Origin of the sequence: Terrabacter aerolatus (assembly GCF_007991735.1) — a bacterium.
Lineage (GTDB): Bacteria > Actinomycetota > Actinomycetes > Actinomycetales > Dermatophilaceae > Terrabacter > Terrabacter aerolatus.
The window spans coordinates 1-52,070 of the sequence record NZ_BJYX01000023.1 but is presented as its reverse complement, the minus strand read 5'-3'; the positions used below and the strand labels follow the sequence as shown (position 1 = coordinate 52,070).

54 protein-coding genes are annotated in these 52,070 nt (G+C 73.4%); 25 read left to right on the top strand and 29 right to left on the bottom strand.

The features are described 5' to 3' along the window. Together TAE01_RS17240 and TAE01_RS17235 are read right to left on the bottom strand one after the other, a co-directional pair. Positions 1–1,014: LacI family DNA-binding transcriptional regulator (locus TAE01_RS17240; protein ID WP_246111423.1), on the bottom strand; the 1,014-nt coding region annotated here is incomplete at its 3' end. Positions 1,015–1,421: 407 nt separating this feature from the next. Further along, positions 1,422–1,760, bottom strand: coding sequence for a VOC family protein (locus TAE01_RS17235; RefSeq protein WP_147068041.1), 339 nt, complete (start codon positions 1,758–1,760; stop codon positions 1,422–1,424). A 118-nt stretch (positions 1,761–1,878) separates the two neighbouring features. Here TAE01_RS17235 and TAE01_RS17230 point away from each other — a divergent pair, with 118 nt between their 5' ends. Genes TAE01_RS17230 through TAE01_RS17215 form a run of 4 tightly spaced genes read left to right on the top strand, consistent with a single transcriptional unit; the run spans position 1,879 to position 5,722 of the window. Then, a complete protein-coding gene (locus tag TAE01_RS17230; protein WP_147068040.1) occupies positions 1,879–2,796 on the top strand; it encodes a sigma-70 family RNA polymerase sigma factor in 918 nt (305 codons plus the stop codon). A gap of 32 nt (positions 2,797–2,828) precedes the next feature. Continuing rightward, a complete protein-coding gene (locus tag TAE01_RS17225) occupies positions 2,829–3,830 on the top strand; it encodes a patatin-like phospholipase family protein (protein ID WP_246111422.1) in 1,002 nt (333 codons plus the stop codon). Between the two features lie 53 nt (positions 3,831–3,883). Beyond that, the gene (locus tag TAE01_RS17220; protein ID WP_147068039.1) at positions 3,884–4,906 is read left to right on the top strand and encodes a Y-family DNA polymerase; all 1,023 of its coding nucleotides are present in this window, start codon (positions 3,884–3,886) and stop codon (positions 4,904–4,906) included. 33 nt (positions 4,907–4,939) lie between these two features. Beyond that, a complete protein-coding gene (locus TAE01_RS17215) occupies positions 4,940–5,722 on the top strand; it encodes an arylamine N-acetyltransferase family protein (RefSeq protein WP_147068038.1) in 783 nt (260 codons plus the stop codon). A 58-nt stretch (positions 5,723–5,780) separates the two neighbouring features. Here TAE01_RS17215 and TAE01_RS17210 read toward each other — a convergent pair whose 3' ends face one another. Beyond that, complete coding sequence (locus tag TAE01_RS17210) at positions 5,781–7,202, bottom strand: esterase/lipase family protein (protein ID WP_147068037.1); 1,422 nt, start codon at positions 7,200–7,202, stop codon at positions 5,781–5,783. A gap of 155 nt (positions 7,203–7,357) precedes the next feature. Here TAE01_RS17210 and TAE01_RS17205 point away from each other — a divergent pair, with 155 nt between their 5' ends. Beyond that, positions 7,358–7,990: a hemerythrin domain-containing protein gene (locus tag TAE01_RS17205; protein ID WP_147068036.1), complete on the top strand. Its 633-nt coding sequence runs from the start codon at positions 7,358–7,360 to the stop codon at positions 7,988–7,990. Positions 7,991–8,025: 35 nt separating this feature from the next. On the opposite strand, the gene TAE01_RS17200 is transcribed toward TAE01_RS17205, so the two are convergent. From TAE01_RS17200 to TAE01_RS17190, 3 genes are read right to left on the bottom strand one after another with little or no spacing between them, the layout of a single operon-like run. After that, positions 8,026–9,216, bottom strand: a complete 1,191-nt coding sequence (locus tag TAE01_RS17200) for a benzoate/H(+) symporter BenE family transporter (protein WP_246111421.1) — start codon at positions 9,214–9,216, stop codon at positions 8,026–8,028. 7 nt (positions 9,217–9,223) lie between these two features. Then, on the bottom strand, positions 9,224–10,024 hold the full coding sequence (locus tag TAE01_RS17195; RefSeq protein WP_147068035.1) for an inositol monophosphatase family protein: 801 nt from the start codon (positions 10,022–10,024) through the stop codon (positions 9,224–9,226). 9 nt (positions 10,025–10,033) lie between these two features. Beyond that, positions 10,034–11,653: a hypothetical protein gene (locus TAE01_RS17190; RefSeq protein WP_147068034.1), complete on the bottom strand. Its 1,620-nt coding sequence runs from the start codon at positions 11,651–11,653 to the stop codon at positions 10,034–10,036. A gap of 506 nt (positions 11,654–12,159) precedes the next feature. Here TAE01_RS17190 and TAE01_RS17185 point away from each other — a divergent pair. The 3 genes from TAE01_RS17185 (at position 12,160) to TAE01_RS17175 (ending at position 15,056) form a co-directional block, all read left to right on the top strand. Continuing rightward, positions 12,160–13,344 carry a GNAT family N-acetyltransferase gene (locus TAE01_RS17185; RefSeq protein WP_147068033.1) on the top strand — a complete coding sequence of 395 codons (1,185 nt, stop codon included), beginning with the start codon at positions 12,160–12,162 and terminating at the stop codon, positions 13,342–13,344. 132 nt (positions 13,345–13,476) lie between these two features. Continuing rightward, a complete protein-coding gene (locus tag TAE01_RS17180) occupies positions 13,477–14,028 on the top strand; it encodes an SRPBCC family protein (protein ID WP_147068032.1) in 552 nt (183 codons plus the stop codon). Beyond that, a complete protein-coding gene (locus TAE01_RS17175; RefSeq protein WP_147068031.1) occupies positions 14,025–15,056 on the top strand; it encodes an NAD(P)H-binding protein in 1,032 nt (343 codons plus the stop codon). The genes TAE01_RS17180 and TAE01_RS17175 overlap by 4 nt, the downstream gene beginning before the upstream one ends. A gap of 66 nt (positions 15,057–15,122) precedes the next feature. On the opposite strand, the gene TAE01_RS17170 is transcribed toward TAE01_RS17175, so the two are convergent. After that, entirely contained in the window at positions 15,123–15,875 is a 753-nt protein-coding gene (locus TAE01_RS17170) for an SDR family NAD(P)-dependent oxidoreductase (protein WP_147068030.1), read from the bottom strand. A gap of 301 nt (positions 15,876–16,176) precedes the next feature. Here TAE01_RS17170 and TAE01_RS17165 point away from each other — a divergent pair, with 301 nt between their 5' ends. From TAE01_RS17165 to TAE01_RS17140, 6 genes are all read left to right on the top strand, one after another. Beyond that, positions 16,177–16,542, top strand: coding sequence for an antitoxin (locus TAE01_RS17165; RefSeq protein ID WP_147068029.1), 366 nt, complete (start codon positions 16,177–16,179; stop codon positions 16,540–16,542). Positions 16,543–16,789: 247 nt separating this feature from the next. Next, positions 16,790–17,338 (top strand): DoxX family membrane protein, encoded by a 549-nt coding sequence (locus TAE01_RS17160; protein WP_246111420.1) that lies wholly within the window; start codon positions 16,790–16,792, stop codon positions 17,336–17,338. A 162-nt stretch (positions 17,339–17,500) separates the two neighbouring features. Further along, the gene (locus TAE01_RS17155) at positions 17,501–17,869 is read left to right on the top strand and encodes a hypothetical protein (RefSeq protein WP_147068028.1); all 369 of its coding nucleotides are present in this window, start codon (positions 17,501–17,503) and stop codon (positions 17,867–17,869) included. 124 nt (positions 17,870–17,993) lie between these two features. Beyond that, a complete protein-coding gene (locus TAE01_RS17150; RefSeq protein WP_147068027.1) occupies positions 17,994–18,704 on the top strand; it encodes a dienelactone hydrolase family protein in 711 nt (236 codons plus the stop codon). Between the two features lie 131 nt (positions 18,705–18,835). Further along, positions 18,836–19,183: a YciI family protein gene (locus TAE01_RS17145; protein ID WP_147068026.1), complete on the top strand. Its 348-nt coding sequence runs from the start codon at positions 18,836–18,838 to the stop codon at positions 19,181–19,183. A gap of 151 nt (positions 19,184–19,334) precedes the next feature. Next, positions 19,335–19,775, top strand: coding sequence for a hypothetical protein (locus TAE01_RS17140; protein ID WP_147068025.1), 441 nt, complete (start codon positions 19,335–19,337; stop codon positions 19,773–19,775). Positions 19,776–19,817: 42 nt separating this feature from the next. Here the strand turns inward: TAE01_RS17140 and TAE01_RS17135 are convergent, their stop codons facing one another. The 6 genes from TAE01_RS17135 to TAE01_RS17110 form a co-directional block, all read right to left on the bottom strand. Further along, positions 19,818–20,474 carry a dihydrofolate reductase family protein gene (locus tag TAE01_RS17135; protein WP_307723853.1) on the bottom strand — a complete coding sequence of 219 codons (657 nt, stop codon included), beginning with the start codon at positions 20,472–20,474 and terminating at the stop codon, positions 19,818–19,820. A gap of 164 nt (positions 20,475–20,638) precedes the next feature. Beyond that, the gene (gene idi / locus TAE01_RS17130) at positions 20,639–21,265 is read right to left on the bottom strand and encodes an isopentenyl-diphosphate Delta-isomerase (protein WP_246111419.1); all 627 of its coding nucleotides are present in this window, start codon (positions 21,263–21,265) and stop codon (positions 20,639–20,641) included. Beyond that, on the bottom strand, positions 21,262–22,344 hold the full coding sequence (locus TAE01_RS17125) for an NAD(P)/FAD-dependent oxidoreductase (RefSeq protein ID WP_147068023.1): 1,083 nt from the start codon (positions 22,342–22,344) through the stop codon (positions 21,262–21,264). Before TAE01_RS17125 ends, idi begins: the two co-directional genes overlap by 4 nt. Then, complete coding sequence (locus TAE01_RS17120) at positions 22,341–22,892, bottom strand: isoprenylcysteine carboxyl methyltransferase family protein (RefSeq protein ID WP_147068022.1); 552 nt, start codon at positions 22,890–22,892, stop codon at positions 22,341–22,343. The genes TAE01_RS17125 and TAE01_RS17120 overlap by 4 nt, the downstream gene beginning before the upstream one ends. Before the next feature lie 7 nt (positions 22,893–22,899). Further along, on the bottom strand, positions 22,900–23,970 hold the full coding sequence (locus TAE01_RS17115) for a type III polyketide synthase (RefSeq protein WP_147068021.1): 1,071 nt from the start codon (positions 23,968–23,970) through the stop codon (positions 22,900–22,902). Positions 23,971–24,050: 80 nt separating this feature from the next. Further along, positions 24,051–24,866, bottom strand: coding sequence for a UbiA family prenyltransferase (locus TAE01_RS17110; RefSeq protein ID WP_222594167.1), 816 nt, complete (start codon positions 24,864–24,866; stop codon positions 24,051–24,053). Positions 24,867–24,988: 122 nt separating this feature from the next. Between TAE01_RS17110 and TAE01_RS17105 the strand changes: the two genes are divergently transcribed. Genes TAE01_RS17105 through TAE01_RS17085 form a run of 5 tightly spaced genes read left to right on the top strand, consistent with a single transcriptional unit; the run spans position 24,989 to position 29,272 of the window. Then, a complete protein-coding gene (locus TAE01_RS17105) occupies positions 24,989–26,266 on the top strand; it encodes an NHL repeat-containing protein (RefSeq protein WP_186815263.1) in 1,278 nt (425 codons plus the stop codon). Then, positions 26,266–26,730 (top strand): hypothetical protein, encoded by a 465-nt coding sequence (locus TAE01_RS17100; protein WP_147068020.1) that lies wholly within the window; start codon positions 26,266–26,268, stop codon positions 26,728–26,730. The genes TAE01_RS17105 and TAE01_RS17100 overlap by 1 nt, the downstream gene beginning before the upstream one ends. Before the next feature lie 9 nt (positions 26,731–26,739). After that, positions 26,740–27,450 (top strand): hypothetical protein, encoded by a 711-nt coding sequence (locus tag TAE01_RS17095; protein WP_147068019.1) that lies wholly within the window; start codon positions 26,740–26,742, stop codon positions 27,448–27,450. After that, positions 27,447–28,460: a hypothetical protein gene (locus TAE01_RS20595; protein ID WP_186815262.1), complete on the top strand. Its 1,014-nt coding sequence runs from the start codon at positions 27,447–27,449 to the stop codon at positions 28,458–28,460. The genes TAE01_RS17095 and TAE01_RS20595 overlap by 4 nt, the downstream gene beginning before the upstream one ends. 11 nt (positions 28,461–28,471) lie before the next feature. Further along, a complete protein-coding gene (locus tag TAE01_RS17085) occupies positions 28,472–29,272 on the top strand; it encodes a hypothetical protein (protein WP_147068018.1) in 801 nt (266 codons plus the stop codon). On the opposite strand, the gene TAE01_RS17080 is transcribed toward TAE01_RS17085, so the two are convergent. The 3 genes from TAE01_RS17080 to TAE01_RS17070 all read right to left on the bottom strand — a co-directional run bounded on the left by TAE01_RS17080 (position 29,211) and on the right by TAE01_RS17070 (position 32,848). Then, positions 29,211–30,329 (bottom strand): NAD-dependent epimerase/dehydratase family protein, encoded by a 1,119-nt coding sequence (locus TAE01_RS17080; protein ID WP_147068017.1) that lies wholly within the window; start codon positions 30,327–30,329, stop codon positions 29,211–29,213. The two genes, TAE01_RS17085 and TAE01_RS17080, sit on opposite strands and share 62 nt — an antisense overlap. Continuing rightward, entirely contained in the window at positions 30,326–32,371 is a 2,046-nt protein-coding gene (locus tag TAE01_RS17075; protein WP_147068016.1) for an amino acid adenylation domain-containing protein, read from the bottom strand. Before TAE01_RS17075 ends, TAE01_RS17080 begins: the two co-directional genes overlap by 4 nt. 75 nt (positions 32,372–32,446) lie before the next feature. Further along, on the bottom strand, positions 32,447–32,848 hold the full coding sequence (locus TAE01_RS17070) for a PPOX class F420-dependent oxidoreductase (protein ID WP_147068015.1): 402 nt from the start codon (positions 32,846–32,848) through the stop codon (positions 32,447–32,449). 122 nt (positions 32,849–32,970) lie between these two features. On the opposite strand from TAE01_RS17070, the gene TAE01_RS21145 reads away from it, so the two are divergent. Further along, positions 32,971–35,169, top strand: coding sequence for an ATP-dependent DNA ligase (locus TAE01_RS21145; RefSeq protein WP_147068014.1), 2,199 nt, complete (start codon positions 32,971–32,973; stop codon positions 35,167–35,169). Positions 35,170–35,239: 70 nt separating this feature from the next. Here the strand turns inward: TAE01_RS21145 and TAE01_RS17060 are convergent, their stop codons facing one another. From TAE01_RS17060 to TAE01_RS17030, 7 genes are all read right to left on the bottom strand, one after another. Continuing rightward, a complete protein-coding gene (locus TAE01_RS17060; RefSeq protein ID WP_246111418.1) occupies positions 35,240–35,581 on the bottom strand; it encodes a hypothetical protein in 342 nt (113 codons plus the stop codon). Between the two features lie 118 nt (positions 35,582–35,699). Then, a complete protein-coding gene (locus tag TAE01_RS17055) occupies positions 35,700–36,218 on the bottom strand; it encodes a hypothetical protein (RefSeq protein ID WP_147068012.1) in 519 nt (172 codons plus the stop codon). A 24-nt stretch (positions 36,219–36,242) separates the two neighbouring features. Then, entirely contained in the window at positions 36,243–37,949 is a 1,707-nt protein-coding gene (ptsP, locus tag TAE01_RS17050) for a phosphoenolpyruvate--protein phosphotransferase (RefSeq protein ID WP_147068011.1), read from the bottom strand. A gap of 5 nt (positions 37,950–37,954) precedes the next feature. Beyond that, positions 37,955–38,224 carry an HPr family phosphocarrier protein gene (locus TAE01_RS17045; RefSeq protein WP_056750769.1) on the bottom strand — a complete coding sequence of 90 codons (270 nt, stop codon included), beginning with the start codon at positions 38,222–38,224 and terminating at the stop codon, positions 37,955–37,957. A 74-nt stretch (positions 38,225–38,298) separates the two neighbouring features. Beyond that, a complete protein-coding gene (locus TAE01_RS17040) occupies positions 38,299–40,353 on the bottom strand; it encodes a PTS fructose transporter subunit IIABC (protein WP_147068010.1) in 2,055 nt (684 codons plus the stop codon). A 49-nt stretch (positions 40,354–40,402) separates the two neighbouring features. Beyond that, positions 40,403–41,365 (bottom strand): 1-phosphofructokinase, encoded by a 963-nt coding sequence (gene pfkB, locus TAE01_RS17035; protein ID WP_147068009.1) that lies wholly within the window; start codon positions 41,363–41,365, stop codon positions 40,403–40,405. Next, positions 41,362–42,123 (bottom strand): DeoR/GlpR family DNA-binding transcription regulator, encoded by a 762-nt coding sequence (locus tag TAE01_RS17030; RefSeq protein WP_147068008.1) that lies wholly within the window; start codon positions 42,121–42,123, stop codon positions 41,362–41,364. Before TAE01_RS17030 ends, pfkB begins: the two co-directional genes overlap by 4 nt. Before the next feature lie 192 nt (positions 42,124–42,315). On the opposite strand from TAE01_RS17030, the gene TAE01_RS17025 reads away from it, so the two are divergent. Both TAE01_RS17025 and TAE01_RS17020 read left to right on the top strand, forming a co-directional pair. After that, entirely contained in the window at positions 42,316–43,245 is a 930-nt protein-coding gene (locus TAE01_RS17025; RefSeq protein ID WP_147068007.1) for an alpha/beta hydrolase, read from the top strand. A 208-nt stretch (positions 43,246–43,453) separates the two neighbouring features. Then, the gene (locus tag TAE01_RS17020; protein ID WP_147068006.1) at positions 43,454–43,642 is read left to right on the top strand and encodes a hypothetical protein; all 189 of its coding nucleotides are present in this window, start codon (positions 43,454–43,456) and stop codon (positions 43,640–43,642) included. Positions 43,643–43,672: 30 nt separating this feature from the next. Here TAE01_RS17020 and TAE01_RS17015 read toward each other — a convergent pair whose 3' ends face one another. Genes TAE01_RS17015 through TAE01_RS17005 form a run of 3 tightly spaced genes read right to left on the bottom strand, consistent with a single transcriptional unit; the run spans position 43,673 to position 47,261 of the window. Then, entirely contained in the window at positions 43,673–45,337 is a 1,665-nt protein-coding gene (locus TAE01_RS17015; RefSeq protein WP_147068005.1) for a DUF4389 domain-containing protein, read from the bottom strand. A gap of 5 nt (positions 45,338–45,342) precedes the next feature. Continuing rightward, the gene (locus TAE01_RS17010) at positions 45,343–45,828 is read right to left on the bottom strand and encodes a hypothetical protein (protein WP_246111417.1); all 486 of its coding nucleotides are present in this window, start codon (positions 45,826–45,828) and stop codon (positions 45,343–45,345) included. Further along, the gene (locus TAE01_RS17005; RefSeq protein WP_246111416.1) at positions 45,825–47,261 is read right to left on the bottom strand and encodes a cyclic 2,3-diphosphoglycerate synthase; all 1,437 of its coding nucleotides are present in this window, start codon (positions 47,259–47,261) and stop codon (positions 45,825–45,827) included. The genes TAE01_RS17010 and TAE01_RS17005 overlap by 4 nt, the downstream gene beginning before the upstream one ends. A gap of 175 nt (positions 47,262–47,436) precedes the next feature. On the opposite strand from TAE01_RS17005, the gene rocD reads away from it, so the two are divergent. Beyond that, positions 47,437–48,690, top strand: coding sequence for an ornithine--oxo-acid transaminase (rocD, locus tag TAE01_RS17000; RefSeq protein ID WP_222594166.1), 1,254 nt, complete (start codon positions 47,437–47,439; stop codon positions 48,688–48,690). A 76-nt stretch (positions 48,691–48,766) separates the two neighbouring features. Here the strand turns inward: rocD and TAE01_RS16995 are convergent, their stop codons facing one another. Continuing rightward, positions 48,767–49,465 carry a hypothetical protein gene (locus tag TAE01_RS16995; RefSeq protein ID WP_147068004.1) on the bottom strand — a complete coding sequence of 233 codons (699 nt, stop codon included), beginning with the start codon at positions 49,463–49,465 and terminating at the stop codon, positions 48,767–48,769. A 157-nt stretch (positions 49,466–49,622) separates the two neighbouring features. On the opposite strand from TAE01_RS16995, the gene TAE01_RS16990 reads away from it, so the two are divergent. Beyond that, the gene (locus tag TAE01_RS16990) at positions 49,623–49,874 is read left to right on the top strand and encodes a PLD nuclease N-terminal domain-containing protein (protein WP_147068003.1); all 252 of its coding nucleotides are present in this window, start codon (positions 49,623–49,625) and stop codon (positions 49,872–49,874) included. 4 nt (positions 49,875–49,878) lie between these two features. Here TAE01_RS16990 and TAE01_RS16985 read toward each other — a convergent pair whose 3' ends face one another. Continuing rightward, the gene (locus TAE01_RS16985) at positions 49,879–50,532 is read right to left on the bottom strand and encodes an SRPBCC family protein (protein ID WP_147068002.1); all 654 of its coding nucleotides are present in this window, start codon (positions 50,530–50,532) and stop codon (positions 49,879–49,881) included. A gap of 308 nt (positions 50,533–50,840) precedes the next feature. Beyond that, a complete protein-coding gene (locus tag TAE01_RS16980) occupies positions 50,841–51,377 on the bottom strand; it encodes a 2'-5' RNA ligase family protein (RefSeq protein WP_147068001.1) in 537 nt (178 codons plus the stop codon). 49 nt (positions 51,378–51,426) lie between these two features. Here TAE01_RS16980 and TAE01_RS16975 point away from each other — a divergent pair, with 49 nt between their 5' ends. Next, on the top strand, positions 51,427–51,822 hold the full coding sequence (locus TAE01_RS16975; protein WP_147068042.1) for a PPOX class F420-dependent oxidoreductase: 396 nt from the start codon (positions 51,427–51,429) through the stop codon (positions 51,820–51,822). Positions 51,823–52,070: the final 248 nt, after the last annotated feature.

Here is a 52,070-nt window from a genome sequence, read left to right as displayed (position 1 = left end):
GAGGCGGGGCTGGCCGCCCGAGACGCGCTGGTGGAGGCGCTCGGCGGCGATGACGCCGAGCTCGCGGACCGGCTGGCGCACGGTGGTCAGGCCGGGCCGGACGTAGCGGGAGGTCATGACGTCGTCCCAGCCGACGACGGCGATGTCACCGGGGACGTCGCGCCCCGCGTCCTGCAGGTGGGTCATGATGGCGAGGGCGAGCTCGTCGTTGGCGCAGACGAGGGCGTCGGCCTCGATCTCGCCCGCGAGGATGCGCTCGGCGACCGCCTCGCCCTCCCCCTCGCGGAACGGCACGCGGACCGCCGGGGCGGCCTCGAGCCCGCGGGCGTGGTGGGCGGCGACGAAGCCGGCGTGGCGCTCACCGATGTCGGGGGCGCCGTCGGGGTCGCCGACGAAGAGGAGGCGGGTGCGGCCGTGGGCCAGCACGTGCTCCGTGAGCAGCTCGGCGCTGTGGGCGTTCTCGGCCCGGACGCTCTCGATGCCGTCCTGCGGCGAGCCGGCGATGATGACGACGGGCTTCTGGCCGTGGAGGGCGCGGGCGACGGCGGGCGGCATCGCTGCCGACCCGAGCACCGCGATGGCGTCGACGTGGGTGGCCAGCTGGCGCACGGCGCGGGCCAGGTCGGGCTTGCCGCCGGTGAGCATGAGCGTGACGCTCTGCCCGAGCTCGGCGGCGCGCGACTCGAAGCCCATGAGCAGCTCGGAGTAGTAGGGACCGGAGAGCTCCGGGAGCACGAGGCCGTGCGCCTCGTGGTGGCGGACGGCGAGGCTGCGGGCAGCGCCGAGCGGTACGTAGTTGAGCTCCTCCACGGCGTCGAGGACCTTCTGGGTCGTCTTCGCCGAGACCGTGCCGGCGCCCTGGAGCACCCGCGAGACGGTGGCGATGGAGACGCCCGCGTGCTCGGCGACGGAGTAGATCGTCGCGCCCACCGAGGTCTGCTGGGCAGGGCCGGGCGTGGGTGCCGAGGACGCGATCGGGACCGATCCGCCGTCGTGCGTGCGTACTGTCGCCATGGGTCCCACCTCTCGCGTCTCGTCGTTGAGTGATGTGTCGCGACCAGGCCCCCGACCGGGGCTCCCCGGCTCTGTAAGCGCTTACATCTGCGTTCCCATAGTGCACAGGTCCGGCGGATCGCGCAAGGGGCCACCCCTCCCTCGGACGCCGACGAGGGGCCGGTCAGGGTGTCGTCGACACCTCGTCCGGCCCCTCGTCGGAGCCCCTTTCGCACACCCCCTGGCGTATGCCGTCACGCGACTCCGACGCACATCTCCGGCCTCCCATCGGGTCGGCTGATCGGTTGCAGCACAGGCGGATTCGGCTTGGGTGGTGGCGCGGACGCGACCGACCGGGCGAGGTCAGGCGGGCACCTCGCCCGGCGGCCGGCATACGCCCTCGGTGGGCCCGGTCCGGCCTCGGCAGCTCAGCCCTGCATGAGGCCGATCATGTTGCCGTCGGCGTCCGCGAGGACGGCGACGGTGCGCCCTCCGCCGACCTCGGTGGCCGACTGGCAGACCGTCGCACCGGCCGCGACGAGGGCGGCGAGCGACGCCCCGAGGTCCGCGACCGACCAGTAGGGCGTGCCGCCGGTCAGGCCCCTGCGGTGCCCGTTCGGGTCGAGCGCGATCTCCTGTCCGTCGACGTTGTAGCCGACGTAGTAGGACTCGTCGGTGTGCGGCTGCGCGCCGAGCAGGATCCCGAAGACCTTCTTGGCTGCGTCGAGGTCGGCGACGGGGTAGATCAGGGTGTTCACGGCGGACATCGGTCTCTCCTTGCATGGTGTGGTGTGGGTGCGTCGTGCGGTGTCACATCCGGTGTCACATCCGGTGGCACCGGCTCGTCAGTGCTATGACGGATCACGACCCGAGGATGTGACGACGATGGACGACGACTCCCGAGACGACTGGCTGGCGCGGGACTTCGAGCAGCAGCGACCGCGGCTGCGCGCCGTGGCCTACCGGGTGCTCGGGTCGGCGGCCGACGCGGACGACGCCGTGCAGGAGGCGTGGCTGCGACTGAGCCGGAGCGACACGACCGAGGTCGCCAACCTCGCCGGCTGGCTGACGACCGTCGTCGGCCGGATCAGCCTCGACATGCTGCGGTCGCGCGGGTCCCGGCGCGAGGACAGCTGGGACGCCGGCCTCGCCGATCTCGTAGGGACCGGTGACGCCCGTGTCGCCCCGGCCTCGCAGATGCAGCAGCCCCCGGACCCCGCGAGCGAGGCCGAGCTCGCCGACAGCATCGGCCTCGCCCTGCTCGTCGTGCTCGACACGCTGGCCCCCGCCGAGCGTCTCGCCTTCGTGCTCCACGACCTCTTCGGCATGCCCTTCGAGCAGATCGCCGACATCCTCGACCGCTCACCCGCGGCCACGCGCCAGCTCGCGAGCCGCGCCCGACGACGGGTGCGGTCCGCCGACGCCACCGAGTCCAGCCCGGCCCGCACGAGGCAGCGCGAGGTCGTGGGCGCCTTCCTCGCCGCCGCCCGCGGCGGTGACTTCGCGGCGCTGCTCGAGATGCTCGACCCCGACGTCGTGCTGACGGCCGACGCCGCCGCCGTCGCGATGGGCGCCCCCGAGGCGCTGCGCGGACCCGACGCGGTGGCCCGGCGCTTCAACGGCGGCGCGAGGTCCGCGCGGCTCGCGGCCTTCGACGGCGGCGTGGGCGCGGTGTGGACGCTCCACGGGGAGCCCCAGGTGGCCTTCCGCTTCACGGTCGAGGGTGACCACGTCACCGGGATCGAGATGGTGGCCGATCGTGCGCGCCTCACGGCGATGGAGATCTACTACCTGCCCGCCTGAGGACGCCCCGCGCGCGGGCTATCGTCGAAGGCGTGGCAGACGGGATGCGTACGGCGGTCGTGCTCGGCTCGGGCGGGGCCCGCGGGTACGCCCACATCGGGGCGCTCGAGGTGCTCGGCGAGCGGGGCTTCGAGGTCGTGTCGATCGCGGGCACGTCGATGGGCGCACTCGTCGGAGGGGTCGCCGCAGCGGGCAGGCTCGAGGCCTACACCGAGTGGGCGCGGAGCCTGACCCAGCGCGAGGTCTGGCGCCTGCTCGACCTCACCCTGAGCACGGCCGGGGGCGCCATCCGCGCCGAGCGCATCATCGGCAAGGTCGGCGAGATCCTCGAGGGGGCGAACATCGAGGACCTGCCGATCCCCTACACGGCGGTCGCGACCGACATCAACGCGCGTCGCGAGGTGTGGTTCCAGCGCGGCCCGGTCGAGCACGCGATCCGGGCCTCGATCGCGATCCCCGGCGTCATCACCCCGGCCGTCATCAACGGGCGGGTCCTCGTCGACGGCGGCCTCATCAACCCGATCCCGATCGAGCCGACGGCCGCGTCGTCCGCCGACCTGACGATCGCGGTGTCGCTCTCCGGCATGCGTGCGACCGGCGGACCGACGACGCCGGTCAAGGAGTCCTCCGAGCCGCGCCCGCGCGAGGAGTGGACGAGCCGGCTGCGCCGCAGCGCGACCGAGGTGCTCGACTCCGAGCGGGTGCGGGCGATCACGAGCCGCTTCGCCGGTCACGCGCGTGACGTGGACTCGGACGCGACCCTGCCGCCGGCCGCGGTCGACGAGGTCCCGCACACCCCGACCGAGGCCCTCGTGACGCGTCACGCCGACGTCGGGCTCGTCGACCTGCTCAACATGTCGTTCGACACGATGTCGGCGCTCATCTCGCGCTACCGGATGGCGAGCAACCCGCCCGACGTGCTCGTCACGGTGCCGTCGAACGCCGTGCGCACCCTCGACTTCCACCGGGCCGCCGAGATGATCGAGCTCGGCCGACTCCTGACGACCGAGGCCCTCGACCACGCCGGCTACTGAGTCGCCACTGCTTCCTCCGTGAGGCTGTCGGTGGGCGGGCGGAGACTGTGGCCGTGGTCCTCCTGCACGCCGACGCCGACGCGTTCCTCGCCTCGGTCGAGCAGCGCGACGACCCGTCGTTGCGCGGGCGGGCGATCGTCGTGGCCCACGAGGTCGTCGCCTGCCCGTCCTACGAGGCACGGGCTCTCGGCATCCACGCCGGTATGCCGCTGCGCCAGGTCCGGCGCCGCTGGCCCGACGTGCTCGTGACCGGCTACCGCCCGGAGGTCCACGAGGAGGCGTCGGTGCGGCTGTTCGAGATCTTCCGCCGTTTCACGCCCCTCGTGGAGCCCGGCTCGATGGAGGAGGCCTTCCTCGACGTGACCGGTCGCGACCGGGGCGACCCGCACGGCCTCGCCGTCGCCCTGCGCGCGGCGGCCCGTGACGAGGTCGGTCTCCCGGTCTCCGTCGGCGTCGGACGCACCAAGCTCATGGCCAAGCTGGCGAGCCGCCGCGCCAAGCCCGACGGGATCGTCGTCGTCGACGCGGGGCTCGAGGAGCGCGTGCGCCCCCGCCTGCGCCTCGACGAGCTCTGGGGCATCGGGCCCACGACGTACGAGAAGCTCCACGCCGCAGGCCTCTTCGTCGTCTCGGACCTCCACGGCCTCGACGAGGACGACCTCAAGCGCATCGTCACGACGGCGATGGCCCGGCGTCTCGTGTCCATCGCGCGCGGCACCGACGATGCGACGGTGCGCCTGCCGGGGCCGCGCCGTTCGGTGAGCGCGAGCCGGTCCTTCGCCGCCACCCGCACCCGGTCCAAGGTCGTCGCGGTGCTCGACGACTGCGTCGAGCGGGCCGTGACCCGCGTGCTCGGGCTCGACGACCCGCCTCGCCTCCCGAGCCGGCTCGAGGTCCTCGTGCGCTACGACGACGGCGCCCAGGTGCTCGAGCGCGGACCGCTCGAGACCCCCGGTCTCGACCCGGCCGCCCTGCGGGCCGCGGCCGGGCACCTGCTCGAGCGCACGGCATACGAGAGCGACGGGCGCGGCGTGACGATGGTCGGCGTCGCCCTCCCCCTCCCCGCGCCCGCTTGACCTCCAGTGGGCTCGAGGTCCGAGCATGGTCCGGTGACCGCACCACTCACGGCCGACGAGACGGCCGACTACCTCGCCCGGGTCGGCGCTGCCGCGCCCGAGGCACCGACCGCAGCCGCCCTCGCCTCGCTGCACCGGGCACACCTGCTGGCCGTGCCCTTCGAGAACCTCGACATCCCGCTCGGCCGACCGATCCATCTCGACCGGGATGCCTTGCTCGACAAGGTGGTCGGCGCGCGCCGGGGCGGCTACTGCTACGAGCTGAACGGCCTCTTCGCGCTGCTGCTGCGCAGCCTGGGGTATGCCGTGGACCTCGTCTCCGCGCGCGTCGCGACGGCTGACGGCGGGCTCACCGACGACTTCGACCACCTCGCGCTCATCGTGACCGGAGGGGGCCTCGACGTCCCGGTGCTCGCCGACGTCGGTTTCGGCGACGCGTTCATCGAGCCGCTCGTCCTGCGCGACGGCGAGCGGCGCGCCGAGCCGGGCAAGGACGTCGGTCTCGTGCGCGCGGACGGCGACTGGCACTACCGCGAGCGCCGGCCCGGGAGCGAGTGGCGCACGCAGTACGTCTTCGACCCCGCACCGCACCCGCTGTCGGACTTCGAGGAGCGCAACGTGTGGCAGCAGACCTCGCCCGACAGCCACTTCACGCGCTCCCGGGTGGCCTCCCGCCTCACGCCCACCGGGCGGGTCACCCTGAGCGGCGAGCGGCTCATCACGACGACGCACGGACGACGGCACGAGTCCGCGCTGCCCGACGAGGACGCCGTGCTGGCCGCCCTGGTCGAGCACTTCGGGATCGTGCTCGGCTGAGCCGGTCCGGGGTGTCGTCGGGGGCGTCGGGCGTCGGGCGTCGGGTGACGTCGGCGGGTCAGCGCGTCGGTTCGGGCCAGACGAGGGTCGTCGAGGTGACCGGGCGGACGGTCGAGTCGGGGCCGCTGCCACCGATGGTGACCGTGTGCGTCCCGGCCGGGAGGTCGGCGAAGCTCGCGCGGCCGTGACCGGCCCTCAGGGTCGGCTCAGCCGCGGCGAGCACCTTTCCCCGGGCGGTGCGCACCGTGACGGTCACCGCCTTGTGGGGCGGGTCGGCGCCGGGCACGTCGGACTCGAGGTCGAACGCCACCTCGAGCGGCCGGCCGTCCGTGACGAGGTCGGGCACGGTCGCACGCAGGCTCGTGTCGGTGATCTCGCGTCGCCGCACCGGCTGGGCGGAGAGGATCTCCTGCACCTGGTCGAGGACGAACTGGTTGCACTGGAGGTTCGTGTGCTGCTCGGGGACCCGGACGGCGAGATTGGTGTCGAGCGCCTCGCCCAGCCCGACCGCCCCCGTGAGCGGCACCGTGCCGTCCCCGTAGTCGTCGTCGGAGCCGAAGGTCGTCGACGTGATCGCCCGGCCGTCCTGGAAGGTCACCGTGGTCTGGCTCGGCTGCCGGATGCCGACCACCATGTGCGTCATCGTGTGGCTCTCCGGTCGGGCCGCCTCGGCCGCCTGGAGGTCCGTGTGGAAGGCCATCGCGTCGGCGACCATCGCGGTGCTGACGTTGGGCACCGGCACCTCCGTCGTCTTGGCCCAGTCGCCGGCGTTGCTGATGCACGCGAACTCGGGGAGCAGCTGGAAGAGCGAGGGCATGCTGCGCGAGAAGTCGGTGAGGTCGACCGACAACGGGCCGATCCCCTTCTTGACCCCGTTGACGAGCTGTTCCAGCGCGTCGGTCGCACCGCGCCAGGGGGTGCCCAGGGTGATGAGCTTGCGGGTCACCTCGGCGCCGCCGCACTTCTCGATGTACCAGCGGGCGACGAGGCCGCCCATGGAGTGGCAGACGAAGACGACCTTGGCGTCGGCGTACGCACCGCCCCGGGCACGCAGCTGCTCCAGCGCCGGCTCGACGACGGTCCCCAGCCGTTCCCCGTTGTAGCGGTTCGACAGCCGCCAGTCGTAGGCGAAGGCGATGAGGCTCGCCGGCCGGTCGGCGCCGCCCTGCTGGTAGCCCTGCTGCTCCAGGGCGCCGATGAGCACGTCGTAGCCGCGCACCGGCGTCCAGATGCCCGGCAGGACGTGGACGTCGGGCATGAGCCCGACCGGCTCGACACCGTCGTCGGGGTGACCGTCGCCGATGCCCTCGGGCAGCGCCTTGTCGAGGATGGACTGGCCGCCGGTCAGCAGCTTCCAGACGGCCCCGCCGCTCGGGGCCCAGATGAGGTGCTCGCTCGCCGGTGAGCCGTCGTCACCGCGGACCCCGAGGGTGCTGCCGGTGATCCCGGGAAGCACCACGACCAGGTCGTTGCTCGTCATGCGGACCCACCACCCATCCGTGCGCCGGTGAACTCTCCCACCCACGGTGGCACCGGAGCGGCCCGGTGATACGCGAAACGGCCAAGCCCGGACGGCATCGGGTATGGATGCGGCACAGTGGATCCGGAAGCCTCCGGACGAGAGAAAGGCCCACCGTGGACATCACCGACGTCATCCTCCGCCAGCACGACGAGCAGCGACGGATGTTCGCCATGCTCGAGGAGTGGCCGCGTGACGACCACGAGGGCCTCGCCGCGATCTGGAAGCGGCTCGAGATCCTCCTCGAGACGCACGCCGAGGCCGAGGAGCTCTACTTCTACCCGGAGCTGTTGCGCATCGGCACGGGTGGCGCCGACGCCGAGTCGGCCGGCGAGGAGGTCGAGGACGCCGTCAAGGACCACAACGAGATCCGTGCCTCGGTGCGCAAGGTCGGGCGCTGCCGCACCGGGTCCGACGCGTGGTGGACGGCCGTCACCGACGCCAACGTCCACAACAGCGACCACATGGGCGAGGAGGAGCGTCAGGACCTCGCCGACTTCCGGCAGCGCTCCAGCCTCGAGCTGCGCCACGAGATCGCGCTCCAGTTCCTGCGCTACGAGGCGGTGCGCTGGGCCGAGGGGATCACCCCCAAGGACAAGGACCCGAAGGGCTACGTCGCGGCGAAGAAGACGAGCAAGGCGTCACCCACGGCCAAGAAGGCGGCGGCCCAGGCCAGGAAGGCCGCCAAGACGGCCCCGGCCCGTGCCGCCCGGTCCAAGAAGGCGTCCGCGGCAGCGTCGGAGGAGTAGCCCCCGTGTCGACGTGCCCACTCGACCGGGGAGGGTCAGGGTCGGTCGCGGTGGTGGTGGAGGCGGAGCGCGAGGAGCACGAGGACGCCGGCGACGAGGCCCCAGAACGCCGCACCGATGCCGGCGACGGTGATGCCGGACGCTGCGACCACGAGGGTCACGGCACCGGCCTCCCGCGACGCGGCATCGCCGAGAGCGCTCGCGGCCGCTCCGGCGAACGTCCCGAGCAGGGCCAGGCCGGCGATCGTCTCGATGAGCCCGGCCGGCGCGGACCGCGCTGCGGCCGTGACGATCCCGGCGAGCGGCCCGAACGCGAGGTAGGTGCACCCGCACGCGACGCCGGCGACCCAGCGACGGTTGCGGTCCGGGTGGGCCTCGGGACCCGCCGCGAGCGCCGCGGAGATGGCGGCGAGGTTGATCGCGTGGGCGCCGCCGAGGGCGCCCACGGCCGTCGCGCCGCCGGTGTAGAGCAGCGGCGCCTTGATCCCGGGGCGGTAGCCGAACGACGCGAGCACCGCCATGCCCGGGATGTTCTGGCTCGTCATCGTCACGACGAAGAGCGGGACGGCGACCGCCACGAGGGTCGTGACGTCCCACGACGGCGTCACGAGCACGAGTGACGGGGCGGCTGCACGCAGGTCGAGCCGCCCGAAGACGCCCTGCACGGCCATGACGACGAGCGCCGCGCCCAGGGCGCCGAGCACCGCCCACCGGCGCGCGACCGCGACGAGGACGAGCCACGTCACCATGACCGGCGCGATCGCCGCCGGTGACGCGACGACCGCCCGGAACGGTGCGATGCACAGCGTCAGCAGCACGCCGGCGAGCATGGCGCTGGCGAGCGGCGCCGGGATGCGCTCGACGAGCCGCTCGAGCGGACGCACGAGACCGCACAGGGCGAGCAGCAGCCCGCAGACGACGAACGCGCCCACCGCAGCGGCGAACCCGCCGGCCGGCACCGTCGCCGCCGCCAGCAGCGCCGCCCCCGGTGTCGACCAGGCCATGGTGATCGGCATCCGCAGCCGCCACGAGAACAGCACGCAGCCGAGGCCCATCGTCACGCACAGCACGAGCAGGCCCGACGCCGCCTGGTCCGGGCTCGCCCCCACCGCCCGCAGGCCGGTGAGGACGACGGCGAACGAGCTGGTGAAGCCGACGAGGCCGCACACGACACCGGCCAGCACCGCGTGCGCCGTCGAGCCGCCCGCGGCCGGCTGGGTGGTCACGGCCGCGTCAGGGCAGGTGGGCGCTCGAGGCGAGCGCACGGCATACGTGGTCGTATGCCGTGGGGCTGCCGGCGGCGACGAGGCCGGGGGGCGCGATGTCGCGCGGGGAGTACGTGACGCCCTCGGTCGTGCCGAGGCGGCCGCCGGCCTCGGCGAGCAGGAGCGAGCCCGGCACGTGGTCCCAGGGGGCGGCGCCCGCGTAGAGGATGTAGTCGGCCTCGCCCTCGACGAGCTTGGGGTAGTCGATGCCGCACGACACCCAGGTCAGGGTCATCGGCTCGAGACCGGCGAGCGACTGCCCGATCCACGCGCGCCGCGACGTGCGGCCCCGCAGCTGCGCGTCGCCGCGCTCGGGGACCGTCAGGCGCTGCGTGCCGTCGGCGTCGTGGCGCCACGTGCCGGAGCCGTGTTCCGCGACGTAGCCGACCTCGTGCTGCGGCTGCCAGATCCAGGCGCGCACCGCCTCACCGGCGACGGTCTCGCTCACCATGACGGCGTGGTCCTTGGAGCCGTGCACGAAGTTCTTCGTGCCGTCGACGGGGTCGACGGTGAAGGCGTGCTCGGCTGCGGCGTAGCGGTCCATGAGCGCCGGGTCGCCGGCGAACGTCTCCTCCCCGAGCACGACGGCGTCGGGGTAGGCCTCGTTGAGCGCCGCGGTGATGAGCACCTCGGCCTCCCGGTCGGCGTCGGTGACGAGGTCACCGGGCCGCTTCTCGTGGATCTCGCCGTCGGCGAGCGCCCGGAACCGGGGGTTGATGACCTGCTCGGCCACGTCCTTCAGGAGGCTCAGCACCTCGTCCGTCTGCACGCCCCCAACCTAGCGACCCCGGCTCGACGTGCCGGGCGCAGGTGCTCCGGGGCGCAGGTGCTCCGGGACGGCGAGCCACCACCCGAGCACGCCGCGAGCGATCTCCGGCATGGCGTGCGGGTCGGTCCCCGGTGAGGGCAGCCTGTCGAGGAGGGCGGTGAGCAGGTCGCGCCGCCCCCGCATGCCGAGCACGTAGACGAGGCCGCGCAGCAGCTCGGCGTACGGCTCGGCCGGCGCGTCGCCGTTCCCGCCGACGGCGACCTCGGCGACGCGCCGGGCGAAGGCCGCCTCCCGGTCGTCGCGCCGCCGTCCCGGAGCCTCGAGCGTGTTGCCGACGACGTAGCCGGCCTCCATCGCGACGGCGGGCGGGGTGGCCGACGAGAGGGCGACCCGCTCGACGAGGTCGAGGTCCTCCGGCTGCCCCATCCACGTCAGCACGGTGGCGCTCTCGTGCGCGGCCACGTGGTCGCCTCTCGCCATGGCATCGGCGAACACCGCGGCGTGCACCCGGCCGATGACCGTGCTCTGCGGCGAGAGCATGAGGATGCAGAGGGCGTTGGAGCGGTCCTCCTCGTTGGTCTCTCCGAGCGCGGTCTGCAGCAGGTCGCCGAGGACGGGTTCCCCGGCGGCGGCCCGTCCCTCGCCGGTCTCGAGCATCGACCGGATCCGCTGTCGTGCCTCGCGGATCGCCTGCGAGGTGATGGCTCGCCCGTCGCGGATGATCGAGGCGACGGCCCGGCGGTCCTCCGCCGTGAGGACGGCTGCGACGCGCTGGCTGCCGGCCGGTCCGAGGGTGCGCACGAGGTTGGCGGCGCCGCGGTGCACGAGGTAGGGCTGGTCGGGGTCGCGCAGGTGCCGCACCGCGAGCCGGACCGCCTCGAGCCTGGTCTCCGGGTCGAGGCGGGTCCCGCGCACGAGGGTCGTCAGGACGATGAGGCAGGCCCGTAGCGAGCTCGCGTTGGTCGGCGCCCGCAGCTGGCCGAGGAGGATCGAGAGGGCCTGCGGGTCGCGGGTGAACTGCAGCAGGCTCAGCGTGTCGTTGTAGAACTGCGCGTCGGGCCGGCCGACGACCTCGGCCGCCAGCCCGGCCACGACGGCGCCGCTCCGCGGGTGCCCGGCGAGGCGTGCGAGGGCCTCCGCCCGCTGGGCGTAGTCGAGGTCGAGCGAGAGGCTGAGCTCTCGGAGCAGGCGTCCGAAGACGTGCTCCCAGTCCGACGCGCGGACCATCGCGTGCGGCATCCGGCCGAGGTCGCCCGAGAGGCGGTCCCAGTCGAGCCCCGTCATCCGGTCGTCGCCGAGGGCGCGCTCGAGGAGGGCCAACGTCGTGTCGACGTCGGGCTCGGTGCGCGGCGGCAGGGTCGCGGCCGAGCGGATCGGGTTGCGGGAGCGCGCGAAGAAGTCGATGGCGCTGAGCAGCTGCCCCTCGGGCAGGTCGAGGACCGTCTCGTAGCGGCGCACGAGCACCCGGGTCACCTCGACGTCACCGTTCTCCCATCGTCCGACCTGGGCGCGGTGGACCGGGTCGGCCCGCCCGGCCCCGTCGGCGAAACCGGCTGCGGAGCGCAGGGTGGGGTCGGTCGCGTGCAGCCGCGCGTTGCGCAGCACCCAGCGCACCTCCTCGCTCAGCACGTCGGACTCCCGCAGTCCGCCGGGGCCGTTGCGGCTGTTGCGCGCTCGACCAACCTGCGCAACGCGGGACGGGCACGGCACACGACCTTCGTAGGGTGGCGGTCGAGCCCGATGCTCGGGGACGGGAGCCGTGGCCAGGGGGAGGCTCCCGTCCCGCCATCGGGCACCCCGGGGTCCCGGGTCCGCCCGCACGTCGGTGCGACCCCTGTCAGCGAACCCACGGCGACCCCCTTCACCCGGCCGGCGACCGCTGTGGCCATGCCTGCGCCCTCCCCCGAGTTGCGCGCGTCAGGACGGCACGCAACGCGCGTTCGTCCTGACGGTCCATTGGGTACGGTAGGCCTCGGTACGCAGCCTGTGGAGGGGAAGCGGGCCATTGGACCGGGAGCCGGCTTGCTGGCTCCCGGTCCAACCTCGTCTCCGGCCTCGTCTCCGGCTCCCTCCCGACGCCGTCCCGGACGCAAACCTCGGTGACGCAGGCGTATGCCGGCTGGCAGGCTGACGCCGTGACCGAGACCTCCCAGCCGCCCGTCGCCCCGACATCTGCGACCACTCCCGTCGTCATCCTCAGCGACGGCGTCGTGACCCTCCGGGCGCACTCGGTGGACGACGCCGACGCCATCGTCGAGCAGAGCAGCGACCCCGCGAGCCTGCGCTGGACGACGGTCCCGCGGCCGTACTCGCGCGCGGACGCGCTGGGCTGGATCGAGCGCAACAGCGCCGCGTGGGCCGAGCCGGGCGGCACCCGGTCGTGGGCCATCGAGTGGACGGACGGGACGGGGGCCGCCCGCTACGGCGGCACCATCGACCTGCGCCCGGGCGCGGCTCCGTCGACCGGCGAGCTCGGCTTCGGGCTGCACCCCGACGCCCGCGGCCGGGGCCTCATGTCGCGCGCGGTCCGGCTCGTCGTCGGTCACGCCTTCTCGACACCCGTCTGGGGCGCGCCGGTCGGGCGCATCCACTGGCGTGCCGTCGTCGGCAACTGGGGCTCGCGCCGGGCCGCGTGGGCCGCGGGCTTCACCTTCCACGGCACGATCCCCGGCAGCCACCCCGACCCCGAGGGCGGCCCGCTGGCCCTCGACACGTGGACGGCCAGCATCACCCCCGGCGACACCCTCTCGGCGCGGACGCCGTGGCTCGCCCCGACCGAGGTCACCGGTGAGCGCGTACGGCTGCGGCCCTGGCGACCCGACGACGTCGACGCCATCGAGCCGCGCGACGACCCCGACCACTGGATGCCGTCCCGCTCGATCCTGCGCCGCGAGACCTTCGCGGCCTGGCTGCTGACGCGGCAGGAGCGGATGTCCGAGGGGACGGCGGTCGACTGGTGCGTGGCCGACGTCGAGACCGACCGCGCCCTCGGCAGCGTGACCCTCTTCAGCCGTGTCGGCCCCATCGGCGACACCGCCGAGCTCGGCTACCAGCTCTTCCCGAGCGCCCGGGGGCGCGGCGCCGCGAAGGAGGCGGCCCGCCTCGCCGTCGCCCACGCCCTGGCCCCGGCCTCCGAGGGGGGTCTCGGGGTGCGCCGCCTCGTCGGCGAGACGGCGGCCGACAACGAGGCGAGCAACGCGGTGCTCCGCTCGGCCGGCTTCGTCCCCTTCGGCCGGGAGCACGCGGTCGACCGGGTCGCCGGCGGCGGCTGGGGCGACGGGCTGCACTGGGAGCTCCTGCCCGACGGCGCGACCGACTGACGGGCACCTGCCGACCCTGGACAGACCCATGGACGACGGCGGGCGGTGCGGGGGCCGTACGGGTATGCGACCGTTGACCCCAAGCGCCGCCCGCCACGAGCCGGGCGGCGCGGCCGACGGAAGGACACCCCGATGAGACTCGCTCACGAGCAGGAGCTCGACGCGGCGCAGGACGTGGTCTGGGCGAACTTCATGGACCTGCACCGCATCGGCCGCTGCTTCCCCGGGGCCAAGGTGACGAAGGTCGACGGCGACGACTTCGTCGGTGAGATCAAGGCCAAGCTCGGCCCGCTGTCGATGTACTTCGACGGCACCGGCTCCATGGTCGAGCGCGACGAGTCCGGCGGCCGGGCACGCCTGACGGCCACGGGACAGGAGCGGCACGGTCTCGGCAGGGCGACCATCGACATCACGCTGAAGCTGCGCCCCGTCGGCACCGGCGAGCGCACGAAGGCCCACCTCGTCACCGACCTCGTCTTCCTCGGCTTCCCGATGGACTTCGGCACCGGCCTCGTCCAGCGTGCCTCCGACCCGCTCATCGAGCGGTTCCTCACCTGCATGTCCGTGGCGGGTCCGGTCCCGGACGCCGAGGCGGACGACGACGGCTCGCTCGACCTCGTGCGCTCGGCCACCGACCTGTTCGGCTCCTTCCGGCGGGACCGGCGCGAGCGCAAACGACGATGAGGGTCGCCGTCGTCGGCGCGAGCGGCTACGTCGGGTCCCGGCTCGTGCCCGAGCTGCTCCGACGCGGCCACGACGTCGTGGCCACGCACCACCGGAGCCCGTCGACGGCATACCCCTGGTCTGGTGACGTCGAGTGGCGGCGCGTCGACGTGCAGGACGAGGAGCGCGTCGTCGAGGCGCTGCACGGCGTCGACGCGATCTGCTACCTCGTGCACGGGCTGGACGACCCCGACTTCATGCGGCTCGACCGCCAGGCGGCCGACAACGTCGCGTATGCCGCGGGCGTCGTCGGCGCGTCGCGCCTCGTCTACTTCTCGGGGATCGTGCCCGACCTGCCCGACGACGAGCTGTCGGACCACCTGCTGTCCCGGCTCGAGGTCGAGGAGATCCTCGCGACCGCGGACTGCTCGGTGCTGACCCTGCGGGCCTCGATGGTCGTCGGGGCGGGGTCGACGAGCTTCGAGGTGATGCGGCAGATGTCCACCCGGCTCGGCGTCGTGCAGACCGTCCCGGCCTGGATGGGCGGCTCGGTGATCCAGCCGGTCGCCGTCGCGGACGCCGTGTGGTTCCTCGCCGAGGCGCTCGAGCGACCCGAGGTGACCGGTCACCTCGACGTCGTCGGGCCCGACCGTCTCAGCTACGTCTCCCTGCTGCGCACGTATGCCGCCCGCGCCCGGCTGGTCCGGGTCCAGCTGCCCGTGTGGCTGGCGCCCGTCGAGACGGTCGCGCGCGTGGCCGGGGTCCTCGTCGACGTCCCGAGCGGCACGGTGCAGTCGCTCATCCCGAGCCTCGGTCACGACATGGTCGGCGAGCGGGACGCGGCCGACGTCCTCGGCGAACCTCCCGGAGGCCGGGTGGGGGTGGCCGACGCGGTGTCGCGCTCGCTCGCCACGACGCGCGCCGGTGACGGGGCCCCGGACGGCGCGGCGGTCGACGGCGACCCGCAGGCCCCGTCCACGGGCGACCCGTCGTGGTCGCGGCACCGCTCGGTCCTCGACTGGGTGTGGTCGACCGCCCGCGGCCGGTAGCCGCAGGCGGTCCCTGCCCACCGACCCGGCCCCGTCACACCGCCGGGGCCGGCGCGGGCGCTCGGGTCAGCGGGCGATGTAGCCGCCGTCGATGTAGAGCTCGAGCCCGGTGACGAAGGCCGCGTCGTCGCTGACGAGGTAGGCGACGCCCGCCGCGACCTCCTCGGGCCGACCGAGGCGTCCCATCGGGGTCAGGTCGATCATCGCCTGCTCGAACGGGGTGCCGCGTGCACCGTCGAGGATCGGGGTGTCGATGAAGCCGGGGTGGATCGAGTTGACCCGCACGCCCTCGGCGGCCCAGTGCAGGGCGATGTTCTTCGTCAGGGTCCGGACCGCGCCCTTGGCGGCGTGGTAGGCGGGCGACGTGCCGAACCCGCCGCTCGTGCCGAAGATCGAGCTGATGTTGACGACGGCACCGTGGCCCGAGGCCTTGAGCTGCGCGGCCGCGGTCCGCATCCCGAGGAAGACGCCGGTCTGGTCGATGGCGATGGTGCGCTCCCAGTCGGCGAGGCTCGTCTCCTCGATGGGCGCCAGGTCACCCATGCCGGCGTTGTTGACGAGGATGTCGAGCGAGCCGAACTCGTCGACGGCCCTGGCGACCGCGGCCTCCCAGTCCGCCTCGCTCGTCACGTCGTGCCGCAGGAAGGCGGCCCGGGCACCGCTGGCCTGCAGCTCCCCGGTCGTCGTCGCGCCGAGCGACTCGTTGACGTCGGTCAGCAGGACCGCCGCCCCCTCGTCCGCCAGCCGGTGTGCCGTGGCCCTGCCGATGCCGCTCGCGGCGCCCGTCACGAGCGCCACCCGTCCTTCGAGACGCTTCATGGGGATCACTCCATATCGCTGGTGGTTCAGGGTCCTGCCTCCCCTCCAGTCTCGTCCTGACGACGCCGGCGGCGCAGTCCGTCACGTCACATTCCGACCGGAGTGACCGAAGAGACACGGGCTCACGGGAGCCATACGGACATGTCGGACAAAAGCGGCAAAAGCCTGTGCTGCAGCGCCTTTCAGGGTCGATCGGGGTCGAAATCGGGGTCGACCCCGGTTGTGCGGAGGGACCACCGGGTATGAGCGTGGAAGCAGTGAGCCCGACGCGGGTCGGGCCAGTGCGAGACGAGGAGACACCGTGTCATTCGGTGAGCAGCTGAAGCACAAGGCGGACGAGGTCCACTTCCAGGAGAAGGCCAAGGACTTCGGTGACGCTGTCGTCGAGATGGCCAAGGCCGTCATGTCCGCCGCGGCGGGCTACGCCCAGGACAACCGGGACAAGGTCGAGGACGCCCTCGACAAGGCCGAGGCCAAGATCGACGAGAAGACCGGCGGCAAGCACGCCGACACGGTGACCAAGGTTCGCGCCTCGGTCGACAAGGGCATTGACAGGCTCGTCGAGCAGAGCGACAAGGCGGCTCCTCCCACTCCCGCCGCCTCTGCCGTGCCCGACGACAAGCACAGCGCCTTCGACGAGGACTCCCCCGCCGGCAACCCCACCTGAGCCGGCACCTGCAAGGAACCGTATGCCGCCGACCCTCCCTCGGCGGCATACGGCTGTCCGGACTCGGACGATCGCCAATCCCCTGTCATGTCAAGCGAATTGATGACCAAGGTGACCCCGCCGGTTTTGCCCGGTTAGGGCGTCGTTTGGGCTAGGTAGATCGACTCATCCGGCCGTCGCCGCGTATCTGCCGGCGCCCCGCCGCTTCTGAGGTCTCGACACGTTCGACCTCACAGGAGCAACCACCATGTCCCAGCTCGTCATCGACAACCTCCAGCCCGAGACCGGCCGTCCGTTCCGGACGGGTCGAGCGACCGGCCTGCGCCGTCAGGCGACCCGGACGGCCAGGGCCGCCGTCGACCGCCTCCAGGCGTTCCTCGTCGCCCACAGCCTCCAGGTCCTGCGGATCTGCCTCGGGCTCGTCTTCCTCGGCTTCGGCGTCATCAAGTTGGTCCCCGGCCTCAGCCCCGCCGAGGCCATCGCCTCGGCGACCATCGACCGGCTCACCTTCGGGCTCGTGTCGGGTCACCCGGCGGTGCTGCTCACGGCGGTCACGGAGACCGTCATCGGCCTGACGCTCGTCACCGGCAAGTTCCTCCGCGTCGGCATCGTCGTGCTCGGCGGCGCCCTCATCGGCATCATGTCGCCGCTCGCGCTCTTCACCGCCGAGCTCTTCCCCCACGGTCCGACGCTCATGGGCCAGTACGTCCTCAAGGACATCGTCCTCGCCGCATCGGCCCTCGTCGTCGCCGCCTACGCCCTCGGCGCCCGGCTGCACCCCGGCTCCGACGACTGACGAAACCTCACCGCCGGACGGCCGCTGGGTGCACCCTGAACACGAGGGGCACCCAGCGGTCGACAGACAGGAGCCCGCAGATGACCGCGCTGACCACCATCCCGGTGCCGACGACCGGCACCGCACCCCACCCGCGCCTCGTCGACGGACTACCGCCCGCACGTGCGTGGTCGCCGGGGCGACACGCACCGCTTCCCCGCCGCGACCTACCTGTGCCTCAGCGTCGCCCGCGAGGAGCGCGCCATCGCCCAGGAGTCGCTCGCCGCCGTGGACCGGTCCGCCTCGCGTCGCGTCGGAGGGCTCGGGGGCGTCGTGGCCCTGCTCTTCGCCGCCGCGCTCGTCGTCCTCGCCACGGGCCGGGCCGAGACCCGGTCCGGCGTCCTGACCCTCACCGTCCTCGGCGCCCTGACGGTGGTCACCATCGTCGCGCTCGTCGGCGTGCTGCGCAGCCACGAGCGTGAGCACGACGCCCTCGCCGAGCGGGTCCGCATGTACGACGCCCGGCTGCTCGAGCTGCGTCCACGACGCTGACCGGCCGGCCACGCACGCCCGGGGCACCCGTCCGGGCACCCGGCACACGGCCACCCGCGCGGGACGGTCGGGACACGCCGCGGCCACGCGGTCGCGGCCCCGGCCGTCTCGTCATACTGACGGCATGACCGAACACGTGACCGTCACGACCGACGCCGGCGACCTGCCCGCGCACCTCTGGCTCCCGCCGACCGGACACGGGCCCGGGATCGTCGTGCTGCAGGAGATCTTCGGCGTCAGCGACTACATCCAGCGCCGCGCCGCGCAGCTCGCCGAGATCGGCTACGTCGTCGTGGCGCCGGAGATCTTCTGGCGCCTCGGGGTCACCTCCCCGGTCGAGGGCGACGACGCGCTCCAGCAGGGCATGGGGCTCGTCCAACGTCTCGACTGGGACGCGGCGGTCACCGACGCGGCCGCGACGGTCGAGTGGCTCCGCGCCCGCGACGAGGTCACCGCCGGGGTCGGCGCGGTCGGCTTCTGCTTCGGCGGGGGGCTCGGCTACGCCGTCGCCGCGCACCTCGAGTCCGGCGAGAGCGCCCCGCTCGACGCCCTCGTCAGCTACTACGGCTCGGCGCTGCCCGGCCTGCACGAGACCCTGACGGTGACGGCGCCGAGCCTGCACCACTTCGGCCTCGCCGACTCCTTCATCGACACCGAGACGGTGCGCCGGATCGAGGCGTCGGTGACCGAGCAGCCCGAGACCGTCTTCGAGACGTATGCCGGCGCGGACCACGCCTTCGACAACGACGACATGCCGTGGCACGACCCCGCCTCCTCGACGCTCGCCTGGGCGACGACCGTCGAGTTCCTCCGGGAGCGGCTGCCCGTCGCCTGACGGGCGAGGCCCAGAAATGTCGCGGTGGCCTGTCGAGACGACGGCCCCCCGTTCGACGCAGTGACGTACCGGCCATCACGCCGACAGGCCACCGGCCAGCAACCGCACCACCGACACGCAGGAGCACTCCCATGACGCAGTTCCTTCTCTCCGTCCACCACCGCGAGGGCGCGGCCATGCCGTCCGCCGACGAGATCCAGCAGATGTACGCCTCGGTCGACGCCTTCAACCAGAAGCTCCAGTCGTCGGGCGCCTGGGTGCTCGCCGGCGGCCTGACCGACGTGAGCGAGGCCAAGGTCGTCGACGCGTCGGCCGGCGAGGCCGCGGTCACCGACGGCCCCTTCAGCGAGGCGCGCGAGTGGCTCGGCGGCTTCTGGATCGTCGAGGCCGCCGACCTCGACGCCGCCCTCGCCCTGGCGCAGGAGGGCTCCGCGGCCTGCCGCGGCCCCGTCGAGGTGCGGGCGCTGCAGGACGCGTGACCTGATCCCGCGGCGAATCGTGGGTGTTCGTGGGGGTCCGGCCCGTCCCGCGGTGGCGCGACGGGCCGGGCACCGGGTGGGCACGCCGCGCAACGGGTATGGCCCGGAGGGCTGTGACTGCAGCGCTGACCGTGACCCTTGAGGAGAGCCCGTGGAGCTGCACCAGGTCGAGGCGGTGGCGCCCGGCCTCGCCGCCCGAATCGCGGGCGCCGAACCGGGGCGCGCCCGCACCTACGCCTTCCGGGTCGCGCGCCTCGCCTGCTCGGTGGCCGGTGTCCACGACGTCCACGCCCTCGAGGTCGCGCGGGGCGGCTTGGAGCGCTACCCCGAGATCGACGAGCTCGTCCACCTGTGGCAGCTCGAGCGGGACCTGGACGCAGCGTGCGAGAGCCAGCTCGGCGCCGCCCCCAGCAGCCGCCCGCTCGAGGAGCTGCAGCTGACCTCGGAGTGCATCGAGGCCCGGGCGGTCGCCGCGGTGATCGCAGCCCTGAGCCCGGACGCCCGTGACGCGGCCCGCGGCGCGACGTACGAGGCCCTCACGGCGGGGTGTGACGGACGGGCCCTCGAGGCCCTCGCCGACGAGGTGCTCTGACGATCCTCCCGCCGGCCCTCCCGGCGCCCCTCCCCTGACGGGTCAGCGCCGCCAGAAGAGAAGGTGCTCGACCCCGCTCGGGCTGGGCACCCGCTCGAGGTGGAAGCGGTCGAGCAGCTCGTCGGGTGAGTCCCACAGCCGGCCCCCGCGCTCGATCTCCATCGGGGCCACCGCGACGTGCATCGTGTCGACGAGGTCAGCCTCGAGGAAGGCGCGCAGGGTCGAGACTCCCCCTCCGAGGCGCACGTCCTTGCCGTTCGCCGCTGCCTTGGCCTGGCGCAGGGCCTCGTGCGGGTCGGCGTCGATGAAGTGGAAGGTCGTGTCCGACAGCGTGAGGGCCGGCCGCACGTGGTGGGTCAGCACGAAGACCGGGGTGTGGAACGGCGGCTCGTCGCCCCACCAGCCCTCCCACTCGAGGTCGGTCCACGGTCCCTTCTGGGGGCCGAACTTGCCGCGCCCCATGATCTCCGCGCCGATGTGGTGCGAGAAGTCGCGGGTGAAGTAGTCGTCGAGGCCGCGCGTGCCGCCCGCGTCGGCCCGGTTGGGCCAGCTCGCGGTGGCGGCCGCCCACGCGGACAGCCGGGCGGGGTCGGCATGCCCGAAGGGCCGCTCGAGGCTCTGGCCCTCACCCGTGCCGAACCCGTCGGTGGAGAGCATGAAGTTCTGCACCCGCAGGAGCTGCTCCGGTGCGGCGCTCACGACGCCGCCACCCCGGTGACGGGGTCGAGGCCGGGGGTGGGGTCGTCGGTCACGGGATCGCTCCTTGGGGCCCGAGCCACTCGTCGGGCCGAGCGGACATGCGCACATCGTGCGTCGGCCGGGTCCGTGACGCAAGCACTCGGGTGGTCATGTCAGGCGCGTGGTCATGGCAGGCGCGTGGTCATGGCGGCCGGGAGGTCGATCACGTCGCCGGTGGGCCAGTCCACCGGTTCGGGACCGAGGTCCACCAGTTCGATCACCTGCTCGCGGCACCACGAGGAGACCTCTCGCCTCCCGTTCCGGACGTCGTCGGCGAACTCACGCCACGGCACCCACTCGGCCGCCTCGACCTCCGTGGGGTCCGGGGCGGGCCGGGGGGCGAGGCCGTCGACCCGTCCGGCGAGCACGGGGCAGAGCTCCCACTCGACGACGCCGTCCATCTCGGCCCGGTACGAGAAGCGCGGCAGCACGAGCCGGAGGTCGTGGACGTCGAGCCCGAGCTCGTCGCGGGCACGCCTGCCGACGGCGTCCTCGACGGGCTCACCCGGTGCCGGGTGCCCGCAGGCCGAGTTGGTCCAGACGCCGGGGAAGGTCGCCTTGGCGAGCGCCCGCCGGGTCACGAGAAGGGATCCGGCGTCGTCGAAGAGGTAGACGGAGAAGGCCAGGTGGAGCGGGGTGTCGGCATGGTGCACCGTCGCCTTGGGCGCGGTGCCGGTGGCGTGGCCGTCGGCCGAGACGAGGACGACGAGCTCCTCGTCGTCGGCGCTCGCGCCGGACGTTTCGGGCGTCACCGGGCCGGCCTCGCGAGCTCGTTGACCGCGCCGCGGAAGACCGGGGGCAGGGTGGCCGCAGCCGGGACGAGCAGCCGGCGGGTCCATGCCGGGCGGGTGACGTGCAGGAGAGCGTGGGTCAGCAGGGTGTAGCGCCGGGTCGCAGCACGCCATGACTGCTCGTAGGACTGCGGGTCCTCCGCGACGACGGCCGCGACCGCCGCTCGCGCGTGGGCGAGGCCGAGCGAGATGCCCTCTCCCGTCAGGGCGTCGACGTAGCCGCTCGCGTCGCCGGCGAGCAGGACGCGGCCGGCGACCCGGTGCGTCGTCCGCTGCCGCAGCGGGCCGGCGCCGCGCACCGACGTGACGACCGGCGCCCCGTCGAGGCGCTCACGCAGCTCGGGGAACTCGGCGAGGCTCTCGGACAGGGGGCTCCGCTGCTTGCTCAGCACGGCCACCCCGACGAGGTCGTCCCCCACCGGAGTCACGTAGGCCTCCCCGTGGGTGCCCCAGTGCACCTCGACGTGGTCGCCCCACGGACGTATGCCGTAGTGCTGGCGCAGCCCGTACCGCCGCAGGGGGCGCGCCTGCGTCGAGCGCCCGTCGGCGTGGTCCCGGTCGAGACCGAGGGCCCGGCGCGTGGGCGAGTGCAGGCCGTCGGCTGCGACGGCCCAGGGCGCGGTGAGATCCGGCCCGTTGCCACTCGGTCCGTCGGTGTGCACCGTCACGAGGTGGTCGTCCTGGGTCACCTCGGCGGCGCCGAACGGCAGCACCTCGATGCCGGCCGACGCGACCGCGGCGGCCAGCGCGTCGTGCAGGGTGGTGCGCCGGATGCCGCGTCCCGGGCCGGTCGTGAAGTCGGCCTCGGCGACGCGGCCGCGGGCGAGGTAGCGGATGCCGCGCAGGTCGTGGCCGACCGGGTCGACCCCGAGGCCGGCCAGTGCCTGCAGGCCGCCCGGCATGAGCCCTTCGCCGCACGCCTTGTCGATGGAACCGGCCCGGGGCTCGAGGACGACGGGCGTCAGGCCCGAGCGGACGGCATACAGCGCCGTGGCGAGCCCGACGGGGCCGCCGCCGATGACGACGACGTCAGCGGTCACGACGGCGCTCCGCTGGGCGAGCCTGCGAGGGAGGCGATCTCGCGCAGGGCGGCGTCCTCGACACGGATCCGGACGGTGAGCAGCGCCGCGTTGGCGACGGTGAAGACGAGCGCCGTCACCCAGGCCGTGTGCACGAGGGGGAGGGCGAGGCCCTCGACGACGACGGCGACGTAGTTGGGGTGCGGGAGGACGCCGTAGGGTCCGCGGCGCACGAGCGTGAGGCCCGGCACGACGATGACGCGGGTGTTCCACTGGTTGCCCAGCGTCCGGATGCACCACCAGCGCAGCGCCTGGCTCGCGACGACGAGCCCCAGCATGACCCAGCCCAGGGCCGGGACGAAGGGCCGGTCGGCGAGCCACACCTCGGCCACGGCCCCGACGAGCAGGGCCGTGTGGAGCACGACCATGACGGGGTAGTGCGACTGGCCACGCTCCACTCCGCCCCGCGAGAACGCCCACGCCGCATGGCGTTTCGAGACGACGAGCTCGGCGAGCCGCTCGATCCCGACGAGCAGGACGAGGCCGGTGAAGAGCCACTGGGAGGTCATCGGCGCCTCAGTCGGCCGCGCGCAGCAGCACGAGCTCGAGGCAGAAGCCTGGGCCCATCGCCAGGAGGACGCCCCACGACCCGGGTTCCGGCGTGTGGTCGGCGAGGGTGTCGGCGAGCACGTGCAGCACCGAGGCGGAGCTGAGGTTGCCGATGCGGTCGAGCGAGCGCCACGTGACGCCGAGAGCCTCGCGGTCGACCTCGAGCGCCTCCTGCATGGCCTCGAGCACCTTGGGGCCGCCGGGGTGGGCGACCCACCAGCCGATGTCGGCCCGGGTCAGGCCCTGGTCGGCGAGGAAGCGGTCGACGTCGTCACGTACGTTCTCGCGCACGAGGTCGGGCACCTCGGCCCCGAGGACGATGCGCAGGCCCGTGGCACCGACGTCCCAGCCCATGGCGCGCTCGGTCTCGGGGTAGAGGCGGCTGCGGGTCGCGACGACGTGCGGCTGGGTGGGCGCGAGGGCGGCGGCACGGTGGGCCCCGACCATGACGACGGCGGCGGCGCCGTCGCCGAAGAGGCCGCTCGCGACGAGGTTGGCCACCGAGCGGTCGTCGCGCTGGACGGTGAGGCTGCAGAGCTCGACGGAGAGCAGCACCGCCACGTCGTCCTGGTGCCCGACGAGGTAGTCGTGGACGCGGGCGACGCCGGCGGCACCGGCCACGCAGCCGAGCCCGACGAGCGGGATGCGCTTCACGTCGTCGCGCAACCCGATCTCGGCGGCGACCCGGGCCTCGATGGAGGGCACGGCGAGGCCGGTGATCGTCGTCGACACGATGAGATCGACGTCCCGCGGGGTGAGACCCGCGGCTGCGAGCGCCTTGGTGACGGCATGCGACCCGAGCTCGGTGGCGACGCGGATGAACTCGTCGTTGGCGGCGCCGAAGTCCGCGAGCTGCCAGTAGCGCTCGAGCGGCAGGGCGAGGTGGCGCCGGCTCACCCCCGCGTTCGCGTGGAACCGCTCGAGCAGCGCCCGGTCGGAGCCGACCGAGCCGAGCACCTCGGCGAAGGCGGCCGTGACGTCGGCCTGGGCGTAGGTGTGCTCCGGGAGGACTCCTCGGACGGCCGCTAGGTGGCTCACCCTGCCCACCCTAGGTGGCCGGTGGCCCGACGAGGTCCCGACGCTGGACAGCCTGCGTCCCAGGTCGACGGCCGTGCGTCTCAGCGGCGGGCGACGAGGGCCACGACGTTGACGAGCGCGATGCCGATCGCGGCCACGAAGGGGAGCCGGCCGCGCGCGAGGACCGCGACTCCCGCGAGCGCGACGCAGACCCCGAGCAGCAGGGCGCCCGTGGCATCGAGACCCGGGCCGATGGCCGCCACGGCGGTCCCCGCCAGCAGCACCACGGGTGCCAGCCACCGCACGGTCCGTGCGCCCAGCCGCTGCGGGAGCCCGTGGACCCCCGTGGCCTCGTCGTCGGCGAGGTCCGGCAGGGCGTTGAGCAGGTGCGCCCCGACCCCGAGCAGTCCCCCGGTCACCATGACCCAGGTCGACGGCCACACGGGGGCCGGGAGGGCGAGCGTCACGACGGCGGGCAGCGCGGCGAAGGCGACGGCATACGGCAGCGGGGAGAGCACCGACCGCTTGAACCAGACGTTGTAGGCCCACCCCGAGGCGACGCCCAGCAGGAGGTGGACGAGCCCGGAGGCGACGCCGCACGCCAGCGACAGCACGGTGCAGGCCACGAGGGCCACCGCGGTGGCGGCGCGCACCGTCCCCTCGGACACGACGCCCCGCGCGATCGGCTTGTCGACGCGCCCCACGGCCCGGTCGCGCGCGGCGTCGAGCAGGTCGTTGCTCCAGCCGATGGAGAGCTGGCCGGTGAGGACCGCTGCGGTCACGAGCAGCCCGCGACCGAGCGTGTGTCCCGCCGACGACGCGAGCAGGGCCGTGAGGACGGTGACGGCCACCGTCGGACCGGGATGGCACGCGAGCGCCAGACCCTGCAGCGTCGCTCTCCCTCGCCCGGCCGGCACCCGCCGAGCCTACGGCGCGAATCCCCGTTTCCCGGCAGGGTGCCACGGCCCGGCGCTAGCCTGAGGAGTCGGCGTGACGACCGCGCGCCGGATCCGCGGAACCGAAGCAGTCGGGGCTGCCGATGCGTGAGTACCCCTACGCGTTCCACGTCGCCCTCGACGGGAACGGTCTGAACGGCCTCGAGGGCCGGGCGGGCGTGTGCCTCTTCCGCTACGACCCGGTGACGGGCGACCACTCCTACAAGGTCAGCTACTTCCCCGGCGCCTCGGGCGGGCACGCGCCGAGCGTCGACCCGAGCCGGCGCGTCGGCTTCCTCGGCAACACCGGTCAGCACCTGCTCTTCTACGACCTCGCCACGCTCGAGGAGGTCGACCGGGTCTCGACGCTGCGCTTCGAGGTGCCCGACACGACGATCAAGGGCAGCACCCACCTCGTGTGGCTCGACGACACCCAGTTCGTCACCGCGATCGGCGAGCACCTGTGGCGCTTCGACGTCAACCGGCTCACCAAGGCGGAGGTCGTCGCGCCGCACGGGCTCAAGGTGCCGCACGCGATGAAGCGGACGGCGTCCGGGCGCTTCATCGTCTACGGCGGCATGGACCACCCGTCCCGCGGCGAGGCGCGCGAGGTCGGCATCCTCGACACGGTCTCGGGCGAGGTCCGCACCGTGACGCTGCCGACGACCTGCTGGCACGTCGTGTGCCACCCGGTGCTCGACGTCTTCTACGCCGTCTCCTTCCGCGTGCATCCCGCCGACCGGAGCGACTACGCGCACTGGGGCATGGCGTGGCTGCGGCAGTATGCGTTCGAGATCGACGCCGAGCAGGGCCAGGTGCTGCGCCACTGGGTCGCCGACCGCGACGTGCCGGCCCACATCAACTCCGACGTCACGATTTCGGACTCCGAGCTGATCTTCTGCACCGGCGGCAGCCACACGGTCGTCCTCGTCGACCTCGACACGATGAGCCACCACCGCCTCGTCGACGAGCACCCCGGGAGCCTCGAGTCCTGGGCCTACCCGCGCCAGTCGCTCAACACGCTCGCCGAGTCCTTCATGCGGGCCAACGTCGTCGGCAACGCCAACCTCTTCGCCGAGTCGTTCCGGGTCAGCCGCGGCTCGCTCATCGACGGCATCTACGCGTGCCAGCTCTCGGCCGACCAGACACTGCTCTTCACGGCCAACCGGGGCCAGAACCACATCAGCGTCTACGACTACCCCTCACTCGAGCTGCGCGACCGCGTCGTCATGCCCGAGCTCGGCGAGATCGACGCCGGCCTGTCGGACTGGGCCGACCCGAGGCTCGGCTTCCACCACTCCTACCTCGTCAGCCCAGACACCCCCGTGAGACCAGAGCGCACGTCCCACCCGCAGCGCACCGCCCAGGCAGGAGAGCACTGATGGCCACCTACTCGATCGACACCGCCCTGAGCGGAAGCGTGGGCAGCGACGTCACGGCCGACGTCACGAGCCAGCTGGCCGGCCTCGACGACATGAGGCTGACCCTCGCCGGGGACAACACGGTCCACACCGACTCCAGCGTCGCGCTCGCCCCGGTGACGACGACGTCGACCGTCGCCTCGACCGCCGAGCTCGACACGACGTCCAAGCTCGACTCGACCTCGGCCGTCGACACCACCTCGAAGATCGACTCGGCGGCCGTCGTCGACCTGCGGCCCGTGGCCGTCGACTCGTGCGTGCGTCTCGAGCTGGCGCCCCCGCCCGCGACGGAGGTGTCGACGCCCTACGAGCAGCAGTGGAGCTGGTCCGTGCTGGGCCTCGAGGTCTTCGCCGTCACCGTGCGCGGTCGCACGTCGACCCACGTGCGACCGGTCCCCGGCGGCCCCGTCGTCATCGACCTCTGAGGTCTGGCCATGCCGACCCCACGCCGCAGGCCGACCGCCGCGAAGACCTCCTCGACCGGGGGCCGTCCCCCGCGCCGGCGCCCTCCTTCGGCCAAGGCCGACCACCCGGACGACGCCGTCGTGCTGTCGGGCCCGCCGGGGCGGCTCACGACCACCGTGACCGTCGAGAACCTCACCGCCGACCGGCTCGTCGTCCGGCGCCCCACGCTGCACCTCGACGGGGAGGCCGTGACCGGCGCCGCGAGCGCCATCATCCCGGCGGGCCGCACCGTCGAGGTTCCCGTCGTCGTGCCGCTCCCGGCCACCACGCCACCCGGTCGGCACGAGGCCGAGATGGAGCTGGGCGGAGTGCGCCACCGGGTCGTCGTCGACGTGGCCCCCCACCTCTCGCTCGACCTGAGCCCGCGCCGCGTCCTCGCGGTCGGGGGGAGCCAGGACGTGGCACTCGTCGTCACCAACACCGGCAACGTGCGTATGCCGTTGGCCTCGGTCACGATGGCCCGCACCGACGACGGTGGACCCGACCCCGGCCCCGACGTCGTCCTCACGCTCGAAGCCCCCGTGGTCGTCGAGCCCGGCGCGACCGTCACCCTCGCCGCCCGCCTCGAGGTGCCCGCCGGGCTCGAGGCCGCACGGCGCCACACCGCCTCCGTCCCCGTCGGCGTCGCCGACCTGGACGTCGTCATCCTTCCGCGAGACCGATCGGAGTCGAAGTCATGAGCACCTCCACGCCGGACCTGTTCACCTCCTTGCGCAACGGCTGGGTCGACGCCCTCCAGCAGTGGACCGACGCCTCCCAGTCGCTGTGGGACGAGGTCGCCGCGCCGTTCACGGGCGGCGGCAGCGCGCCGTCCGGCTCGGCGTGGACCGCGTGGCCGGCGTGGGGCCAGCAGCGCTCCCGGCCGACGCACGACCACGGACACGACCACCGGCACGACCACCGGCACGACCACGGTCACGACCACGGGCCACAGCATGACGAACCACGCGACCACGGCCACGACCACGGGCACGACGGCCACCGGCACGACGAACACCACCACGGCCACCACGGGTGCGGTGAAGGCCGTGAGTGCGGCGGCTGCGGTGGCAGCCGGGGCTGCGGCGAGTGCCGCGGCGAGTGCGGCTGCGGCTGGGGCTGCGGGGAGCACGGTGACGCCCGCGGTGGCTCGACGTGCGGCTGTGGAGGCGCCTGCTCCTGCTGCGTGCCCGACGCCGACGTCGTGGTCCACACCCGCGTCGGCGAGCGCCGCATCGTCCCGCTCGCCCTGCACAACGCGTGGCGCCGCGAGCGCCCGGTCACCCTCGCGGTCGGCCCGTGGCACGTCGGCAGCGACACGGACCTCGTGGTCGTCGCGGTGCTCGAGGAGGAGCAGGTGACCCTGGCGCCGTGCGAGGACCGCATCGTGCGGCTCGTCATCGGTGTCACGACCACGACGGGCGCCGGTGGCAAGCCCGGCGACGGCTCGGGAGGTGCCGGCGACCCGGGCAAGCCCGGAGGCAGCTCTGACGCGAACGGCCCGAGCGAGAACCAGGGCGGCTCCGACGTCCACCTCGACACGCACGTGGGGATGGGTCAGGGCCGGATGCCCGGCGACCTCGACGCGTGCGCATCCGCCTACGCCGACGTCCGCTTCGAGGGCTGCTCGCGCCCGCTTCGCGTCGCCGTGGTCGTGAGCCCGGCGCCGTGCCATCCGGTCGAGGCCGGCTGCGACTGCGGCTGCTGCTGAGGAGGCCCGCGATGTCGTCGAACGCGAGGAGCCAGGACGAGATGCTGGCGAGGATCACCGAGCTGGCGCGCGACGCCTGGTCGGCGCAGGCCAGCTTCGCCCGCCAGTCGATCGAGCTGGGCCGTGCCACGCTGACGTCCGAGGTCGACCCGACCACCGCCGGGCGGGCGTGGATGGAGGCGGTGAGCCGTGAGGGCGCCCGCTACTGGAAGGACGTGGGCGAGCTCGGCCTCGACGTGGCCGGCAGCCTCGTCGCGATCGGGAGCCGGAGCATGGCCCGGGTCATCTCCGACACCCGGTCCGCGACGCGGGGCGCCACCCGCGCCGAGCCGGGGCGTCGGCCAACAGCCGGCCCGGCACCGCACCGGGCCCACCGCCACGGCCCCGACGACGACCGCGACCACCACCACGACCATCCCGCCGACGTCGTCGTGACCGGTCGGCCCGCGGAGGGCGACGGGGCCGGGGCGCACGAGCCCGGTGACGGCATACGACGGGCCGGGGTGACGCTGCACGGGCGCCCGGGAGACACGGCGACGGGCACGGTCACCCTGTCGAACGCCCACCCGCGAGCCCGCAGGGTCCTGCTCTCGGCCGGCCGGCTGCAACCCGACACGGGGCGGCACGTCGAGCTCGAGCTGCGGCTCGATCCCGACGGCGTCACGATCCCGGCGGGATCCGAGCACGACGTGCTGCTCGAGGTCGACCTGAACCCCGGCGTGGTGCGTCCGGGTGAGCGCTACGAGGGCGTCATCCAGGTGACGGGCGGCGTCGAGGCGGAGCTGGACGTGGCGGTCGTCGTCGAGGAGTGACCGGCCGGGGCCCGAGCGGCCGCGCCGCGCGCACCGCAGGAGCGAGGCGCAGCGACTCCCGCACGACCCGCGGCAGGTCGGGTCCGATGGCGAGCCACGCGAGAGAGGCGGCCACGGCCTCGCGGGCGGGGCGGGCGGCATACCCGATCTCCCGGGCACGGCCCGACGCGTACCAGTAGTAGCGACCGACCGTCGTGGCCTCCTCGCGGGTCGACAGCGGCGGCGTCGAGGTGAGCCTGGCCCACGCCTCGGCAGCGCCGGCCGCCAGCCAGGCTGCCGCAGCGGGCAGCTCGAGGACCGGCTGACCGACGCCGGCCAGGTCGGCGACGAGGCCGTGCAACGTGCGCCACGAGACGTCCTCGCCGCCGAGGAGGTAGCGCTCGCCCGGCCGACCGCGTTCGAGCAGGGCCACGTGACCCGCACCGACGTCGCGGGCGTCGACGACGTTGCAGCCGCCGGGAAAGGTGCTGCGCGTGGCGTCGAGGAGGTAGCGCAGCACGATGGCGTTGCTCGGGCCGAGCCGGTCGTAGGGGCCGCCGAGGACGACGGTCGGCAGGGCGAGCACCACCTCGAGCCCGGTGCGCTCGGCGACCTCGAGGGCCACCTGCTCCTGCCGGACCTTGCTCGCGTAGTAGGCAGGCGCCGGTTCGGTGCCGAGGTGGTGCCGCTCGTCGCGAGGCAGCGGTTGCAGGCTCGATCCGCGGGTCACCGCCGAGCTCGTCACGACGGCCCGGGCGGCGCCGGCTGCGGCCGCCGCCTCGAGCACGGCGCCCGTCCCGGTGACGTTGACGTCGGTGAGCTCGGCCGTCGCGGCGGAGTCGTAGGAGTAGACGGCAGCGCAGTGCACGACGGCGTCCATCCCGTCGAGGGCCCGGGTGAGGGAGGGCGGATCGGCGAGGTCGGCGCGGGTCTGACCGATCTCGCCGAGAGCGAGCAACCGCTCGGGCAGCCGGCGTCCACGCCGGGTCACGGCCACCACCTCGTGGCCGCCGGCCAGGGCGGCCGCGACGACGTGGTGGCCGACGAGGCCCGTGGCGCCGGTCACCGCGACCCTCATGGACCCGCCACCTCGGGGTCTGGAGGCACGGCCCGGCGCGGGCCCGGGCGCGAGCCACGGACGTGCCGGAAGCCGTGCTGGTCGAGGGCCGGGTCGGGCGCAGGCGATCGGACGCTGCTCCCAGCTACGTCGCCGACGAGTCGAGCGGTGAGGCCGTCGACGACCATGCGCACCGACTCCGTGAGCAGGGGCCCCGACGGGTCCGGAGGCGGACGGCCGATGCGGTGCTCGCGCCCCTCGAAGCACGCCTCGAGGTTGTCGAAGGTCGCGGTGAAGAACCGGCGGTAGGCCTCCTCGAGGAGGGGCCGGTGCAGCTCGGGCACCGACGGCAGGTCGACCGCGTCGAGCGCCGCGGGAAGCGTGAAGAGCTGCCGGCCCCGGATCGTCACCATGGTGCCGGCGCCACCGTCGGGCCCGTCGCCACCGTCGGGCCCGGTCGCACCGGCCCGCTCGAAGGTGAGGGTGCCGTCGTCGTGGACGGCCGAGCCGTTGGGGCTCGAGACGGTGCGCCACAGCAGCCGGTGGCGGTCCGGGCCGCGCTCGACGAGCTCGATCTTGCAGACGTCGATGGGCTCACCGCCCCACGCGGCGAGGTAGTTCGGCTGCGGCAGGTAGAGGTTGCGCTCGGCCTGACGCTGTCGCGTGTCCCCTCCTCCGTCGGCCACGACGGGATCTCCGACGGGCACTCGCCGGCCACCGACGTAGTCGGCCATGAGGCTGATGCCCTCGGCGACGTCGACGCGCTCGACCCACGCGTCGAAGTCGGCCGGTACGAGCCGTCGGACCTCGAAGACGGTGGCGCCGTCGACGAGGCACCACCGCAGGGCCTCCGGGTCGTCCGACACCGGCAGGCGGTCGATGACCGCGTCGACCGCGGCGAGCTGCTCGGGCAGCCCGTCGTAGTCGTCGTCCGGGTGGGCGGCGGGGTCGAAGCCGAGGGAGACGACCCGTCGCTCGACCGTGGACTTGTCCATCGTCGCGCCCCACGCCTCACCGCCGGCGGCCACTGTCGCGGCCAGGCCGAGCAGCCCCACGAGCCCGGCCTGTCCGACCGGGTCGGTGGCGGCGCGGACCGCCTCGGTCACGACCGGTCTCAGGGCCGCGAGCACGGGGTCGGCCGGGACCGACCCGGCATCCGGGCCGCCCGTCGCCGCGCTGAGGACCCGCGCCAGGCGGAGGTCCCGAGCCACTCGACGAGCTGCCCTGACCGCCAGCGGATGAGCGTGGGCCACGGCGCCGAAGGGCCGTAGGTCACCCTCGACCGACCCGGCCGGCGCGCCGATCGCCGCCACGGCCCGCTCGACCAGCGACGAGCTCGACCGGTCCACGCCCAGCAGCCCCGCGAGCGTGACGTCCGCCAGCACCGGGTCGCGGGCGACGACGACCGTGTCGGTCTCCGTCTCGTCCGGGAGTCGGCTGCCGTCGGCGCCACCGCTCGTCGAGAGGGCATCGAGCACCGCCAGGTGCGGGCGCAGGTGCCGTGCCACCTCGACGGCCACGTCCGCCGGCTCGCACCCGGCCACCTCCGGGACGGCTCGGAGCAGCGTGTCGAGGCACCCGGCATACGTGTCGACGAGGTCGGTGACGGCGCGACCGACGACGACTCGGGTCCCGGCGGTCAGCCACGCCGTCGAGACCGGCTGACCGGCGAGGGCGCTCGTCGCGGGGGCCAGGGAGGGCACGAGGTCCTCGGCGAGGTCGATGACGGCATACGACCGCCCGCGAGCCGTGCGGCCGGTGAGGCCCGCCGCGTGCGCGAGCGCGCCGACGTCGCGGTGCCCGCGGTCGCGGTCCCGGCTCGCGAGCAGACCCGCGACGGTCACCTCGCACCCCGCCTCCACGAGGGCGTCCACGACGACGTGCACGACGGTCGACGAGGCCGGGGTCGGCGGTGAGAGCCGCACGAGTACGACCGCCGCGCCGGGCAGTGGCGCCGGGGGCAGCAGCCGGCGCACCGCTGCTGCGAGGAGCGCGGGGTCACGTCCCCGGACGACGATGGCGTCCGGAGGGTCAGACGGTTCGGCGACGCCGGAGGGCCGCATACCTCCCATGAAACCAGCGCGGCGTCCGGCCCGGTCCGGATCGGCCGAAAGGGTGCGAGCGCCACCCCGCAGAGGTCAGACGGTCGGGGTGATCCGCACGACGACACGCCTGCTGTTGCCGCGGCGCACGACCCACTCGATCGCCATGAAGATGCGGAACTCGACGCCGTACTTGCGCGCGAGGCGGCGGTTCACGGCGTCGGAGGCGGCCGAGTCGGTGATGATCTCGCCGGTCCCCTCGACGACCGGGGCGCCCTCCTTGACCTTTCCGCGACGGTCGCACGGCTGGAGGCTGACGCGCGGGTCGTGGCGCAGACGCTTGAGCTTGCCGGCACCCTCGGGCGTGCTGACGATGGCGGCTCCGGCGTCGGGCAGCACCCACACCGGGGTCGGGACCGGCTCGCCGTTGCGGCGGTAGGTCGTCATCAGCACGAAGCGTTCGCCGCCGAGGTTGTGGAGGGTGGGCGCCTGGGTCATGGCGGAGACATACCCGTTGACGCTTCATCCACCTCATCGCGCCCGCGGCCCTTCGCACGTCAGCCCCGGGTCACCGTGCGCGCCCGACGGCGCGTGTCGGACCGCGTGGCTACGATCGGCGGGTGAGCGCCAAGCCCGCCGTCGTCGAAGCGCCCAGTCCGTCGAGCCCGTCCGGGGTGCGGGAGGTGCGAGTCTCCAGCCCCGACCGCGTGCTGTGGCCGGCGGCCGGGATGGCCGACGGCAGGCCGGTCACCAAGCTCGACATGGCGACCTACCTCGTCACGGTGGCCGACCCGATGCTGCGCGCCCTCGGCGACCGGCCGGTCACGCTCCAGCGCTTCCCCGAGGGCATCGAGGGCGAGGAGTTCTTCTCGAAGAACCCGCCCAAGGGCGTTCCCGAGGGCACCCGCACCGTCATGTGCACGTATCCGTCGGGCCGCAGGCACCCGCAGCTCGTCATCGACGAGATCGCCGATGCCGTGTGGGCGGCCCAGATGAACACCATCACCTTCCACCCGTGGCCCGTCCGCACCGCCGACGTCGACAACCCCGACGAGCTGCGCATCGACCTCGACCCGCAGCCGGGGCGGGGCTTCAAGGACGCTGTCGAGGCGGCCGTCGCCCTGCGCGAGGTGATGGCCGAGATCGGGCTCACGGCCTGGGCCAAGACGTCCGGCAACCGTGGCGTGCACGTCTATGCGCGGGTCGCGCCGACGCACGAGTTCCTCGACGTGCGGCACGGCGTCATCGGCATCGCCCGCGAGCTCGAGCGCCGGCTGCCCGACCTCGTCACGACGTCGTGGTGGAAGGAGGAGCGCGGCCAGAAGGTCTTCGTCGACTTCAACCAGGCCTGCCGCGACCGGACCATCGCCTCGGCCTACTCTCCACGTCCGCTGCCGGGTGCGCCCGTGTCGACGCCGGTCACGTGGGACGAGCTCGGGTCGGTCGACCCGAAGGAGCTGACGGTGCGCACGGTCCCCGAGCTCGTGGCCTCGAGGGGCGACGCCTGGGCTGGCATCGACGACGAGGTCGGCGACGTGGCCGCGGCGATCGCCCTGTGGGACAAGGACCTCGAGGAGCGTGGCCTCGGAGAGCTGAACTTCCCGCCGGACTACCCGAAGATGCCGGGCGAGCCGCCGCGCGTGCAGCCGAGCAAGCGCCGGAGCGACAAGGCGGACGCCGAGTACATGGCACCCAAGGCCGAGCGTGATGCCGACCTCCGCACGACGTGGGGTATGCCGGTCGTCCCGCCGGTGTCGCCGATGCTCGCCAAGCCGGTCAAGGACTTCTCGGCCGTCAAGGTCGACGTGCTCTACGAGCCGAAGTGGGACGGCTTCCGGTCGATCATCTTCCGCTCGGGCGACCTCGTGGAGATCGGCTCACGCAACGAGAAGCCGATGACGCGCTACTTCCCCGACGTCGTCGAGGCCGTGCTCGCGAACTTCCCCGACAAGTGCGTCATCGACGGCGAGATCGTCCTCGTCTCTCCCGAGTCCGGCGACCGGCTCGACTTCGACCTGCTCCAGCAGCGCATCCACCCGGCCGCCTCACGCGTCAAGAAGCTCGCGGCCGAGACGCCGGCGTCGTTCGTCGCCTTCGACCTGCTGGCTCTCGGCGAGGAGTCCTACCTCGACAAGCCGTTCGCCGAGCGGCGCGCGGCGCTGGAGAAGGCACTGGCGGGCGCCGAGGCCCCGGTCCACCTGACGGCAGCCACGGCCGACCGCGACGTCGCGAAGGGCTGGTTCACCGAGTTCGAGGGCGCCGGCCTCGACGGCGTCATCGCCAAGCCCGTCGACATCGCGTACGAGCCCGACAAGCGCCTGATGTTCAAGATCAAGCACGAGCGCACCGCCGACTGCGTCGTCGCCGGCTACCGCGTGCACAAGAGCGGGCCCGACGCCATCGGCTCGCTGCTGCTCGGGCTCTACGGCGACGACGGACAGCTCGCCTCGGTCGGCGTCATCGGGGCGTTCCCGATAGCCCGCCGCAAGGAGCTCTTCGAGGAGCTGCAGCCGCTCGTGGCCGAGTGGGACGAGCACCCGTGGAACTGGGGCCAGCCCACCGACGACGGCAGCCTGCGCACGCCGCGCTCGTCCGAGTACTCCCGGTGGAACAACGGCAAGGACCTCTCCTTCGTGCCGTTGCGCCCCGAGCGCGTCGTCGAGGTGCGCTACGACCACATGGAGGGCGCGCGCTTCCGGCACACCGCCCAGTTCGTCCGGTGGCGCGAGGACCGCACCCCCGAGTCGTGCACCTTCGAGCAGCTCGACGAGCCGGTCAGCTACGACCTGGCCGACGTCCTCTCCGCCGGGTCCGACTGAGCCCTCGCGGGTCGAGGTGTGGCCTCGCGCCCGGGCGCGACGGCATACCTCGGCGCCCGGAGGGCGTGTCTCAGTGGCGGGCCTGGCGCGGTCGGCGGTCGTGGTGCCGGTCGGCGGCCTCGCGCAGCTGCGCGACGACCTTGGCCTCGGCGTCGTTGAGGGCGGCCTTGGTGTCGTCCAGGTTGGAGACGCCGATGACGGTCGGCAGTCCGCTGATGCAGACCTCGACGGAGGTGTGCATGCCCGGCTGCCCGCGGTCCTTGACCCGCAGACCGATGTGCACCATCGACGGGTCGAAGCGCTCCAGCTGGGTGAACAGCTGGGTCAGGGCGTGCTCGATGAAGGGGAGGTCGTCCTCGTGGTACCCGTCCTCGAGGCGGACCCGCTCCATGTACAGGCTGGACGTGCTCATGCCGAGCTCCTTTGCCGCGTGGGCGCCGTGCTCGACGTCCATCTCGAGTCTATCGAGCGGCCTCGGGGGCCAGTCCCTCCGGCGGCTATGAGAGTGCTCACCCGGGAGGTCGAGCGGCTCAGCGGTCCCCGTGCCCCGAGCGCCGGACGTGACGCCGGACCGAACCGTCCGCGACGAGGACGGCCCCGGCTCGGTGGACGCGGGCCAGGACCACGCCCGCGCTGTCGGGCCCGCCCGCTCCGCTCTCGAAGAGCGCCAGCCGGGGGCGCTCGACGTAGTGTCCCGGCACCGGACCGTCAGGGCCGACGACCTCGTCGTCGGGCACCTCGTCCCACGCCACCGCGAGGTGCACGCGCCCGTGGCTGTCGGGGGTGACGGCGCTCCCGTCGACCCCGGCGCGCTCGGTCAGCACGATCTCCCGACCGACCGCGTCGATGGCCATGCCCGGTGACACGACGACGACATCGCCGTCGACCGAGACGTCGAGCCCTTCGACGACACCGGAGCCGTGGAGCATCCGGTTGTGCAGCCACGATCGCTCACGGCCGGCCTGCTGCTCGTCCCGGAAGTCGTCGGCGCTGAGGAGGCGCCCCTCGAAGTAGTTCACCCTCCGACGTGGTGCATCGGGCAGCGTCATCGCGGCCTCCTTCTCGCAGGGACCTCAGAGCAGGTCGGTGAGCTCGGTCCTCGCGGCCTCGCGGACGGCGGTGAGGGCGTCGACGGCCGTCCGGGCGCTGCGGGCGGCCACGGCGATCGCCTGGCACTCGGCGACCGAGTGGAGCGAGAGCGCGAGCCGGACGACCGGCACCTTGCTCGGGGCCATCGACAGCGACGAGACGCCGAGCCCGACGAGCACGAGGGCGAGCAGCGGGTCACCCGCCGACTCACCGCACACCCCGATGGGGCGGTTGACCCGGGCGGCGCCGTCGCAGGCGAGCCCGACGACATCGAGCACGGCGGGCTGCCACGGGTCGAGCAGGTCGGACAGCGCGCCCTGCATGCGGTCGGCGGCCATCGTGTACTGCGCCAGGTCGTTGGTGCCAAGCGAGCCGAAGTCGACCTCGCCGAGCACGTGGTGCGCCCGGAGCGCGGCCCCCGGCACCTCGATCATGACGCCGGCCTTGGGCAGGCCGTTCTCGCGGACGCGCCGGGCGAACCAGGCCGCCTCCTCGGCCGTCGCGACCATCGGGGCCATGACGCGGACGTCGGCGCCCGTCTCGCGAGCGGCGATGGCGAGGGCCTCGAGCTGCGCGTCGAGCAGGTCGGGCCGTTCGGCCGAGAGCCGGAGTCCGCGTCGCCCGAGGGCCGGGTTCTCCTCCGGGCCGAGGTCGGCGAACTTCAGCGGCTTGTCGGCGCCGGCGTCGAGGGTGCGCACGACGACCCGGCGCCCTTCGAACGGCGCGAAGACGCCACGGTAGATCTCGGTCTGCTCCTCGACCGTCGGCGCCTTGGCCGCGGAGAGGTAGACGAACTCGGTGCGGAAGAGCCCGACGCCCTCGAGGTCCTGGGCGCCCGCGGCGACGGCGTCCTCGACCCCACCGATGTTGGCGAGCAGGGCCACCTCGGCGCCGTCGGACGTGCGTCCCGGACCGGAGAGCCGCCCGAGCGCCTCGGCACGCCGGGCGGCCCGCTCGCGCTGTGCCGTCACGAGCTCCATGTCCGGGGCGATCGTGACCTCGCCGGTGTCGCCGTCGAGCGCGACCGGCGTGCCGGGCGCGATCTCGGTGGCGCCGGCGAGCTGCACGACGGCCGGGATGCCCATCTGGGCCGCGAGGATCGCCGTGTGGCTCGTGCGACCGCCTGCCTCGGTGATGATGCCGACGACGAGGCGCCGGTCGAGCGTCGCCGTCTCGGCGGGCGCGAGGTCCTCCGCGACGATGACGCTCGGCTCGGAGAAGGGCGGCACGCCGGGCGCCGGGACGCCGAGCACCGCTGCGACGGCACGGGATCCGACGTCGCGCAGGTCGGCGACCCGCTCGGCGAAGTAGCCGCCGAGCGCCTCGAACTGCGCGGCATACGTCTCGACCGCGTTCTCGATCGAGTGCGCCCGGCCGTGGCCGGCCGCGAGCTCCTTGGCGGCGGCCTTGACGAGCCCCTTGTCGCGCGCGATGAGGGCGGTCGCCTTGAGGATCTGCTGGGCCGTGTCGTCGACCCGTGTCGCCCGCTCCTCGAGGGAGACGGCGACCGACTCGAAGGCCGCGCGCACGTCGGCGAGCGCGGCCTCCTCGTCGTCGACCGCCTTCTCGTCGGCCGGCGGCCGGACCGGCGGTGCGACCTGCACCACCGGTCCGTATGCCGTGCCCGGGCTGACGCCGATGCCGTGCCGGGTCTCCGGCTGGGTGTCCGGCTGGGTGTCCGACTCGGCCATGGTCCTTACTCCGCGTCGAGGTCGCGCGAGAGGAGCTCGACGAGCGAGTCGAGCGTCTCGTCGGCGCCGTCGCCGTCGGCCGTCAGGACGACCTCCTCGCCGTGCCTGGCCCCGAGGGCCATGACGCCGAGGATGCTCGTCGCGTCGACCGGGTCCTCGCCGGGCTTGGCGATCTCGACGTCGAGCCCGGACGCGCTGGCCGCCTCGACGAACAGGGCGGCCGGGCGGGCGTGGAGGCCCACCGAGGAGGCGATGGTGACGGTGCGGGTTGCCATGGACGTGCTCCTTCGTTGGAAACGGGTGTTCGTGCGTCGTTGGTGGTCAGACGGCGATCGCGATCACGCCCTGATCAGACCGTAGCGGTCGCCTCGATCTGCGCAAGGTTGTGCTCGCGGGACTTCAGCGCCACGACGAGGCCCGTCATGACGAGCACGCCGAGGGCGAGTGCGAGCAGGAACATCAGGAAGTTGCCGATGAGCGGCAGCACCCAGATGCCTCCGTGCGGGGCCCGGAGGGTGGCTCCGAACATCATCGCGAGCGCCCCGGTGATCGCCGAGCCGACGACCGAGGAGGCGATGATGCGCACCGGGTCGGCCGCGGCGAACGGGATCGCTCCCTCGGAGATGAACGAGAACCCGAGCAGCCAGGCCGCCTTGCCGTTCTCGCGCTCCGGTTCGGTGAACAGGTGCGGACGGACCGTCGTGGCGAGGGCCATGGCGAGCGGGGCGACCATGCCGGCGGCCATGACCGCGGCCATGATCTTCAGCTGGGGCGCGTCGGTGGAGGCGCCGGCCGCGGCCAGGCCCGTCGTGGCGAAGGCGTAGGCCACCTTGTTGACCGGGCCGCCGAGGTCGAAGCCCATCATGGCGCCGAGGATGAGGCCGAGGACGACGGCGCTCGCGCCGTTCATGCCGGTGAGCCAGCTGTTGAGCCCGTCGGTCAGGCCCTTGATGGGGCGACCGAGGACGGTGATGAAGAGGCCGACCGTGATGAACGAGCTGAGCAGCGGTATGACCACCACGGGCATGACGCCCCGGACTCCCTTGGCGACGTTCCAGCCGGAGATCCAGCGGGCGACGAAGCCGCCGAGCAGACCGGTGACGAGACCGCCGAGGAAGCCGGCACCCATCGTCGCGGCGATGGACCCGCCGACGATGCCGGGCACGAGGCCGGGCCGGTCGGCGATGGCGAAGGCGATGAAGCCCGAGAGGATCGGGACGAGGAAGCCGAACGACGCGCCACCGATGACGAAGAGCAGCGCCGCCCACGAGGTGAGGCTGGTCGGGCTGAAGGTCGTCGCGATGTTGAGCGGGTCGCCGGGCTTGAGGTTGTACTTGACGATCTCGATGGCGCCCTGCTGGCCGAGGGCGACCTGGGCGAGCATGAACGACAGGGCGATGAGGATGCCACCGGCGGCGACGAACGGGATCATGTAGGACACACCGGTCATGAGCCACTGGCGGATCTTGGTCCCCGTGCTCGCGCCCTCCTCGACCTTCGAGACGAGCCCACCGGTGGGGCCGGCGGCACCGGCTGCCGCGACGGCGGCGTCGCGCTTGCTCGGGTCGGCGTCCCACTCGGCGACGAGCTGCTCGGCCTGGGTGACGAGGGCAGGACCGTCCGAGATGCCCTTCTTGACGCCGACGTCGACGAGGGGCTTGCCGGCGAAGCGGCGGGCGTCCTTGACGGGCAGGTCGTGGGCGAAGATCACGGCGTCGGCCGCGGCGATCTGGGCGGCGCTCAGCGGCTTGGACCCAGCGGATCCCTGCGTCTCGACGAGCATCGTGTGGCCGGCGGCCTTGGCGGCGTTCTCGAGACCCTCGGCCGCCATGTAGGTGTGGGCGATGCCGGTGGGGCACGAGGTGACGCCGACGAGGGTGAGCGAGCGCTTGGCGGCCGGGGCCGCGGCTGCGGCTCCGGTGCGGTCGGCGTCGGCGGCAGCAGCCGGCTGGTCGAGCTCGACCTCGGCGCTGACGATGCGGACGACCTCGGCCTCCGTCGTCGCGGCTGCGAGCGCGGCCTTGAAGTCCTTCTTCATCAGGGCACGGGCGAGCTTGGGCAGCATCTGCATGTGCGCGTCGCCGCCGCCCTCGGGGGCCGCGATGAGGAAGATGAGCGTGGCCGGGCCGTCCTTGGCGCCCCAGTCGATGCCGCCACCGTCAGCCGCGCGTCCGAAGACGAGCGACGGCTCGGTGATGGCGGTGCTGCGGGCGTGCGGGATGCCGATGCCGCCGGGCAGCCCGGTCGCCATCGTCTCCTCGCGCTTGCGCACGTCGGCCAGGAACTGGTCGAGGTCGGTGCACCGGCCGGAGGCGACGAGGCGCTCGCCGAGCCTCCGGGTCGCCTCGTGGCGATCGGCACCGGTGAGGTCGAGGATGACCTGCTCTTCGGTGATCAGGGACATGGGATTTCCTTTCCGGAGGGACGATCAGTGGTTCGGCGTCTTGGGCGCGTCACGAGAGGACGCGGTCGAGGTCGGGCTCGCGGCTCAGCACAGCGCGTATGCCGTCGAGGTCGTCGGGTGTGGGCACGCGGCTTCCGGGGAGGGTGACCGCCGCGGCGCCCCACGTCACCCCCGTCATGAGGGCGTCCGCCGGGTCGAGGCCGGTGGACAGGCCGTGGAGCAGGCCGGCGAGCATGCAGTCGCCGGCGCCCACGGTGGACTGGGGGGCCGTGATGGTGGCCCGTGCGTGCGCGCACTCGTCGGCCGTCACGAGCAGGGCACCGTCGCCGCCGAGGCTGACGGCCACGACGTCGATGCCGGACCTCACGAGCTCGCGGGCCGCGTCGCGCACGTCGCCCAGGGTGGGCAGCTCGTGGTCGACGAGCTCGGCGAGCTCCTCGTGGTTGGGCTTGATGAGGTGCGGCTTCGCGGCGACGGCGGCCGCGAAGGGCGCGCCGGAGGAGTCGATGGCGACGCGCCCACCGCGCTCGCGCACCCGGCTGACGAGGACGGCATACAGCTCGGTGGGGGCGCCGGGCGGCAGGCTCCCGCACCCGACGACCCACTCGGCGCCGCGCGCCGCGCCGGCGCCGGCGGCGCGCTCGAGCGTCGTGGCGAGCAGCGCCTCGACCTCGTCGGCGGACAGGTCCGGACCGGGCTCGTTGAGCTTGGTCGTCGTGCCGTCGGGCTCGAGGACGCTGATGTTCATCCGCACCGAACCGCGGACCGGGACGGACGCGTAGGCGACGCCGGCCGCGTCGAGGAGCTCCTCGAGCAGGTGCCCCTCGGGGCCTCCGCTCGGCAGCACCGCGACGGTCGAGCCGCCCTGGGCCGCGAGGGCCCGGGAGACGTTGACGCCCTTGCCGCCCGGGTCGATCCGGCTGCTGCTGGCCCGGTGCACCTCGCCCCGCCGGAGCGCGTCGATGAGGACGGCCCGGTCGATGCTCGGGTTGGGGGTCAGGGTCACGATCATGCGGTCACCACTTCCGGTCCGGCCGCGCGGATCTCGGCGGCGACGTCGTCGTCGAGGTCGGTGTCGGTGATGACGACGTCGACGTCGGCGAGCTGGGCGAATCGGTGGAGGTGGTCGTCGCCGGTCTTGCTCGAGTCGGTGAGGACCACGCACTTGCGGGCGGCACGGACCATGGCGCGCTTGACGAGCGACTCGGACTGGTCGGGCGTCGTCAGGCCGCGAGCGACGGAGAGGCCGTTGGTCCCGATGATCGCGACGTCGACGACGATGTCGGCCAGGGCCCCGGTGGCCCAGTCGCCGACGGCGGCGCCGGTCGTGCCGCGGACGCGGCCGCCGAGGAGGTAGAGGGAGATGCCGGGGTGCGTCGAGAGCACCGTCGCGGCGGCGAGGCTGTTGGTCAGCACCGTGAGGTCGAGGTCGGGCGGGAGCATCTCGGCGACGGCGAGGGTCGTCGACCCGGCGTCGAGGATGATGCTGCCGCCGCTGGGGAGCTCGTCGAGGGCACGGGCGGCGATGCGGCGCTTGACGTCGGCGAGCCGACCGGAGCGGGTGGCGAGCGTCGGCTCGACCTCGAGGCGCTCGACGGGGATCGCACCGCCGTGCACCCGGCGCAGGGAGCCGCGGCGCTCGAGGGCCGTCAGGTCGCGACGGACGGTCTCGGCGGCGACCCCGAGGGAGTCGGCGAGCGCCGTGACCTCGACGCGGCCGGCACGACGCGCCTCGGCGATGATCCGCTGCTGGCGCTCCGCTGCGTACATCGGACTCCCTCGTCCTCGTTGACTGTCGGTCCCCCATCGGGCCGCTTCACCTAGGAAACCACCCGTTCGGTCTCATGTAAATAGATTCGGGCACCCGTATTTGTGGGGTCGGGCAGAAGCCCACCGAAACGGTCACCGGGCACCTCGGGCGGTTCGGGTCAGCGCAGCGCCGTCGCGGCATACAGTTCGGCCATGCAGAGCAGCACCTTCACGCTGACCACGCCCGACGGCACCGAGGTCTTCGTCAACCGCTGGTTGCCCGACGACGCCCCCAAGGCGGTCGTGCAGATCGCGCACGGGCTCGCCGAGCACTCGAGCCGCTACGCCCGCTTCGCCCAGCGCCTCACCGACCACGGGTATGCCGTGTACGGCTCGGACCACCGTGGGCACGGCAAGACCTCCAGCGCCCGCGGCCTCTTCGCCGAGCGCGACGGGTGGCAGACCGTCATCGACGACCTGCACGCCGTGACCGCCCGGGCGCGCGAGGAGCAGCCGGGAGTGCCCGTCTACCTCCTCGGTCACAGCATGGGCTCGTTCCTCTCGCGGGGGTATGCCGCGCAGTACGGTTCCGAGCTCGCGGGCCTCGTGCTGACCGGCACCGCGGGGGGCTCGGGCGCGATCGGCCGGGTCGGCATCTTCCTGGCCTCGACTCAGGCGCGCCTGCGGGGTCACGCCCACGCGAGCGGGCTCATGAACACGCTGAGCTTCGCGCAGTACAACAAGGCCTTCAAGCCGACCCGCACCGACTTCGACTGGCTCTCGCGCGACACCGCCGAGGTGGACAAGTACGTCAACGACCCCGACTGCGGATTCGTCTTCAGCGCAGGCGGATTCGCCGACCTGCTCCGTGGCCTCGAGTCCGTCAACACCGACGCGGTGGCCGCCCGGGTGCCCAAGGACCTGCCGGTCCACCTCGCCTCGGGCGACAAGGACCCGGTCGGCGCGAACGGCAAGGGCGTGCGCCAGGTCGCCGACCAGCTGCGCCGGCTCGGCGTCCGCGACGTGACGATGACGCTGTGGCCGGAGGCCCGCCACGAGATCCTCAACGAGACCAACCGCGACGAGGTCGAGGTCGAGATCGTCAACTGGCTCGACGCCCACCTCGTCGCTGCCCCAGCCTGACGGATCCCTCCGTCACTGCTCCGCCCATGGGAGCACTGACGTAGGAGGTCCCGAGGGAACACCCTCCCCCCGCTACGTCACTGCTCCGCCCAGGGGAGCACTGACGTAGGAGATCCCGGGGAACACCCTCCGGTCGCTACGTCACTGCTCCGCTCACGGGAGCAGTGACGTAGCGTCGGGACATGAGTACATCGCTGCAGGCCCCGTCATGACTCGGCCCGTGCGCATCATCATCGGCGTCATCGTGCTGCTCGTCGGGGCGCTGTGGACGTTGCAGGGACTGGGTTACATCGGCGGCAGCGCCATGTCCGGCGTCACGCTGTGGGCGGTCATCGGGCCGATCGTCGCCGTCGGTGGCCTCGGGCTGGCGCTCTCCCGACCACGGCGCCAGCCCTGAGGACTCCGCTCCCGACGACCCCGGCCGAGGTCAACCGCTGAGCTGACGGGGCTGTTCGCCCGAGCGCTCGCCAGGCTGCCCGACAGGCTGTTCGGGACGCTGCGCCACGGGCTCGACACGGTCCGCCGGGACCGGTGGCGGGGGCGGCGGGGGCCCGGGCAGCACCTCGGACCCACCCTCGTCGAGCTGGAACGGCGGGTAGACGTCCGTCATCAACGCGGCATACGCGATGACGCGGTAGACCCAGCGGTTGAGCCCGATGACGAGGTCGAAGAGCGCCCGCGGGTAGTGGCCCGCGAAGAGGAGGGAGAGCCCCGCGACGAGGACGAGCAGGCCGAGGATGCCGCCGCCCATGACGTCGAGGCGCGGATTCCCCTGGCTCGTGCGGTTCCACGCCCACGTGCCACCCCCGACGAGCAGCCCGACGATGAGGTAGTGCGGGATCGCGAGCAGCCACCACTTGACGAGGACGAGGCCGCGCGAGAGCCGCTGCGGGTAGGCGACGTCGAGCCGCGCCGGGTAGTCCGGCTCCGGCCCGAGGCTGAACGGTGGGTAGCGGTCGGTGCCGAGGCCGCCGCTGCTGCAGTAGTACGACACGCGCCACGACCACTGCAGGACACCGACGTTGAAGTCGAAGAGCCCGCGCGGGTAGCGCCCCGTGAAGAGGATCGCGAAGAACGCGACGAGGCTGACGACCGAGAACGCGAGCCACAGGAAGCCCAGCACGACGAAGTGCGGGATCGCGAGGAACCACTTGACGAGCCAGAGCCACCGCGAGAGCGGCTCGTCGAGGCGCGCGTCGAGGGCGACCGGACTGACGGCCCGCGGGTGCGGGTGCCAGAGGCTCGGTGCCGCGGCGACGGGGGCGTCCCCCACGACCCGGTCGGGCGGGACGGCCACGACCGGAGTCCCGCCGGTGCCGGTCGCCGAGCCCGCTCCGGGGCCACCGGCCGGGCGCCGGGTGCCGCTGGCGCCGATGATGATGAGCGCCACGGCTGCGCCGGCCACGACGATCCCGACTCCGAGCATGAGGAACGCGAGCGGCAGGAGGAAGCCGGCGCGGACGCCGATCGACGACGCGACGGCGATCCCGCTGCTCCCATCGGCGTTCATGATGACCGCGCCCCACTGGCCGCCGGAGACGCGCCACGTCAGCTGCTGCTGCCCCGGGCCGGTGGCCGCCGCGGTCCAGAAGGTCTGGCTCGTCGGGGCGGGCGCCCGGTCGGCACCCGGGGTCGCCCGCAGCACCGCCGTGCGCTCGCCGCCGGTGCGCGGGTCGGTGATGCCCACGACCTGGTCGTGGGCGACGCCGCCGAGGTATGCCGTGAGGCTGCTCGCGGGGGCGACGCCGAGGAACACGGTCTTGCCGGAGGCGAGCGGGCGGGCGGTCATCCGGATGTCGAACTCGAGCCGGTCGAGCACCCAGCTCGGCACGTCGGAGCTCGTGGCGACGACGGCGTCCTCGGCGGTGAGGGCCGGGGACGAGCTCGACAGGACGGGCATCGTCAGGATGAGGTAGCCGGCGCCGTCACGCGCGACGGCATACGTGATCGCGAGTCCGGCTCCGCCGAGGAGCAGGCCCACCCCGGGGAGGATCAGCAGGCAGCCGATGACGAGGGCCACGAGGTGGCGGCCGGCCGGATGGGACCTGCCGGTGGTGTCGAGGTCGGACGAGGGAACGCCGGTGGTGGTCATGACGGTCACATCCTGGGGAAGCGGCCGCGGACGAGCCGGACGAGGGCCTCGAGGATCCCGATGCAGCTGCCCACGAAGCCGATGACGAGCAGGACCCGGGCAACGGTCTCCCACCCGGTGCCGACGACGTCGAGGGGGAAGACCCGCCAGACCTGGACGATCGCGGCGAGCCCGAAACCGATGGAGACGATGTCGCCGAGGGCTCGCGGCCGGGGCAGGTCGAGGACGACGTTGACCGCGTCGGCCACGGCGCGGGCGATGATCGCGGCGTTGACGGCGCCGATGACGAGCACGGTGCGGCCGGTGAGGAAGGGCACGGCATGCCAGCCCGGCCAGCCGTTGACGAGCCACAGCACGATGAGGTTGACGAGCACGGACCCGACGTAGCCGCCGCGGCGGTTGGAGACCCGCGTGACGTGGTCCGCCTCGTGGAGGTGACCGGTGCGGTGGTCGCGGGAGTCGGAGGGGAGGTGTTCGGTCGGGGTGGTCATGAGCTGCTCCCTGCATACGTGGCGTCGGCGTCGGCGCCGGTGGTCTCGAGCGCGAGCGCGGAGCGCAGCGCGGCCGCGAGACCGCCCGGCACCACCTCGCGCAGCTCGTAGCGGGCCCGCACGATCGGCGCGGGCACCGACAGGACGCGGGTCAGGTCGATGGGGGTGCCGCTGACGACGTCCTCGCACTCCCCCGCCTCGACGGCGGCGCGGATCGTGGCCTCGAGGTCGTGGACCTGCTCGGCGCCGTAGCCCATGGCGGGCAGGACACCTCGGGCATTCGGATACTTCGCGTAGGTCGCGGCGATCGACCCCACGGCATACGTCGTCGGGTCGAGCAGCTGCGCGGCACCGGCCGCGCGCGCCCCGACGACGCCGGCGCCGTAGGTCATCGACCCGTGGGTGAGGGTCGGGCCGTCCTCGACGACGATGACGCGGCGGCCGGCGACCGCGGCCGGGTCGTCCACGGTGACCGGGCTGTCGGCGCGCAGGATCATGGCGCGCTGGTTGACGGCACGGACGGACCGCTCGACGGCCTCGACGTCCGCGGTCCGCGCCGAGTCGCACTTGGCGATGACGACGACGTCAGCCATCCGGACGTTCGCCTCGCCGGGGTGGTATGCCGTCTCGTCGCCAGGGCGCAGCGGGTCGGCGAGGACGACGTGCAGGTCGGGGACGTAGAACGGCAGGTCGTTGTTGCCGCCGTCCCAGAGGATGACGTCGGCCTCCTGCTCGGCCTCGCGGAGGATCCGCTCGTAGTCGACGCCGGCGTAGACGACGACGCCCGCGTCGAGGTGGGGCTCGTACTCCTCGCGCTCCTCGATGGTGCACTCGTGGCGGTCGAGGTCGGCATACGTCGCGAAGCGCTGGCACGCCTGGGCGGCGAGGTCGCCGTAGGGCATGGGGTGACGGACCGCGACGACGCGCAGCCCGAGGTCGACGAGCATCCGGGCGAGGTAGCGGGTGGTCTGGCTCTTGCCGACGCCCGTGCGCACGGCGGTGACGGCGACGACGGGCCGGGTGCTGCGCAGCATCGTGTGGCGTGCGCTGTGCAGCCGGAAGTCGGCGCCGGCGGCGATGCACGTCGAGGCGAGGTGCATGACCTGCTCGTGCCGCACGTCGGAGTAGGCGAAGACGACGACGTCGACGTGCTCCCGCTCGAGCAGGGCAGCCAGCTCGCTCTCGGCGACGATCGGAATGCCTTGTGGGTACAGCGATCCCGAGAGATCGGGTGGGTAGCGGCGCCCGTCGATGTCGGGGATCTGCGTCGCCGTGAAGGCGACGACCTCGTAGGCCGGGTCGTCACGGAAGACGACGTTGAAGTCGTGGAAGTCGCGTCCCGCGGCGCCGAGGACGACGACGCGGGTGCGATGGGCGGGAGCGGTGGCCGGGCTGCCGGGGTTCGTCGTGCTCGTCGTCGTGGGGGTGCTCATGGCGGTCTCCGCGGCTGGGTCGCCGACGTGACCGACACACCCCACTGCGGGTAGTCCTGGCTGCGGGACCCGCCTCTTCGAGTCTCCCACCGGGGCCCGGGGCCGGCGCCGGTCCGAGAGCGGGATCACCTCACATTCCGGTGCCGCCGCGAGGCCGCGGTGCCACGATCGAGAGGTGAGCGACACGGCCGCACGACCCGGGGCCCGCGAGCGGAACGGCCCGACCCCTGGCACCCCCACCCACGAGCACGTCTCCCTCGCCGAGGACTGGGTGGCGAGCAACTACAGCCCGCTGCCCGTCGTCATCTCGCACGCCGAGGGTGCCTGGGTCACCGACGTCGAGGGGCGTCGCTACCTCGACGCGCTGGCCGGCTACTCGGCCCTCAACTTCGGGCACCTGCACCCCGCCCTCGTCGGCGCGGCGAGGACGCAGCTCGACCGGCTGACCCTGACGAGCCGCGCCTTCCACAGCGACCGGCTCGGCCCCTTCTGCCGGGACCTCGCGACGCTCGCCGGCAAGGATCTCGTGCTGCCGATGAACACCGGCGCCGAGGCCGTCGAGACCGCGATCAAGACGGCGCGGCGCTGGGGCTACGAGGTCAAGGGCGTCCCCGACGGGCGCGCGCGCATCGTCGTCATGGCCGGCAACTTCCACGGCCGCACGACGACGATCATCAGCTTCTCGGACGACCCCGTCGCCCACGACCACTACGGCCCCTACACGCCGGGCTTCGACACCGTGCCCTTCGGCGACCTCGAGGCGCTCGAGGCGGCCGTCACCGACGACACGGTGGCGGTGCTGCTCGAGCCGATCCAGGGCGAGGGCGGCGTCATCCTCCCGCCCGACGGCTGGCTGCGCGAGGTGCGCGAACTGACCCGGAGGCGGGGCGTGCTCATGGTCGCCGACGAGATCCAGTCGGGCCTGGGCCGCACCGGCACGACCTTCGCCTGCGACGTCGAGGGCGTCGTGCCCGACGTCTACGTGCTCGGCAAGGCGCTCGGCGGCGGCATCGTCCCGGTGTCGGCCGTCGTCGCGGACCGGGACGTCCTCGGCGTCATCACGCCCGGCAGCCACGGGTCGACCTTCGGCGGCAACCCGCTCGCCGCGGCCGTCGGCCAGGCCGTCGTCGGGCTGCTCGCGACAGGCGAGTTCCAGCAGCGGGCGCGGTGGCTCGGCGCGATCCTCGACGCCGGGCTGCGCGAGCTCATCGGCCACGGCGTCGACGCGGTGCGCTGCCGCGGGCTCTGGGCCGGGGTCGACATCGACCCGCGCCTCATGACCGGGCGCGAGGCGTCGCACCGGCTGCTCGAGCACGGCGTCCTCGTCAAGGACACCCACGGCTCGACGGTGCGCCTCGCACCGCCGCTCGTCGTCGGCGAGGTCGAGATCCAGCTCCTCCTCGACGCCTTCGCCGCGATCCTGCGCTGAGCGCCGTGCACGCGGGCGGGGGGCTCGTATGCCGTCCCCGCCCGCGCGCTGCTCGCGCCCGGCAGATCTCGCGCCGTCAGGCGGGGAAGCCGAAGCAGGGGAAGAAGCCCTCGACGCCGGGACGGGGGACCTCGATGCAGTGCGACCGCGCCTGCTCGAGCACCGCGGAGGGGTCGGTGCCCGTGGCCGACCGGCCGGCGACCTCGACCGCGACCTGGGCCGAGGCGGCACGGCGCAGGTCGTTGGCGGTGGAGCTGACGTTGCCGTCGGCGAAGTGGACGTGGGTCGAGTCGGTGGTGTGCTCCAGAGGCCCGGAGCCGGTCCACGACGCGGTGAGGTGCACCGTGACCGGGTTGCCGTCGCCATCGGTGCCGGTGAGGTCGGTGGTGACCGAGGCCCGGGTCAGGCGCGGGTCGACGACGAGCGGGGCGCCGTTCTGCACGTCCGCCTGGAAGACGACCGGTCCGCCACCACCACCTGCGGCTGGGGCGACCCGTGCACCGGAAGCCGCACAGGAGTCGGTGACGCGGACGAACACCGCGGTGAGCCCCTGCTTGCCCACGGGACCGGGCTGTCCGGCATACATCGCCGTGCTCGACGAGAGGAAGACCTCGGTCAGCTCACAGCCCTGCGTCGTCGCGACGACGGCGGACGCCGACGTGGCGCCGATGGTGTGGTAGATCCGGGGCTGGGCCGCGCCGGCGGATCCCGTGGCCAGCACTCCGAGGACGAGTGGCGCGGCGAGGACGGCCGCGACGGCGAAGGCGCGTTTCATGAGGACTCCCAACCGACTCCCCTGGCCTCTCCAGCGTGACACCGACGCCCGGGTCCGGCTCTCGCGCAGGGCGTCTCGTGCGTCACATCGCTCGATGGCCGCGGCCGGGACCTGCTAGTCCGGAGGGGACGGGTGTCACCGGACCTGAGGAGGACTCATGCCGAAGAGGACGAAGAAGAAGTGGTCGGACCTGACGAGCGGCCAGCAGACCGTAGTGCTCGTGGTCGGATGCCTGCAGCTGTCCCTCGCCGCGACGGCGTGGACCGACCTGGCCCGGCGCCCCGCCGAGGAGGTCAACGGGAGCAAGGCGATGTGGGCGGCGGTCATCGCGGTCAACTTCTTCGGACCGATCGCCTACTTCGCACGAGGGCGTCGGATCCCTCCGAAGCAGCTCTCCTCACCGGCCTGACGCGTCACCTGCCCGACGAGCGGGCCGCGCCCTCCGCGCGGTCGCGGATGCCGCGGAGCATCTTCTGGCTCATGACCGAGCTCGCGACCGACATCGGCTCGACGAGGAGCGGCGACCACCGGTGCGGGTACGAGAAGCGCTCACGGGTGATGAGCCGGGTCGCTCGGTGGGGGTGGCGGCGCAGCACGAACGACCACGTGAAGTCGTAGGGGGCAGCCTCCGGGTCACCGGGCATGGCCGGCCCGGCGTGCAGCACGAGCGCGCGCCCGGGGTCGATCGAGGCCACGGCGAGCGCGACCCGCGGGTGCAGGCGCACGCGGTCGCCCGGTTCGAGGTGCTGCCAGGCCTCGACGACGGCGTCGGCGCTGTGCAGGTGACAACCGGCGAGGTTCTCGAGCCCGTCGTAGCTGTAGAAGCCGCCCCGGTCGGACCCCATCTGCACGACCCACCGCCAGACCTCCTCGGGCGGGGCCTCGATGGTGACGGCGCGGGTCGCGACGAGGCCGGGATCGGGGAGGATCTCGTCGCCGGGCAGGCGCTCGCGCGTCTCCTCCGTCGTCGCGCCCCAGTGCAGCGCGGACCAGCGCAGCGTCACCACCCCCAGGGCGGCGACCCCGCCGACGACCGCTGCGAGCAGCGGCCCGGCGCCTCTCCTCATGCTTCCCACCGTAGACCGGATCCCGTTGCCGATCAGGGCGATCCGGACATGATGGAGCCCGGCTCGCGATCGCGATGCCGGGCTACCAGTGACGGTTCACGTACCACAACGGGCCAACCGTCGGAAGTTCTTGTCCCCTGCCAACGAGTGTCCCGTCCGGGGGCGACTGCGACAGAGTGACACGCCGACGCGGCGGTGATGGTTCGAAATGGACAGATCTGGTCATAACGGACCAGAGGTGACCATTTCGGGTGACCATTCCGGGTGACCATTCCGGACCACCGGGCGCCGTTGCGACGGAGCCGACCTCACGGCACGCAGGTGAGCTCCCACGTCGTACCGTCGGTCGTGTCGATGATCGCCGCCCGGTCGCACCGCAGGGTGAGGGGCAGCCGGTCCGACACCGCCTCGACGACGGACGGCAGGCGCGCGCCGGCCACGCCGGTCGTCAGCGACACGTGGGGCATCCAATGGCCCGGCTCGTAGTGCCGGTGGATCACGGCGCCCGTCGCCCGCAGCGCCTCGACCGCTCGCGCCTGGCGGGTGGCGAGGGCGGCCGTCGTCGAGCCGGCCAGCGCCGCGCGACCACGCGGGAAGACCACGACGCCCTGGACGGCCATCCCGAGCGGCCCCTCGTCGTCCAGCTCGTCGCCCAACCCGGCGGCCGCGGACAGCACCGCCTGGCGCTCGGCGGCCAGCAGGACGGCATACGACACGTGCGGGACGTGCCGCCCGTGGGTGTGCGTGAGCAGGGTCGGGACGCCCTGCTCCTCGAGCCGGCGCCACAGCGCGCGGACGAGCCGGTCGGACGCCGGGTCGAGCAGGAGGCAGAGCGCGAGCGCCATGGCCCATTGTGGACACGGGAGCGCGGCCTACGCTGGGCCCGTGAGCCCCATGCCGAGCGACCTCGACGTCGTCAACGCCCAGCGCTACGTGTCGCTGACGACCTTCCGCCGCAACGGGGCGCCCGTGCCGACCCCGGTGTGGATCGCGCGCGACGGCTCCGACCTCGTCGTCGTCAGCGTCGACCCCGCCGGCAAGCTCAAGCGGCTCGCCCACACGGCGCGGGTCGAGCTGCGGCCGTGCGACCTGCGTGGCCGGGTGGCCGAGGGAGCGCCGACGTATGCCGGCACGGCCGTCGTCGACCGGAGCGCGGAGGGCGTGGCCGCGGTCAAGCGCGCCCTCGGGCGCAAGTACGTCCTGGCCCGCCTCGGTGATGCGGTCGCCGCCGTCACCGACCGGGTGCGCCCGCGCGCCCCACGCGCTGCCATCAGGATCACCCTCGGGTGAGCGGCTCGGCTCAAACACCTGTTCGAGACTTCGGACAAACGTTGGACAAGACGATTCCGTGAGCCGCTGACCTGCGGTTATGTTGAAGGGCATGAGTCCCACCGCAGGAGCCCGGCTGGTCCAGCGCCAGCTGGGGAAGATGCTGCGCAGCAAGGTCGCCGGCGACGACGCGCCGGCCCGCGCGCAGCGCATCTGGGGTGCCCAGGGCGAGCGGTGGTTCTCCCCGGAGGACCCGGTGTGGCGGGTCC

What these genes read in the sequence shown, in the direction of transcription:
- TAE01_RS17075 (WP_147068016.1), bottom strand. Translation starts at nt 32,371, where the DNA reads ATGCGGCCCTCCGGCGTCGCCGAACCGTCTGACCCTCCGGACGCCATC.
- TAE01_RS17170 (WP_147068030.1), bottom strand. Translation starts at nt 15,875, where the DNA reads ATGAAGCGTCTCGAAGGACGGGTGGCGCTCGTGACGGGCGCCGCGAGC.
- TAE01_RS17235 (WP_147068041.1), bottom strand. Translation starts at nt 1,760, where the DNA reads ATGTCCGCCGTGAACACCCTGATCTACCCCGTCGCCGACCTCGACGCA.
- TAE01_RS17085 (WP_147068018.1), top strand. Translation starts at nt 28,472, where the DNA reads ATGTCGTCGAACGCGAGGAGCCAGGACGAGATGCTGGCGAGGATCACC.
- TAE01_RS17175 (WP_147068031.1), top strand. Translation starts at nt 14,025, where the DNA reads ATGAGGGTCGCCGTCGTCGGCGCGAGCGGCTACGTCGGGTCCCGGCTC.
- TAE01_RS17095 (WP_147068019.1), top strand. Translation starts at nt 26,740, where the DNA reads ATGCCGACCCCACGCCGCAGGCCGACCGCCGCGAAGACCTCCTCGACC.
- TAE01_RS17105 (WP_186815263.1), top strand. Translation starts at nt 24,989, where the DNA reads ATGCGTGAGTACCCCTACGCGTTCCACGTCGCCCTCGACGGGAACGGT.
- TAE01_RS17040 (WP_147068010.1), bottom strand. Translation starts at nt 40,353, where the DNA reads ATGTCCCTGATCACCGAAGAGCAGGTCATCCTCGACCTCACCGGTGCC.
- TAE01_RS17160 (WP_246111420.1), top strand. Translation starts at nt 16,790, where the DNA reads ATGTCCCAGCTCGTCATCGACAACCTCCAGCCCGAGACCGGCCGTCCG.
- TAE01_RS17150 (WP_147068027.1), top strand. Translation starts at nt 17,994, where the DNA reads ATGACCGAACACGTGACCGTCACGACCGACGCCGGCGACCTGCCCGCG.
- TAE01_RS16980 (WP_147068001.1), bottom strand. Translation starts at nt 51,377, where the DNA reads ATGGCGCTCGCGCTCTGCCTCCTGCTCGACCCGGCGTCCGACCGGCTC.
- pfkB (WP_147068009.1), bottom strand. Translation starts at nt 41,365, where the DNA reads ATGATCGTGACCCTGACCCCCAACCCGAGCATCGACCGGGCCGTCCTC.
- TAE01_RS17180 (WP_147068032.1), top strand. Translation starts at nt 13,477, where the DNA reads ATGAGACTCGCTCACGAGCAGGAGCTCGACGCGGCGCAGGACGTGGTC.
- TAE01_RS17025 (WP_147068007.1), top strand. Translation starts at nt 42,316, where the DNA reads ATGCAGAGCAGCACCTTCACGCTGACCACGCCCGACGGCACCGAGGTC.
- TAE01_RS16985 (WP_147068002.1), bottom strand. Translation starts at nt 50,532, where the DNA reads ATGAGGAGAGGCGCCGGGCCGCTGCTCGCAGCGGTCGTCGGCGGGGTC.
- TAE01_RS17145 (WP_147068026.1), top strand. Translation starts at nt 18,836, where the DNA reads ATGACGCAGTTCCTTCTCTCCGTCCACCACCGCGAGGGCGCGGCCATG.
- TAE01_RS17210 (WP_147068037.1), bottom strand. Translation starts at nt 7,202, where the DNA reads ATGACGAGCAACGACCTGGTCGTGGTGCTTCCCGGGATCACCGGCAGC.
- TAE01_RS20595 (WP_186815262.1), top strand. Translation starts at nt 27,447, where the DNA reads ATGAGCACCTCCACGCCGGACCTGTTCACCTCCTTGCGCAACGGCTGG.
- TAE01_RS17030 (WP_147068008.1), bottom strand. Translation starts at nt 42,123, where the DNA reads ATGTACGCAGCGGAGCGCCAGCAGCGGATCATCGCCGAGGCGCGTCGT.
- TAE01_RS17010 (WP_246111417.1), bottom strand. Translation starts at nt 45,828, where the DNA reads ATGACCACCCCGACCGAACACCTCCCCTCCGACTCCCGCGACCACCGC.
- TAE01_RS17005 (WP_246111416.1), bottom strand. Translation starts at nt 47,261, where the DNA reads ATGAGCACCCCCACGACGACGAGCACGACGAACCCCGGCAGCCCGGCC.
- TAE01_RS16975 (WP_147068042.1), top strand. Translation starts at nt 51,427, where the DNA reads ATGCCGAGCGACCTCGACGTCGTCAACGCCCAGCGCTACGTGTCGCTG.
- TAE01_RS17060 (WP_246111418.1), bottom strand. Translation starts at nt 35,581, where the DNA reads ATGAGCACGTCCAGCCTGTACATGGAGCGGGTCCGCCTCGAGGACGGG.
- TAE01_RS16995 (WP_147068004.1), bottom strand. Translation starts at nt 49,465, where the DNA reads ATGAAACGCGCCTTCGCCGTCGCGGCCGTCCTCGCCGCGCCACTCGTC.
- TAE01_RS17015 (WP_147068005.1), bottom strand. Translation starts at nt 45,337, where the DNA reads ATGACCACCACCGGCGTTCCCTCGTCCGACCTCGACACCACCGGCAGG.
- TAE01_RS16990 (WP_147068003.1), top strand. Translation starts at nt 49,623, where the DNA reads ATGCCGAAGAGGACGAAGAAGAAGTGGTCGGACCTGACGAGCGGCCAG.
- ptsP (WP_147068011.1), bottom strand. Translation starts at nt 37,949, where the DNA reads ATGGCCGAGTCGGACACCCAGCCGGACACCCAGCCGGAGACCCGGCAC.
- TAE01_RS17080 (WP_147068017.1), bottom strand. Translation starts at nt 30,329, where the DNA reads ATGAGGGTCGCGGTGACCGGCGCCACGGGCCTCGTCGGCCACCACGTC.
- TAE01_RS17020 (WP_147068006.1), top strand. Translation starts at nt 43,454, where the DNA reads ATGACTCGGCCCGTGCGCATCATCATCGGCGTCATCGTGCTGCTCGTC.
- TAE01_RS17120 (WP_147068022.1), bottom strand. Translation starts at nt 22,892, where the DNA reads ATGACCTCCCAGTGGCTCTTCACCGGCCTCGTCCTGCTCGTCGGGATC.
- TAE01_RS17230 (WP_147068040.1), top strand. Translation starts at nt 1,879, where the DNA reads ATGGACGACGACTCCCGAGACGACTGGCTGGCGCGGGACTTCGAGCAG.
- TAE01_RS17100 (WP_147068020.1), top strand. Translation starts at nt 26,266, where the DNA reads ATGGCCACCTACTCGATCGACACCGCCCTGAGCGGAAGCGTGGGCAGC.
- TAE01_RS17045 (WP_056750769.1), bottom strand. Translation starts at nt 38,224, where the DNA reads ATGGCAACCCGCACCGTCACCATCGCCTCCTCGGTGGGCCTCCACGCC.
- TAE01_RS17070 (WP_147068015.1), bottom strand. Translation starts at nt 32,848, where the DNA reads ATGACCCAGGCGCCCACCCTCCACAACCTCGGCGGCGAACGCTTCGTG.
- TAE01_RS17055 (WP_147068012.1), bottom strand. Translation starts at nt 36,218, where the DNA reads ATGACGCTGCCCGATGCACCACGTCGGAGGGTGAACTACTTCGAGGGG.